The sequence below is a fragment of the Sporosarcina quadrami genome, assembly GCF_014836615.1.
GTDB lineage: Bacteria > Bacillota > Bacilli > Bacillales_A > Planococcaceae > Sporosarcina > Sporosarcina quadrami.
In genome coordinates, this window is the sequence record NZ_JACSQN010000003.1 from 173,015 (window position 1) to 230,685 (window position 57,671).

Sequence of the window (57,671 nt, forward strand, 5' to 3'; positions counted from 1 at the left end):
TCATCGGTACTTTTCCGAATGTTCTCCATGAATTTCTGGACGTATTCGTCAATGTCTGTCAGTGAGAACATTTCAAGATTAGCGGCGAAATGTTCGATACCATCAAGTATGTCATCCATCTTAATCGCAAGTTGCAAAATATCTTCTCGCTCGATTGGTGTCATGAATGAAGTGTTCAGCTTTGTAATAAGTTCATGAATCATCGTGTCGCCTTCTGTTTCATATTTCTTCAGGCGAATGCTAACTTCTTTCAGATCGGCTATGGATGTAACTTTATAGTCATCTGCATAATGCACAGCTGATTGGACGTGTTCCGCAATCGTCAAAAGTGCTGTGAAAAAGGGATCGGTTTTACGTGGACTAAACATCTTTGGACCTCCATCCGTCACCGGAAATTTTCAGTAGTCCTATCATAGCAAATTTTTATTGAAATAAGTATAGTTTTATCTGTGTCAAATATAAAAAAATGGAGTATGAATTAAGGATGATGAATTAGGGAACGTAACTTATTTTTGATTAATTTGAAACCTTTCACAAATGTATGCGTAGATATAGTAGAATTCATGTTAGAGAAGGAGAGGTGAGAAGATGGAATTGTTCGGAATGCCGGTTCTCAATGTCTATTTGACAGTGTTGATCATCTCGGGTTTAGCGACGGTCCTGTATTTGTTCTTCAGTGATATTGCGGAAGGTATCGGGGAAGCCAGTCCATTGTTAGATCCAGCGGTCATTTTAGCTTTCATCACATTTACATCAGCTGTCGGGTACATCCTGGAGTTGACGACAGAATTAGGCCATATGCTAATTATCATCCTGGCAATTGCCATTGCAATCGGATTGGACTTTTTACTCTATTTCTTCGTACTCCTTCCATTGAAGTCTGCGGAAGTGTCGCTCGCTTACACGGACGAATCGCTCACAGGGCAAGTCGGGAAGGTTATTGTCCCGATACCAGCAGATGGCTTCGGTGAAATCGTCATCTCTACAGTGAATGGCATCATTTCAAAGAGGGCTGCAGGGTACGAAAACGCGGAGATTGACTACGACAAAGAAGTCCTTATCATCGAAGTTAAAGAGGGAACTTTCATCGTCAAGGAGTATGAGCCTTTCCGTTTCAAGTAAGGAAGCATTTAGCTAATTTAAAGGGGGAATTGTAATGCCGGAGTTAGGGTTATTAGTTGTAATCGGAATTGTAGCATTTATTTTGTTGGCAATCGTACTTGTCTATATTTCGAAATATAAGACAGTCGGACCCGACGAAGCACTTATTGTAACAGGTAGTTATTTAGGAAGTAAAAACGTACATACGGATGACTCGGGCAATCGCGTCAAAATCATCCGTGGCGGTGGTACGTTCGTGTTCCCGGTTTTCCAACAGTCACAGCCACTGAGTTTACTGTCAAGCAAGTTGGAAGTTACAACGCCTGAAGTGTACACAGAACAAGGTGTGCCAGTGATGGCAGATGGTACTGCAATCATTAAAATCGGAGGTTCGATTCCGGAAATCGCGACGGCAGCGGAGCAATTTTTAGGTAAATCGAAAGCCGACCGCGAAAATGAAGCGAAAGAAGTGTTGGAAGGTCATCTCCGTTCAATCTTAGGGTCGATGACAGTTGAAGAGATTTACAAAAATCGTGATAAGTTTTCCCAGGAAGTACAGCGGGTTGCATCTCAAGACCTTGCGAAAATGGGATTGATCATTGTTTCATTCACGATTAAAGATGTTCGTGATAAGAATGGATACTTGGATTCACTAGGTAAGCCACGTATCGCTCAAGTGAAACGTGATGCAGACATTGCGACTGCTGAAGCTGAAAAGGAAACACGCATCAAAAATGCTGAAGCATCGAAAGAAGCGCAGAAGGCTGAAATCGAGCGTGCAACTGAAATCGCAGAAGCGGAAAAAGAGAACCAATTGAAAGTGGCGGATTATCGCCGCGAGCAAGATGTCGCGAAAGCCCGTGCTGACCAAGCGTATGAGTTGGAATCCGCACGTGCGAAGCAGGAAGTTACGGAGCAGGAGATGCAAGTACGCATCATCGAGCGTCAGAAGCAGATTGAACTGGAAGAGAAAGAGATTTTGCGTCGTGAGAAACAGTACGACTCTGAAGTTAAGAAGAAGGCGGATGCAGATCGTTATGCAATTGAGCAAAACGCAGCAGCTGATAAATCCCGTCAGATGGCTGAAGCGGAAGCGGAGAAATACCGAATTGAAGCGCATGCAGCAGCTGAAGCTGAAAAGATTCGTCTTGACGGTCAAGCACGAGCAGATTCACAGCGCGCACAAGGTGAATCGGAAGCTGATGTCATCCGTCTGAAAGGTCTCGCAGAAGCCGAAGCAAAACGTAAGATTGCCGAAGCGTTCGAACATTATGGCCAGGCAGCTGTGCTTGATATGATCGTCCATATGATTCCTGAATACGCGAAACAAATTGCAAGTCCACTTTCTAACATCGACAAGATTACAGTCGTTGACACGGGTGGCGGCGAAGGCGGCGGTGCAAACAAAGTGACGTCATATGCGACTAACTTGATGGCCACTTTGCAAGAAACGTTGAAAGAGTCATCCGGCATTGATGTCAAAGAGATGATGGAAAGCTTTGTAGGTAAAAACAATTTGCGTCCTAGCCTTGATAATTTGACAGAAGAATATCGTGCAAAGAAAGCGACTATGGTCGAAACTAAGCATGACGAGAAGCAAGATGAAGAGAATTAATTGAAGACGACATCCGGTCCGCCTAGGCGGTTCGGGTGTTTTTCTTTTATACGGTGAAGTGCGTTAATTTGTCAAAAGCATTTCGCGCGAGTTGGTGTGGGTGGGCGCTGCGTTGCGCGCCCATAAAATGGTGTGCCGCGCTCGTAAAAGTCGTTTGTGCGCTCGTAAAATGGTGTGCCGCGCTCGTAACTGTAGTTCGCGCGCCCGAAAACAGTCTCCACCCGCGCATGTGGAATTTGGAGTTCGTTCAATTCGACATGTAATCCGCTCAACCTCTCTTATCTTAAGAATATCTTCATAAATCCCCTCACTTCCTCTTAAGATTCCCCCTGTAAACTGAAGTAAGTTACTAAGTTGGAGGGGAAATTATGATACATGTTCAGGAATTATCGCATTCATTCAAAATAGGAAAGAAAGGAAAGGAGAAGCAGGTGCCGGTACTGAAAGAGCTATCCTTTTCAATTGAGAAAGGGGAGATTGTATCGATTGTCGGACGGAGCGGATCGGGGAAATCGACGTTGCTGCATATAATGGCTGGTTTTCTGAAGCCTGATACGGGAACTATCCAAGTCGACAACGTGCATACATCGGCATTCAATGAAGCGGAAAGCGCGCAATTTCGTCTGACGCATTTCGGTTTCATCTTTCAGAATTTCCAGCTCATGCCGGGTTTGACGGCATTTGAGAATATTGAGCTACCACTGAAACTGAAAGGTGAAAACAAGCATATTCGTAAAAAAAAGGTGAAGGATCTGCTCCAACACGTCGGACTGACAGATGTCCAAAATCATTATCCAAATGAATTATCAGGCGGTCAGCAACAACGGGTGAGTATCGCGAGGGCGCTTGTCACAGATCCCCCGATCATTTTTGCGGACGAGCCCACGGGAAGCCTGGATTCCGAAACGGAACAGGATATTCTGTTGCTCATCCAATCGCTCAATAAAACGCGTGGTATCACTTTCGTCATTATTACGCATGACGACACAGTGGCGGAAACAGCAAACCGCATTTATCGCATGCATGATGGTGAATTAACGGAAAGAGGTGCGTCCCATGCAATTTAAAGATCAACTCGACTTTGTCAGGCAACATATTAAAAAGAACAAACTCCGCGTCTTCATGACAATACTGGCTGCGACAATGGGAACTGCATTCCTCATTGTTCTGGCATCTGTTGGTTTCGGAATACATGATACAATGCGCAGTGAAATTCTTGATAACCGTATGGTGAATCAAATCGAAGTATATGCTGAAAAGATGGACCAAGCGGAAGTGGAAGAACTGAAGAAGCGGGATCACATCAAAGCCGTAGTTTATCGTCAATCTGTAAGTCTCCAGCAGAAAACAGGATTGGATGAATTTATTGGAGAAAATGGATTAATTGTTACGGATTTCAAAGAGGAAAAGAAGGTCGGTTTCGAACTGAAAGAAGGCAGGTTACCTGAAAACGCCGGTGAAATAGTAGTGGGAAGTGATTTTGCAGAGAGCTTGTTTATGGAAGCATCCACAGAAAGTGAACAGGAACCCGTTACCTACAAAGGTTCATTGGTAGGCAAACAGGTCACATACAAAATGGGTCTTTACGAGGAACCGGAAATGTTCCCTGAAGAAACAATATTCACTATCGTCGGAATCGCAAAAGAACCTGCGAAAGATTGGATGCAAGACTACAATATGTATGCAGATGCAGCAATCATTCCAACGCTGAATCCCATCTTCGAAGGGCATGTTGATGATGAAAATAGTCAATTATTATACGGGAATGTCAATGTCTACGCGGACAAACTGGAAAACGTCACAACAGTTAGCAAAGCGTTAAAAGATGAAGGGTACTCGGTCTATTCCATCGCTGACCAGCTTGAACAGATGGACGTCTTCTTTCTGGCGTTCAAAGCGGGGCTCGTCTTCGTCGGTACGATTGCGATTTTGATTGCATCGATCGGTATTTTCAACACAATGACAATGGCAGTGACGGAAAGAACACGCGAAATCGGCGTCATGAAAGCGCTAGGGGCTAGTCCGAAATTGATTCAACGATTATTCTTAATGGAAAGTGCATGGATTGGCATCATCGGTACACTCATAGCAGTTGTCATTTCCTATGGCGTCAGTTTCATCGCCAATTTAGTATTGCCGATTATTGTAACTGCAGCGCTTGGCGAAGAAGAATTTGGCGATTTGAGCGTCACATTCTCAATCATTCCGTGGCAACTTGTCATCATCGCATCAGCAATCAGTTTGACTGTCGCCATGATTTCAGGTTGGCGTCCGGCTCGCAAGGCGACGAAAATCGATGTCATACAGGCATTAAGACAGGAACTATAAAAAAGTTGGTGTATTCTTTTGATTCTACTAGTGTATAGATTTCCGCAAGAAAATCGGAGAAATCAGACGCTTTTTGGCTGACGAAGAAAGCCGGTACAAGTATAGAAGGGAATCATCCAGTACTCCAGTTTACTTCCGGAAAATCACACGGTTCGGGTGATGAAATCTCTATTGAAGCGGTGCAGAAAATTAGTTCGATTGGAAAGGTGGACTCGGGAAACCGGGTCTTTTTATTTTATTTCAATCACAAAAAGGTGCATGATAGAGGAAGGAGTTTTCTTTCAATTTTATTCGAAAGGGTGGAGAAGTTATGGACTATCGTATTGAACATGACACATTTGGAGAGATTAAAGTACCTGCGGATAAATTATGGGGTGCACAAACACAGCGGAGTAAACAGAACTTTAAAATCGGTGGAGAACATATACCGCTTGGCGTCATCCGTGCGTTCGCCCATCTGAAAAAATCAGCAGCCATTGCGAGCCACTCATTTGGCAATCTATCTGAAGCGAAAATGAAGGCAATTTCAGCGGCTGCGGAAGAAGTGCTAGAAGGGAAATGGGATGACCAATTCCCACTTGTCGTCTGGCAAACGGGCAGCGGTACACAATCGAACATGAATATGAACGAAGTGCTTGCGAACCGTGGCAATCAGCTTTTGGAGGAATGGGGCGAAGAAGAGCGCTTGCATCCGAATGATGACGTCAACAAATCGCAAAGTTCAAACGACACATTCCCAACAGCGTTGCATGTCTCAGGCGTAATCGCTGTGGAACGAGAACTGTTGCCAGCACTTCAAAAATTGAAAGAAACGTTACACAAAAAATCCGAAGCGTTCATGGATATTATCAAAATCGGCCGGACGCATCTACAAGACGCGACACCACTTACATTAGGACAAGAAATCAGCGGCTGGCATCGCATGCTTGAGAAAACGGAAAAGATGCTGAATGATAGCGTGCAATCGATGAAGGAACTTGCCATCGGTGGAACAGCAGTCGGAACAGGACTAAACGCACCAAAAGGATTCGGAGAAAAAGTAGCAGAAGAAATATCCAAGTCTGTCGGCATTTCATTCACATCCGCAGATAATAAATTTCACGCGCTCACAAGCTATGACGAAGTCGTTTATACACACGGCGCGATGAAGGCCCTTGCAGCTGATTTGATGAAAATCGCGAACGACGTCAGATGGTTAGCGAGCGGTCCGAGATCAGGGATCGGAGAAATCACCATTCCTGAAAATGAACCAGGCAGTTCCATCATGCCAGGTAAAGTGAATCCAACACAAAGTGAAGCACTCACGATGGTCGTTGCCCAAGTAATGGGGAATGACGCAACAATCGGGTTTGCAGCGAGCCAAGGGAATTTTGAGCTCAACGTATTCAAGCCAGTCATTATCTACAACTTCTTACAAAGTGCGAAGTTACTGGCTGAAGGTATGGTAAGTTTCAACGACAATTGCGCAGTTGGCATTGAGCCAAACCGTGAGGAAATCGACAATAAAGTGAAAAACTCACTTATGCTAGTAACGGCATTGAACCCGCATATCGGTTACGAAAACGCGGCGAAAATTGCAAAAGCTGCACATAAAGAAGGAACAACTTTAAAAGAGGCCGCATTGAAGACAGGTTTATTAACAGAAGCGCAATTTGATGAATATGTAGATCCTTCAAAAATGATCGGTAAATAAACTTTTCGACTTGCAGATTAATTGTCCACAAATTTGTAACCCATCCAACTTACGTTCTCCGTTATGATGGAGGGACTATAACGAATGTAAGGAGTAGACTTTAATGAAAAAAAGCCTTATGCCTATTATGCTCATATTCGTCCTTGTCCTTTCCGCGTGCGGGAACAAGGCACACAAAGAGGATGATCATAGTGATGTAGCTGTTGGACATGAAAAGCATCTCCCGAACGGAGACTTGCAAGAAGTGACTGCATCCGCATCGGAATTACCAAAATTTCTAGCGGACAAACCGGAGGACATGCAACTTGTCTATCAAATTGCAGCGAATGCCGATGACATCCTTGCCTACATGCCGTGCTACTGTGGATGTGGAGAAAGCGCTGGACACAAAAGTAACTTGAACTGCTTCGTCGATGAAATCCGTGAAGATGGATCTGTCGTCTGGGATGACCACGGTACACGTTGCCTTGTCTGTCTCGAAATTGCTGTGAAATCCGTGCAACTGAAGCAAGAGGGCAAATCGCTGAAGGAAATCCGCAACTTCATTGACGAAACGTACAATGAAGGATACGCAAAACCGACAGATACACCGATGCCTGCATAATAACTAGAAGCTGCTCTTCGTTAGTCAGGGCGGCTTCTTTTCTTTTTGAGAATTTACATAAACCGCTCAACCAAGCGACCTAACACCTAGACAATTTACTTTTCTGAATATGCGCCTAGTACTTTAAATTTCCGCGAAAAGAGCGTAGACTGTGTGAATGAAACGGAATAACCCATAAATAGTTCGCAAGTAAAGGAGAGATGTAATGGTATTCGAGGGTAACAATAAAATCCGTCGAAAGATCTATCTGGCTATCGATGGGTTAACAGATGACGAATTCAACAAAATACCGTCTACAGGTGGATGGTCTCCGAAGCAAATCCTAGAACATCTGACATTGATGGAAACATATATAGCTACAAATATCTTAAGAGAGATGAAGAATCCCGCAAGCCGAAGAGTAGGTAAGAAACTGATGCTATTGCCGGACAGCCCAATGGTCAAAGGTGGCATGCCGAAGGAGACACTCCCTTCAGACACTTTTAAAACAATTTCTGAACTCAAAGTCGAACTGCATAATTCTCGTATTTATTTGCTTGACGTATATGATTCAAGCTGCAAAGATACACTCAAACAGAAGTCATTCGAACATCCGAACCTTGGATCAATACCGCTCTATCAGTGGTTTCCATTCGTTGGGCAGTACGAAAGGTGCCACCTCAAACGATTAAAGAAAACGATAGAAGAATTACTTATCAAAGATGGAGTTCCACAAATAAATACTACAAATAAATAAAATCCCCCGACAGCCGTCGCGGGGATTTTATATTTTAAAAAACCCGTACGCAATGTACGGGAGTTGTATTACTTAATATATACGTCACTCACTAACAAATCTGTCACAACTTCAGTTGGGATTTCAAACGTGATCATTCCCATATAACCAGGAGCGATTTCATATTTATCAAACGAGATGACAAGCTTACCTGCATCTGTAATATAGAATTGCTGATCCGCTTCAATCGTCGTAAAACCTTCACCGAAATCTTCTTCTGTAAAGTAGACGATATTCTCATCAGCTTTCATCTGACGCTCAATCTCCGTTTCAATATATGCACTGATAACCGGGATATATAGCTCATCCTTGAAAAGACTCGGCAACGTGATCAACACATTATCAATCTTATCAATCGTATCATAAGTAAATGTCGTCGATGAAGACCCGACCGTATTCACATAATAGCGTCCGATGGAAAGGATGCGCTCCGTATCAGTCTTCACTTCATACCCAGTATCGACACCAAGATGACCGCCACCAAACTCCTCCATATCTTTCATTTCTTCCTGGAACTCATCAAAAAGCGCTTTGTTCTCTGCCAAATATTTTTCATTCAACGAAGCTTGCAGCTCTTCATCCGCTAACCCCGTAATTGTCGGAGTGGCCAGGTTTGCAGAAAACCTCTCTTCCTTAAACACGATTTCATGTACCGTCAGAACTTGCACAATCGAACCGAGAAAAGGGACATTGCCCATCGCTTGTGCAAAAGAAGGACTCACATTAATGCTCCCAACAAAAATAGCAGCAGCAGCTGCCGTACCGATCATCCAATTACGGAAAACCGGACGTTTAGGGCTTTTTTCTTTTGATCGCCGAACAGCGTCGTTTACAACACTTTCAAGTTCCGGCGGAATTTCAATTGAATCATACTCTTTTTTCAACTTATCCAATTTACTCATAAGACTTTCTCCTCTCCCATTTCCACACGCAATTTACGCAAAGCTGCATATAAACGGGTTTTTACAGTGTTGACATTATCACCAGTAATCTCAGCAATTTCTTCAATCTTCATATCTTCAAAAAAACGTAACAAAATAATTGTTTTATAAGTCGGGGACAATTGGTCGACCGCTTCCTGCAAGTCGAAGTCCCTCACATTATTCTCAGAAGGGGGTAAATGGATATCTAGGATTTCGTCCGGCATAATCGATACCCGCTGATGCTTGCGGATGAAATCGATAGCGGTGTTCACGAGAATCCTGTAAAACCATGTTTTCATATACTTTGCTTCTTGCAAACCATCAATGGAGCGAAGTGCTTTAACAATCGCATCTTGTATAATATCAAGCGCATTCTCCTTGTTTTTCACATAGCTGAACGCCAGCCGATAATGGGCGTGCTGGTATTCAATGATAAAACGTTGAACCTGTTCGAACTTTTCATCTTTTGTCATGACAATCAGGTCACCTTCTTAAAAATTGACGTATCGCGATAGCGTCTTATTAATTTAGACGGACGGCTCGTGGAAATAGTTTGGAGAAGAAAAAAGTCCATATGGTATACTCATACGTATTATTATAAAGGAAGTGTTGTACGATGATTGAACGATTTGTCGCTTCGTGGAGCGGTGGAAAAGATTCGGCATTGGCTTTTTATCGTGCCAAACAGAAAGGCAGCGTGCCAGAACGACTTTTGACGATGTTCGAAGAAGACGAAGAGCGTTCGAAATCGCATGCTTTACCTATGGAAATCATTCAAGCACAAGCTAATAGTATAGGTATTCCACTTATGATTAGAGGTGCAGACTGGAATAGCTACGAGAGACAGTTTCTTGACGCTATGGAAGAATGCGTCCAAGATGGAATTCCCAACGGTGTTTTCGGAGATATTGATTTAGAGGAACATTTGAAATGGGTGCAGACAACTTGCGCAAAAGTGGGGATGAAAGCGATTCACCCGCTATGGATGGAACCCCGACGCAAACTGTTAGAGGAATTTGTGAGAGAAGGATTTGAAGCATATATTATCGTTGTGAACACTAAAATGATGCCAGCGAAGTACATTGGTCGTAAATTCACGATTGATCTAATGAATGAATTAGAAGCGTCAGGCATTGATTCGTGTGGAGAATCGGGTGAATTCCATACAGTTGTAGTTGACGGCCCGATTTTTAACGAGCGAATTGCGCTAACGTTTAACGGGCAACGTGAGCGAGACGGATATGTATTCATGGATGTTGAGTTGGAAGAATAGAATTACCTACTTAGCGCCATGAAATCGTGTTATTAGATTAATGAAAAACTCAATTTGGCATTGAAAATCATATACTGTTTTTATATAATGAACTGCATGTCTACTGTCAACTTCCTGTTAAATAGAGATTAGAAATATATAGATAGTCAGGGGAAAAGAATGGATGTAACCGAAGAAAGAATAACGAAAATCATCATATCGACGATGCAATCTGCCAATATGGATATAAAGTTGAAAGTGGAACAGTCCGGTGTCAATATGATGTACGATTTCATAAAAGATGAAGTGCTTGTAGATGTAGATCGAGTGCAAGCCGCATGTATGGAATTGCCGGATCCGATGGCATTGGGAACATATGTAAGTATTTTGACGATACATGAGCTAGGTCATGCAATGGATAGAGAAGCACTTCAGTCATCGTTGCAGCGTGCAATTGAATTGTATGAAGCGAAGAAACTTGTTGTTGCGGACAATAGAACAACAGATTTGACATATGTGACGATGTTGCTGGAAGAACATGAATCAGATATTGCTTTTGAAAAAACTGCCTGGGCTAATGCGGAGATTTTAAACCGCTTTTTTGGAATTGCCGAATGGGATAGCTTTGAAAAAGTGAAGGTGCATAGCTTATCCACTTATCAGGCTTCTTTTGAAAAGGATTTGAAGTTGTACAACGAGCTTCTAGGGGAAACGGAATTACTAATTCTTTAATTTTTGAGACTTCCTAAAACCATTTGCATCCTCCCAATAAAAAAGACGCTCTCCATAACGGAGAAGCGTCTTTTTTATTGGGAGAGCGTACGTGAACGTTATTCGTCGTCGACATCCATCAAGAGAATCCGTTCTTCAAATCCGCCACGTTTCTCGGCCTTTTGTTGCTGGATCTTCTCAAGTTCAGCTAGTGAAAAACCATGAAATACAGTGGCGGCATGAATTAGTTCAAGCAGATCTGCCAGTTCTTCAAGTGCGTCATCAGCAGTTTCCGACGTTTCATATTCTTCAAGTTCTTCATGCATTTTGCGGTTCAACTCAGCAATATAGTCCTCTTCGGTCAAAACCCTCGTCGTACACGATTGGCCAGATTTCTCGATAATTTGAGGGATGAAATCGCGTACAAGTTTGTTGTAAATTGGCATGAATTCAACTCCTAGATTTGGTGACCTGCTTCACGTAGCTCTTTCTCTAAAAACGGCTTGGCATTCAATAAGTCCCTAAATGCTCTATACCTGGCGATTTCGTCTGGATTTGGTTCTTTTCCTGAATGATAAGCGCGGATAAGAATGTTTTTTGGTGTATGTTCCATATCGATGAACTCCAGCAATTGCGCATCATAGCCGACGAGCGAAAGAAGCTCTGCTCGAATGGAGTCTGTCGCAAGTGCCGAAAAGCGTTCTTTTATTAGTCCGTGTTGCAACATGACGTTAAGCGCAGGTGACTTAATTTGTGAGAACAACTCGTGTTGGCAACAAGGGACACTTAAAATAACTTTTGCTCCCCATTTGACCGCTCTTGCAAGTGCCATATCCGTTGCAACGTCACAGGCGTGAAGGGTAACGACCATATCGACAGCTGTTTCTTCATTATATTCATTAATGTCGCCTACAAGAAATTCGAGTTGCTTATACCCGAGATCTCTCGCAATCACATTGCATTCCTCAATGACTTCTTTTTTCAGATCGAGCCCTGTTACCTGGATATCCAAGCCCTTTTCAATATGCAAATAATGATAGAGCGCAAACGTCAAATACGATTTGCCTGATCCGAAATCGAGAATCCGTACTGGACGATCACTTGGCAAGTGGGCAAGCGCATCGTCAATGTACTCCACGAAACGATTTATTTGCCGGAACTTGTCGTATTTCTGCTTTTTAACTTTCCCTTCAGATGTTTGTACACCTAGCCTAATAAGAAAAGGATATGGCGTTTCATCATCCAGTAAATAATTCTTCTTCCTATTATGCGACAAATTAACTGCTTTCTTCGTCTCAGTCTTTTCCGCTTTCCAAGAAACCTTGAATTTTTTCGTCAATTGAATATGCACTTTTTCATCGGTGAACTCGACTTGCATTTGCTTGAATTGTTCCAGTTGTTGTTGCAAAGCAAGACGGACATCTGACAATTTAACGTTTTCGTGTTTCAAAATGCGTTCGTAGTGATATTCAAATTGTATATGGATTTCATTTTTTATTTCCACTGGCTTCAGTTTCACTTTCATTAGCCCTGCTGATTTATAGCGTGGTTGGCTAATTGTTGCCTGGATAAATGCCCCTTCTTCGAATCGTTGCACAAGCGTGTCGATTAGTTCTTCAAATTGCATAACGTCGGACCTCTTTTCAGACAAGTATATACGTTTAACAATACCAAAAAGGATCAGTATAGGTGTGCTTTTAACACTTCACTTTAGCTGATCCTGAAAACTTAGTTGAATGTGAATCCGCGTTTTGCAAGGAATTCTTTCATGTATGTCCGTCTCGGTTCCGCTAAAAAATCTGCCATTTGCGTAGACCACAGTGAGTCTTTTTGATTGGACCCGCGAGACTGATAATAAGCGTTCATCGTGTCGTCATAGGCAGGCAAAATCTCATCATATTTAGTAAGATCATAGCCGTTTTCATGGATAATTGCTTCAACAGGTAATCTAGGTTTCACTTCATTTTCCTCTTCCGGAATACCGATAGTCATAGCGAACATCGGCGCGACACCTTCAGGTAAATGGAACAAATCACTGATTTCCTCTGGAGCATTGCGCACACCACCAATATAACAAATGCCATAGCCTTTTGATTCAGCTGCAATTGCAACATTCTGGGCAAACAGCGAGACATCGACAGTCGCGACAAGTGTACTCTCCGCATGGGAGTAATCGATTTGCTTACTATGCAGTTCAGCTGCTTTTTGCAATCGGTAAAAGTCTGCGCAAAAAATGAGGACAGCTCCTGCAGAAAGGATTTGACGAGGATTTTTAGCTAGATGAGCCAGTTGTTGTCGCTTAGTATCATCAGTTACATAAATGACTGAATAAGCTTGGACGAAATTAGAGCTTGCTGCATGCTGTCCGGCTTGAACCAGTTCAGCAACATCTTCCTTCGTTAACGGAATGTCTTTATAGTCCCGTACAGATGCGTGAGATTTCAATAAATTAATGACCATAATAATCCTCCTAAATTGTTTGGTTATTCTATATTAGTGGAATATACACATGTTACACTACAACTAACACTTGGAAAAGGGGTGCGGTAATGAGTTGGATAGAAAGTATATCAATCACTACAACATTAATTGTACTATTTTTGGTTGTTATTCCGATAACAGCAATCATTTTTCTTTATTTCTATGATAAACGACAAAAACAGCACGCGATTTTAAGGAACTATCCGATTCTCGGACGAATGCGCTATATGTTGGAAAAAACAGGACCGGAATTCCGTCAATACTTGTTCGATGATGACAATAAAGGTGAACCTTTCAATCGATTGGAATATTTACATATGGTTATGCCGGGGAAATATTTGAATAATGTTATCGGTTTCGGTTCAAAACGAGATTTTGAAGAACCGGGTTACTATATCCGCAACTCGATGTTTACAAAGCAGAACGAAGAGATGCGTGTAGATAATGAAGAACTAGTGAATACAATGCGTTATAAAGTCGATGAAGATGGCTTGTTCTCACGGAAAGAGCATCGTGAAGAAATCCCGGCATTGCCATGGCTTCTTCCTGAAGAAGATGCGATAGTACTTGGACCTAATTGCGAAAAGCCATTTCACGTAAGAAGCCTACTGGGGCAGTCAGCTATGAGTTACGGTGCATTAGGGGAAAATGCCATTACTGCATTATCAAAAGGAATCGGTATGGCGCGCGAGGCGTGGATGAATACCGGAGAAGGAGGACTATCACCACACCATTTGGCAGGCGATGCACATATTATTGCTCAAATCGGCTCAGGACTCTTTGGCTTCAGGACAGAAGACGGCGAATTCAGTTGGGAAAGGTTGCGTGAGAAGGCGGAAATTCCACAAGTGAAAGCTTTTGAGATTAAGCTTGCGCAAGGCGCGAAAATGCGCGGCGGTCATGTTGAAGGTGAAAAAGTAACAGAAGAGATTGCTAAAATCCGTAATGTTGTCCCTTATACGACGATAAACAGTCCAAATCGATTCAAGCAGTTCTCAGACTTTCCGACGCTATTCGACTTCATTGAAAAAATACGCGACCACGGTGGAAAACCTGTTGGTATCAAAGTCGTCATTGGCGGGCAACAGGACGCAGAGGAATTGGCGTCATTCATGCATGAAACGGGTAAAGGACCTGACTTCATTTCAATTGACGGAGCAGAAGGAGGTTCAGGTGCGACCTATCAAGACTTGGCAGACAGTGTTGGCTTACCGCTTAAATCATCTCTTATTCTACTTGATGATGCATTAAGAAAATATGAAGTCCGTGATAGAGTTAAGATTATTGCATCTGGAAAAATTACGACACCGGATAAAGCTGCAATGGCTTTAGCGATGGGAGCGGATCTTGTTCAAATCGCCCGTGGCTTTATGATTTCCGTCGGTTGTATTATGGCGCACCGTTGTCATACAAATGACTGTCCAGCAGGTGTAGCAACAACGGACAAGATTTTACAAAGAGGCCTAGTCGTAGAAGAGAAAAAGTTCCGTGTAACTAATTATATTTTGACAATGCGAGAAGGCCTATTCCGAATTGCAGCAGCAGCAGGTCTTGACTCTCCAACAAAACTCGAGCGTCACCATCTCGTTTATAAAGATGAAAGAGGCCGCGTTTTTCCTATAGAACAAAGGGATTGAAGACTATAGGACATTCAGAATAAAATAACTATTTAAGTAATTATGCCTAAGACTTCTTCCGAATTTTGTGATAATGTGTAACTATCAATAGATTCATAGGAAGGGGTCAGGTGGATGTCTTTGTTAAATCAAACAGTTGGCGATATTGTAAAGGAATGGACGGCAAAAAATCCTCTAAAGGAAGCGTATGTGTATCCAGAAATCGGTTTGCGAAGAACATATGAGCAATTCGATAATGAAACCGATGAGTTGGCAAAGGCATTCATCGGGATGGGCATACAAAGAGGGGAGCATGTCGCCATTTGGTCGGACAATAAGCCTCAATGGCTTCTTAGCCAGTTTGCAACAGGTAAAATGGGTGCGGTTCTTGTCACGGTGAATACGAATTACCAGGCAAAAGAGCTAGAGTACTTATTGGAACAATCTGATGCAACAACGTTAATAATGGACGAGAGCTTTAAAGGGACCGACTATATCGAGATTATCCGGTCGATTTGTCCAGAGTCATTGCTAACAGATGATGGTGTCATAACGTGTGCTAAACTTCCAAAACTCAAACGAATTATTCTTATGACGAATAGGCAAGAAAAAGGAATCTATAAATGGTCGGAATTCATGGTACATGCAACAGGCATTACCGATGAAGAACTCATTAAACGTCGACAGACAATGTCTCCTGACGATGTTATAAATATCCAATACACGTCCGGAACGACAGGCTTTCCTAAAGGTGTCATGTTGACACATCGTAATATTGTAAATAATGGAAAAATTATCGGTGATTATATGAAATTGACGGAAAATGACCGTATTTGTATTCCTGTACCATTCTTCCACTGTTTCGGTTGTGTCCTTGGTAATATGGCGGCCGTTACGCATGGTTCTACAATGGTCATCATTGAGCAATTCGATCCGTTGAAAGTATTGAACGCCGTCCAGGATGAAAAGTGTACAGCGCTTCATGGCGTTCCGACGATGTTCATTGCGGAACTTGAGCATCCTGAATTTCCTAAATATGATACATCTACATTGCGGACAGGAATTATGGCAGGTTCGACATGCCCGATTGAAGTGATGAAAAAGGTCATCACAGAAATGGGTGCTAGCGAAATTACGATTTGTTATGGACAGACGGAAAGTTCACCGGTCATTACGCAAACACAAACGGATGATCCGATAGAAAAACGTGTATCGACTGTCGGTAAGCCCCATCCGCATGTGGAAGTGAAAATTATCGACCCCTCAACAGGTGTTGAAATGCCTGCCGGAAGTCCAGGTGAATTGTGTACGCGTGGCTATCACGTCATGAAGGGATATTATAATGATGAGGAAGCAACAAGAGAAGTGATCGACGTGGATGGTTGGCTTCGGACGGGTGATTTGGCAGTGATGGATGGAGATGGATATATCGATATTACAGGGCGTATCAAAGATGTCGTCATACGTGGAGGAGAGAACATTTATCCACGCGAAGTGGAGGAGTTTTTGTATACACATCCTGACATATCAGATGTGCAAATTGTCGGTGTCCCCGATTCAAAGTACGGAGAAGAATTGATGGCTTGGATTATACCTAAGCATAATACGACTCTTACTGAAGAGTCAGTGCGTGAATTTTGCAAAGGCAACATCTCCCGCCATAAAATTCCGAAGTATATTCATTTTACGGATGAGTATCCGATGACGGCCTCGGGTAAAATTCAGAAATTCAAATTACGTGAATTATCAATGGAAGAAACATTAAGTTAATAGTTGTAAAGGTATATTGGACCGCTACCTGTCATCAGGAAAATGCGGTCCTTTTTGTATGCATGAAATAGGCAGACATGTCCATCATATGAATAGATAAAGATGTTGGATCAGTCATATAAGGTCTTTTCAAACGACCCGTCTTCATGATAGACGTTAAGGCTACCATCATGTTCATTCACATACGGCTTTGCTTTGTCGAGTAACGCACTTTTCGTTTCTTCTTTGAAAATGGCCCGTTCACCATTTTTTTTCATGAGGACCCAATCATTATCACGTGGACGGACTTCATATACATTGCGATCACTCTCGTTGCCTTGCACATACTCCCGTGCTTTTGTTGTTGCAATTGCGATAGCACGTCCTTCGTCTGTTCCTTCACGCAATAGGGCATTACTGATTTCAATCGCTTTGTCTCTTACGTCTTGTTCCAAATTCTTAAATGAGTCAGGATAATCATTTTTACTCCATGGCATAAAACCGCCTCCTTACTAGACGATTCCCATAAACCTGTCTGCTAAACATGCTTTAGCTTTTTTGAAATGAGAAAAATATTCCGTCCAACCAATTTGCATGATTCCACAAAATATTTTTCCCTTCTGTCGAAATGAAGTCATTGCCTGGGAAATAACTCGAAAATGAGTAATATTAATCATTATATGTTCACTTTAACTTAAATTTGATCTATTCCCAAACTGCATACCGATGAAGTAAAATGACATAAAACTATCTAGAGGTGATTGTGTGTCCGCTGAAATGTATCAACTGATCTCAATAACAATTTATATGGTTCTTATGCTTTTCATTGGCTGGTACGCATTTAAAAGGACAACCAACCTGACAGATTACATGCTCGGTGGGCGCTCACTTGGTCCAGCTGTAACAGCTTTGAGCGCTGGGGCATCAGATATGTCTGGATGGCTTTTGATGGGATTGCCGGGTGCGATTTATGCAGGTGGACTTGTAGAATCATGGATTGCAATTGGTTTGACGATTGGCGCGTATTTAAACTGGCTTCTGATTGCGCCTAGATTGCGGTCGTATACACAAGTTTCGGGTGATTCTATAACAATTCCTAGCTATTTGGAGAGTCGGTTGAAAGACCAATCTCGATTGCTGCGCATCGTTTCTGGAATTATCATTCTCGTCTTTTTTACATTTTACGTTTCATCAGGGATGGTCGCAGGTGGAAAGTTCTTCTTAAGTTCATTTGGACTCGACTATCATGTAGGACTTGTCATTGTTTCTGTAGTTGTTATCGCTTACACGCTGTTTGGTGGATTTCTTGCAGTGAGTTACACAGACTTCGTTCAAGGGTTAGTCATGTTCCTTGCTCTACTTCTCGTTCCTATTGGCGGTCTTGTCCTGACGGGAGGACTCGCTGAAACAACGGCGAGTGTCAAAGCAGTGAATCCTGACTTATTCAATTTTGTAAAAGGCGCTACGTTAACCGGAGTCATTTCATCCATTGCATGGGGACTTGGCTATTTCGGTCAACCGCACATTATCGTCCGTTTCATGGCGATTAAATCAGTGAAAGAGACGAAAAGTGCACGTCACATCGGTATCGGTTGGATGATACTCAGTCTGCTTGGTGCAATTGCGACAGCATTTGTGGGAATTGCATATTTCGAACAGAATAAAGGAGCGGAACTTGCCGACCCAGAAACGGTATTCATCGTTTTAGGCCAAATCATCTTTCATCCTTTAGTTGCCGGTATTATGCTTGCTGCTGTTCTTGCTGCTGTAATGAGTACGATTTCTTCCCAACTGATCGTCACTTCATCAGCACTCATTGAAGATTTGTATAAAGCTGTTATTAAGTCTGATGCGAGTGATAAACGATATGTATTTTTAGGAAGAATGGCTGTACTTGTCGTTTCATTAATAGCAATGTTGCTCGCTTGGCCAAATAAAGAATCTATCCTCAAACTTGTATCATTCGCATGGGCTGGTTTTGGTGGAGCTTTCGGGCCGATTATTATCCTTTCGCTGTATTGGCGGAAGCTTACAGCTAAAGGTGCACTATGGGGAATGATAGCAGGCGCGATTACAGTCGGTGTATGGGGCAATATTAAAGTGCTTTCTGACACACTTTATGAAATCGTCCCAGGCTTCCTCGTCTGCCTTCTAGTCACATATATCGTCAGTAATATAACATTTAGACAAAATGCTGAAATTGATAAAGAATATTATGATGCAATTGAGTTAGTCAAGAAAGAGCGATAAAATAACGGCCTCCTATAAGTAACGGAGGCCGTTATTTTATAGTGAACGGTGAATTATGGTACTCTAGTCAAAATGAAGGGGGCTGGAATTTTGAAACTTGACCATGTCGTTTATTTTACGGAAAAGAGTCCAGAGGAAGTCGTTGCCGAGCAACGTGAAGAAGGCAAACATGCAGTTGTCGGGGGGCGGCATGAAAGTTGGGGGACTCATAATGCATTGATGTATGTGAATAATGCATATGTCGAATGGCTTTCAGTAGAACGTCCAGAACTAGCGTCAAGCGTTGACCACCCGTTGACAAGGTTGCTGCTAAACGACATTAAAGATGGCGAAGGATGGGGCACACTTTGTCTCTCTGTTGAAGATATAGAAGCTTTTAATGAAGAAATTGAAAACAAAGGATTTAAAACTTCAGGTGTACTAACTGCGCAGCGACGTACAAGGACAGGTGAATTAAAGAAGTGGAAGATGTTATTTGTGGAACAACCTGTTTCTAATGAACTTCCTTATCCTTTTTTCATTGAGTGGGAGGAAGACCAACAAACACGGTACGCAAAATTGCACGAAGAAGGTGCATTAAGCGCTAAAAATGAAAGTGTGTCAGTTAAAGAATGTGTGCTTTTTGTTGAAGATCCGCTAAGGGATACTGCAGAATGGGCAATTTTATTGTCACAAAAGGTTGGGGATCATTATGATATTGAACTCGAAAACGTCAAATTGCGCTTTGTCCAACAGGAAGGCGGAAAAGACCGATTAGGGGATGTCGTGTTCTCTTCCGAATGATGACAAGTGTTGTGCTACTATGTGTACTTAACCAAATATAGGCTATAACTTGGCACGATGATTTCCGTTCCGGGCGGACGCTTTCCAATCGAACAACGTAGGGTTCGATTTGCCTTAATTCCTGTGACTTTCAGAAATTAAGGCATGGGTGCTCGAAAAGCTAAAGCTTTGTCTCACAAAAGCCGTTCTTCGTCACGGCTCTCGCTAATTCCCAAGGAGTCGCCGCCCTATACTTCAATCATCTAAGTCTTCTAAAAGATAGATGGATCATTTTATGATCACTTGTAGAAGGGAGAGTTTCTTACTTTTTATCCTGCAATCTACAGTTGACTGAAGTGGAGGCGCCGACTCCTGCGGGAATAGCGCGAGCTGAAGACCCCACAGGAGCGTGTTCTTCGCGACGAGGAGGCTGAAGCCGTGCCCCGCGGAAAGCGTGCGCCGGAACGGAAGTCAACGGGTTCATAGTGATACTACTTATAATACTGGTTAATCAACACACCTGTTGTGCTACTATGAAAGTAAGCATTTATTGTGTAAAGGGGTCGTTGTATGGATATTTTAGTGGAACGGGCAATTCTTGTCGGGGTACATGAACAGAATGCCGAACACTTTGAATATGAAATGGAAGAACTGAAGAACTTAGCTGAAGCGATTGATGTTGAAGTTATCGGGCATGTCACGCAGAATTTGGAGAAAAGGCATTCCTCGTTATATGTCGGTAAAGGAAAGGTCGAAGAGATAAAACGATTTTATGAAGAGATGGACGCAAACCTTGTCATTTTTAATGATGAATTGTCACCTTCACAAATACGGAACCTCGAGCAGGAGTTAGAAGTGAAAGTTATTGACAGGACAATGCTCATTCTTGATATTTTCGCACGTCGTGCACGTACTCATGAAGCACGGATGCAAGTTGAATTGGCACAGCTTCAATATACGCTTCCAAGACTTGTCGGATTGCGCGCATCTCTCGGTCGTCAAGGTGGCGGAACGGGCGGAGGTTTCCAGAACAAAGGTGCAGGGGAAACGAAACTGGAACTAGATAGACGTAAAATTGAAGATCAAATCGCCAAGCTTCGCAAAGACTTGGAAGACGTACGTGACCGTCGCGATACCCAGCGCAAACAACGGAAAAAAAGTGGCATTCCTGTCGTATCGATTGTCGGTTATACGAATGCAGGTAAATCGACATTAATGAACGGATTGCTTCGTAAAATGGAAGATGAAAGTACAAAGCAAGTGTTTGAAAAAGATATGCTATTTGCAACGCTTGATACATCTGTGCGGCATTTGAAACTTGTTGATAACAAGGAATTTCTATTAACAGATACAGTCGGTTTCGTATCAAAACTTCCGCACCATCTCATCAAAGCCTTTCGTTCGACATTGGAAGAAGCAAGGGGAGCAGATTTACTGTTACACGTTGTCAATGTATCTAATGAAGAATACCGTCATATGATGGACGTAACGAACGAAACGTTGCAAGAAGTAGGCGTTGAAGGAATACCAACGCTTAATATTTACAATAAATCCGATTTAGCAGCTGTACCCTACCCGGTTATAGCTGACGACAATGCATGGATTGCAGCGAAAGACCCAGCTAGTCTTGACCCGCTCGTTGAACTAATTAAGAAAAAGATTTTTGGGCAATACGTTACGTGTAAACTGCTCGTACCGTTTGATCGCGGTGATGTCGTTTCTTATTTGAATGACACGGCCAATGTCAAGACGACAGAATATGAAGAAGAAGGTACAATGATGACTGTTGAGATGAATAGCTCCGAAAGGACAAAATTCGAAGAGTTCATTATAAGCCATTAATAAAAAACGGCTCTAAGTCGAATGTTGGGGTAATGTGATTCACACATCACCCATTATTCTTAAATTCGCAAGGAATATGTTGATTTGCGCTTCAGTCGAATGCTTTCCGAGGGGCGTGCGGTGAGCCAATCGAACCCTAGGTTGTTCGATTGGAAAGCGTCCGGCCGGAACGCAAATCATTGTAATAGAAAGCAATGCAGATTATTAAATTCAACTTATAGAATTGAATCTACCCCCCAACAATTATTATAGAACCTAAAAAACTGCACCGCCGACTCGTAAGTCGGCGGTGCAGTTTTATCTATAAAGAGAAAGGGGGGTGGGATAGTTCTAGTATGCCCGATTCCCGAAATGTTAAACCTCTTGGAATTGAATGTTATGCAAACGTGCGAATAATCCATCCTGTCGCACAAGCTCATCATATTTTCCGTCTTCCGCAATTCCGTCCTCGGTAACGACGATGACGCGATCTGCATCACGGATTGTCGCAAATCGGTGCGCAATGACAAGTGTCGTCCGATTGGCGGCCAATTCGTTCAATGACTGCTGGATGATGCGCTCCGTTTCCGTATCAAGCGCTGAAGTCGCTTCATCCAAAATAAGAATTGGTGGGTTCTTCAAAAACATCCGTGCAATTGCAAGACGCTGTTTTTGGCCACCTGACAACTTCAATCCACGTTCTCCAATCTGCGTTTCATAGCCTTCCGGAAGACTTGCGATGAAGCTTTCAAGATGTGCTTTCTGCGCAGCAGCAATCACATCTTCATCCGTCGCATTCAAGTCGCCGTAAGCGATATTCTCTTTTATCGTCCCGGTGAATAAAAACACATCCTGCTGAACGATACCAATCTGCGAACGCAATGATTGCTGCGTCATATTGCGGATATCGATGCCATCAATGGAGATCGCGCCTCCATTGACATCATAAAATCTCGGGATGAGTGAACAGATTGTCGTTTTCCCCGCGCCTGAAGGACCGACAAACGCGATAGTCTGCCCAGCTTGGATGGATAAATCGATGCCATTCAGCACTTCTTTATGTGAATCATAGCTGAACTGGACATCATCGAAAACGATATCGCCAGTTAGATGCCGTACTTCCATAGCACCTGGTCGATCCTGGATTTCAGGTTCTTCGTCAATCATCTCCTGGAATCGTCTGAAGCCTGCCATCCCTTTAGGATAAAGCTCAAGCAATGCGCTGATCTTATCGACCGGCTTGATAAGAATATTAACGAAGAGGATGAAACCGACAAGCTCACCAGGTGTCAAATTGTCATTGTACGTAAACCATGCACCGACGACTAAAACGACCAATGTGACAAGTCGCGTCATCATATACATGCTCGATGTAGTCCAGGCCATGACGTTATAAGCGACAAGTTTCGCAAGCCGGAATCCGCTATTGTCTTGTTGGAAACGCGTCATTTCAAAGACTTCATTTGTAAAGGATTTGACGACTCGCGCACCTGACACAGAATCCTCCACTCTTGCATTGACGTCAGCTATTTTCACATACATCTTCTGCCAGGCAGCATTCATCTTCTTATTGCAGAAGGCAACGACGATCGCTAGGAACGGAACCATGACTATGGCAATTACAGCGAGCTCAGGATTGATCGTATACATTAGAATGAATGCACCGATAATCGTCATGACAGCGATGAAGGCATCTTCCGGTCCGTGGTGAGCCAGTTCACCAATATCGAATAGATCATTGGATATCCGGCTCATAATATGGCCAGTTTTCGTATTATCGAAGAAGCGGAACGATTGCTTATGAACATGATTGAACAGTTGCTGTCTCATGTCCGTCTCGATATTGATGCCAAGCTTATGCCCCAAATAGCTGACGATATAATGTAACACGGTACTAATCAGATAGACGATCAGCAATAAAATACTGATCGTGACGATTCTGCCCCAGTCACTAGATGGAAGCAGCACATCAATGAACCATTGGACAGCCATCGGAAATGCCAATTCGAGAAGGGCGACGAAAATGGCGCTTGAGAAATCGATGATGAATAAACGTTTGTGCGGTTTATAATAGGAAAAGAATTTTTTTAGCATGGCAAATTGTTCCTTTCAGGTAGTTCCGTCATTATAGCGTACTTTGCTGGAAACAGATACTGCTGATTTTGTTCAAGTATGAGGAAAGACTTACCAAGTAATTATGATAGAAAAGATTCAAATCACATAAAGCGACGTGAAAAGTGGAACTATTTGCGTGTTATCCCGTATGATTAGGAGTAACAAAAATAGGAATACTGAAAGGAAGCGGTTAATTTGAAAAAGTGGCTACAAGGAATAGGTATAGGAGCGCTTGCGCTTGGACTTGCGGCGTGTGGTTCAGCGGCAGAACCGAAAACAGATCCTGAAACAGGTAAGAAAGTAGAAGTTACAAACAAAAGTGATATGACAGCTCAAGAAGTATATAGCAAAGCAATGGAAGTTTCAGCAGAACAGAAGAGTATGCACGCTGTCATGGATATTGAACAGAACATGTCCATTCCGAGCGAGGACATGAATTTGGATTCTAAAATTAAAATGGATATGGATATGATTGTCGATCCAATGGCCCTTCATCAGACGATGAGCATGGACATGGGTGAAATGGGTGCGACAGACATGGAACTGTACATGACTGATGCAGGATTCTTTATGCACGATGCGCAAATGGATCAATGGATTAAAATGCCGAATGACATGTATGAAGAAATGATGGCTAGCATGGGTGGCGAAACAGATCCGACATTGGATTTGCAAATGTTCAAAGACTTCAAAGATGATCTTAAATTTGAACAAACAGATGATGAGTACATTTTGACACTTAACGCATCAGGCGATAAATTGAACAACCTTGTACAAAAATTAATTGGCGATGCAATGCCGATTGAAGGTGCAATGACTGAAGAAGAACAGGAAGTCTATGATAATATGAATGTTAAAAGTTTAGACTTAACGATTTACATTGATAAGAAAACATTCTATACAAACGCATTTGATATGGATATGGATTTGACAATGAAAGTCGAAGAAGAAGAAATGCATATGGTTCAGAAGATGAAGTCAGTCATTACAAAGATCAATGAGATTGATGAAATCGTTGTTCCTAAAGAAGTCCTCGACGAAGCGGTCAGTCTCGAAGACTTGATGGGTGAAGAAGGTTAATCAATTTTAACAGTCGAAAATAAAATAGGTGAATAGAGAAACGGATACCGGTAATTACGGTGTCCGTTTTCTTCATTCTCACTACTATACTTCGCTAATGAACCTCTCATTCTCAATGCGGGAATTTTAAAAAAACTGTCACAATCAGCCGAGAATGCACTTTAGCAACCTCTGAATCGCCTTATCTACAAAGGTTTTGAATGCAATTGATAATCGTTTTCAATTATCAGTTGACACAGTGCACATAACTGCTATAATTGGATTTGCAGCTAATTGATAATGGTTTTCACTAGTGCATTCTCAATTAGAAGCAAATATTCGATATCGGAGTTTTTTCCTTCATGAAGAAACGTTATTTGTTTATTGCATTAATACTATTCTCATTGCTATCGCTTTTTGTAGGAGTGAGTTCAATTAAACCGATGGATCTGCTAGATTTCAAGTCGGAACAGACAGAGATTTTCCTCATCAGCCGGGTTCCAAGACTTGTAGCCATTCTCCTTGCAGGTGCAGGCATGAGTATCGCGGGGCTGATCATGCAACAACTGAGCAGGAACAAATTTGTTTCACCGACGACTGCGGGGACTCTTGACGCCACGCGACTTGGAATTTTAGTGTCGATGTTGCTATTCACTAACGCTTCGACAATCGAGAAGATGGTAGTTGCATTCATATTTGCTCTTGGCGGTACCTTGCTGTTCATGCAAATCTTGGACCGTATTAAGTTTAAGGATGCTATTTTCATCCCACTCGTCGGGCTCATGTTCGGTAATATCCTTTCATCTATCACGACGTTTTTTGCTTACAAGGCGAACGTCATCCAGAATATGTCCGCTTGGCTTCAAGGGGATTTTTCAATGATCATGAAAGGCCGCTATGAGCTTTTATACATAAGCATTCCGGTGCTTATCATCACCTATTTGTACGCGAACCGGTTCACGGTTGCAGGTATGGGTGAAGATTTCTCGAAAAACTTGGGCCTCGCTTATAAACGGATTGTCAATATCGGTTTAATATTGGTGGCTCTCGTAACAACGACTGTCATTTTAACAGTCGGAATGATTCCTTTCCTTGGATTGATCATTCCAAATATCGTCTCTATCTTCCATGGAGATAACTTAAAGAAAACATTGCCGCACACCGCTTTGCTCGGTGCGATTTTCCTGCTTGTCTGTGATATTCTGGGCAGGGTTCTCATCTATCCATATGAAATATCCATCAGTCTGATGGTCGGTGTAATCGGAAGTGGCGTATTCCTCTACTTGTTATTTAGGAGGAAGGCATATGCGTAATTCTACGAAAATGATTATATTGTCGGTCATTGCAATTGGTTTTTGCGGATTATATCTTTTTCATGATTTAAATGGAAGTTTTGATTATGCACTGCCACGACGTGCTATTAAAGTCATTGCTATGGTGCTTACTGGTGTAGCGATTGCGTATTCCACCGTCATATTCCAAACAATTACGCATAATCGGATTTTGACACCGAGTATAATGGGTTTGGATTCGCTGTATCTCTTACTTCAGACGGTTGTCATCTTTTTCCTTGGCTCAGGTCACTTTACGATTGTCAATCGACATGTGAATTTCATTTTGTCCGTTTCGACGATGATTGTATTCGCACTTATTTTGTACCAGCTTCTATTTAAAAGAGGCAGCAGGCCGATTTACTTCCTTCTGCTTGTCGGAATTATCATAGGGACGTTTTTCCAAAGTATCTCGACATTCCTACAAGTGCTCATTGATCCAAATGAATTCCTGCGTGTGCAAGATAAGATGTTCGCGAGTTTTAACAACGTAAGTGGTGAACTTGTTTGGTGGGCACTCGGTATTGTCATCTTGACGTTCGTTGTCGGTTGGAAATACTTTAATGACTTGGATGTGTTATCGCTTGGCAGGGACACGGCCATTAACTTAGGGGTCTCATATGACCGCGTTGTCAAAATGATGCTCGTCATTTCAGCAGTACTTATTTCAGTTTCAACAGCTTTAGTCGGACCGATTACATTTTTCGGTTTGATTGTTGCAAACTTGTCGTACCAATTCTTCAACTCCTATCGGCATATTGTATTAATTGCCGGAGCATCCGTTATGAGTGTCATCGCCCTTGTCGGCGGGCAGTGGGTTGTTGAGCGTATTTTCACGTTCTCCACGACGCTAAGTGTCATCATTAACTTTGTTGGCGGTGTGTACTTCATTTATCTACTATTAAAGGAGAGTCGATCCTCATGATCCAAGTCCGGGAATTATCGAAGTTCTATGGGAAAAAAGTGGTCGTTGAAAAGGTGAACGTTGATATCCATCGAGGTAAAATCACGTCTTTCATCGGTCCGAATGGTGCGGGGAAATCGACCTTGCTTTCTATGGTTAGCCGTCTTGTGGACGCTGATACAGGGGAAGTTCTAGTGGATAATGATCAGGTGAAGAGGATGAAATCCAACGAATTTTCGAAACGGGTTTCGATATTGAAACAATCTAATTTCATGAATGTCCGTCTGACGATTAGGGAATTGGTTTCTTTCGGTAGATTCCCTTATTCGCGCGGTAAACTCAATGCTGAAGACATCCGCATTGTCGAGCAGGCGATGGATTATATGGGTCTGATGGAAATGCAAAATGAATACATGGATGAACTATCAGGTGGACAGCGTCAACGTGCATTCATTGCGATGGTCATCGCGCAGGATACCGATTATATCTTGTTGGATGAACCGTTGAATAACTTGGATATGAAACATTCTGTGCAAATCATGAAGATACTAAGGAGACTAGTTGACGATCTTGGTAAGACAGTCGTCATCGTTCTCCACGACATCAATTTCGCTTCCGTCTACTCCGACCGTATCGTCGCTTTGAAAGAAGGACGTGTCGTCAAAGACGGGCCAACGAACGACATTATCAATTCGGATGCGTTGAGAGAAATTTATGATATGGATATTCCAATCAAACAAATGAATAATTGCCGTATATGTGTGTATTTTAATTCTTGATAGCAAAATAAACGAGCAGTTCACAAAAAAACCTAAAACAAAAGGATGGTTCAAATGAAGAAAATTCCAATGATGCTATTGCTGGCAGCTTTAATGATCGTATTAGCTGCATGTGGCGCAAAAGATAATGACAAAGCGAAAGACGAAGGCACGAATTCATCTACACCTGACGCAAGCGAAACTGCAGAAATGGTTTCAGTTAAACATGAACTGAGTGAAACGCCTGTTGAAGTGCCGAAAAACCCTGAAAAGGTTGTTGTTTTCGATTTCGGTACACTTGATACATTAGACGAATTAGGTGTAGAAGTTGCTGGGTTGCCTAGAGCAACGGTTCCAGGATACCTATCAAAATACGATGATGATAAATATGAAAACCTTGGCAGCTTGAAAGAACCTGATTTTGAAGCTTTGAATGCATTAAAGCCTGATGTGATTTTTATCTCTGGACGTCAATCAGAAATGTACGAAGAGTTCTCTAAAATTGCCCCAACTGTATATGTAGGTTTGGATACTGCTCATTATATGGATTCATTCAAGCACAATGCTGAATTGATGGGTGAAATTTTCGGTAAAGAAGACGAAGTGAAAGCAGAGCTTGAAGAAATTGATGCGAAAATTGCTGAAATCAATGAAAAAGCGACTGATTCCGGTTCGAAAGCGCTTGTTGTTCTAGCGACTGAAGGTAAAGTAAGTGCATATGGTCCGAACTCGCGTTTTGGTTTAGTACATGATGTATTAGGATTTACACCTGCCGATGAAAAGATTGAAGTATCTACACATGGTCAAAATATTTCATTTGAATATATCCTTGAGAAAAATCCTGATGTCTTGTTCGTAATCGATCGCGATGCTGCAATCGGAAATGGTGCGACAGCACAAGGAACAATTGAAAACGATCTTGTTAAGAAGACAGAAGCATTCAAGAACGGTAAAATCGTCTACTTGAACGGGGAGTATTGGTACTTGTCAGGTGGCGGACTTCTTTCTATGAAAGAAATGATCGAAGAGGTTGAAGACGGTCTATAAGAAAAATAAGAGCAAACTTGTCCACTATTAGTGGGCAAGTTCTTTTTTTATGTCAATTTCATGTGCCAAGTTAACAAGGTTGCTAAAAGGATATGGTACGATAAACGTAAAAACAATTGGATGAGGTGAGAGAAATGGGAAAGTCCGTTACGGTAAAAGCGTTGACAGTGGAAATGGCGATTGAGCAAGCACTTGCGGAATTGGGTGCGACGATTGAAGAAGTCCAGGTTGAAGTGATAGAGCAAAATGGAAAAAGCATGTACGGACTGAAATCGAAATTAGCAGTAGTGAATGTGACGATGCTCAAAGTTCTAGTACCTGAACAAGGTGAACCTGTTGATTCGCTCGCAAATGGGGCTAGGATAATTGGTAAGCGTGTAGAAGTTGTCCTATCGACGGATGCTTTTCCGATGATCGAGCCCGGATCCAATGTAAAAGTACTCATTAATGGAAGAGAAGCGGTTGGTAAAATGCATGTGTCACATGAAGATGATATAAGAATTCGAGTCTCGGACGAAATTATACCTCCGCATTTTTCCATTAGACTTATCGAACAAGATATCATTGCCATGCTGAACATTGAACCTGGGAGAAGAATTAAACGCACGATACAGAATACCGGATTTCAGGATGTGTTGTTCATCGAAGCTGATGAACTTGTGGAGCCTTATATGTCGCTAACAGTGGAAGACATCGTCAAGGAACTGGCTGAGCTTGGCATAAGCGAGCGGATAGATTATTCGGTAATAGAAGAAGCTGTTCGTTCTCTCGCTCCTTTTGAAGCGATTATTGCAAAAGGACAATGGCCGGTTGAAGGATTCAATGGAGATCTTTATTTGCACGCAAGGGGTAAGGATTTTAGTTTAAATGAAAAGGGAAAAGTCGATTTTAGGGAAATGAATCCGATTGAATCTGTGCATGAAAACGAGCTCATTGCCACATATTTACCGCCAGTTCAAGGGGTGGATGGGATGGATCTTTTCGGCAGGCCCGTGCGAACAAAACCGGTCGGCGGACTGGAAATCAGACTTGGAGATCAGGTAGAGATGCGGGGCAATGAAATATATGCTCTCTCAAGTGGCCGTGCTATTCTGGAAAAACATGGATCGATTATGAAGATTGATGTAAATAGTGAGTTTGTTCATGACGGTGACGTTGATTTGAACAGTGGTAATATACGCTTTAAAGGGGATGTCAGGATTGGCGGTAATGTTGAGAACTCCATGTTCGTTGGTGCGACAGGAAGAGTGACTGTCGGTGGCACTGTCAGGAAGGCTGTCGTGGAGTCGGGCAAATCCGCTTGCTTCGAAGGTAATGTCTTCTCGTCGACGGTTTCTGTAGGGATGCAGGAAGTGTTAGAAGACGAGTTGGTCGCTCTGTTGCATGAATTGCTCTTCTACTTGGAACAGGTACAGGCGACGATTTTGCAAATCATTCATATTCGGGGAGTCGACCCTGAAGAAATGGATGCTGGTGAATTGAAAGAGCTTGTGCGAGTCATTTTAAAGGAGAAGTACCTAGATTATCAGCAGAGTAAAAAAGATTTTATCCAAAAAGTGATAGATCATTCCGATCAGTTGTCTCCTGAATGGTTGCGTGTGAGTGATAGAATGGATTGCCTATTCACAGATACTTCATTGACAATCGTCAAAAATGCACATGATTTCTCGCATCTGTTGGCAGACGCCCGGAAACTGATCGAACAATATGCAGACAGCAGCCAAAGCGATCAGCCTGTAATCAAATTGCCCTATGCCATTAATAGTATATTATCGTGCAGCGGTACAATTGAAGTGACTAAAAAAGGCTTATCAAACTGTATTGTTGATGCAAAAAACAAAGTTTTCGTGGAAGGAAGCTGCAGGGGTGGTGAAATCACGGGGCTTGAGAAAGTATCCATTCAGGAAACGGGCTCTGTAAATAGTGTGAAGACTATTATTAAGACCGCATTAGACGGAGTTATTTCGATCGGGCTAGCAAGGTCTGGCACGGAAATCTGGGTCGGAGAATCAATTTATTATTTTGATACGGATAAATTGGGTGTCCATGCAAGGCTGGTACATGGTGAACTAAAGATTGATTAAAAAAAGATTGTCCAAATTGGGTTGCTCGGAGTATAATGACAAGTGTCAAGACACTTGATAATTTACAGCGAAGGGTAGTCAAATTGTGAGTAAACAAAAACCTACTATATCACGTAATAAATTACTTGCTATATCAGGCACAGGATGGATGTTCGATGCGATGGACGTAGGCATCCTATCCTTTGTTATCGCGGCCATATCAGTTGAATGGCATTTGAATCCTACGCAAATGGGTTGGATTGGTAGCGTCAACTCGATTGGTATGGCGTTCGGCGCGTTAGGATTCGGGTTGCTTGCAGATCGTATCGGAAGGAAGAATGTTTTCATGCTGACGCTTGTCCTGTTTTCGCTGGCAAGCGGTTTATCAGCATTTACGACAACGTTGACCGCGTTCCTCATTTTGCGATTTTTCGTTGGTGCAGGGCTTGGAGGAGAACTTCCGGTTGCATCTACACTCGTATCTGAAAGTGTGTCTGCAAAAGAACGGGGACGGGTCGTCGTATTGCTTGAAAGCTTCTGGGCTGCTGGCTGGCTCATCGCTGCATTGATCGCTTATTTCATCATTCCGGAGTATGGCTGGAGAATCGCTCTTATCATCACGGCGTTACCTGCATTTTATGCAATATACTTACGTCGCAATCTGCCAGATTCACCAAAATTCGAAGCAGATGGAAAGCCGAAACAATCTCTCGGCGCAAAAATGAAACTCATCTGGTCCAAACCGTATGCACGCAGGACAACGATGCTCTGGATCGTCTGGTTCACAGTCGTTTTTTCTTACTACGGTATGTTTCTTTGGTTGCCAAGTGTCATGGTCATGAAAGGGTTCGATATGATACATAGTTTTAAATACGTACTCATTATGACACTTGCGCAACTGCCGGGCTATTTTACAGCTGCTTGGTTAATTGAAAGAGCTGGTAGGAAATTTGTGCTTGCTACATATCTCATTGGAACTGCTGCCAGTGCACTTGCATTCGGTAATGCAGATACGTTGACAACGTTGCTCATCTCGGGTGCATTGCTCTCCTTTTTCAATCTAGGCGCTTGGGGCGCGCTGTACGCCTATTCACCGGAACAATACCCGACATCAGTGCGCGCGACAGGCTCTGGCATGGCGGCGGCAGTTGGAAGGGTTGGCGGAATTTTCGGCCCTTTGCTAGTCGGCTCACTGCTTGCTGCGGGACATGGATTCGAATTGGTCTTCGGTATCTTCTGCGGGGCGATTATTATAGGAGTCATCGCAGTCATCGCACTTGGAACAGAAACGAAACAGTTGGAATTGGAATGAAAGACGGAGGCTGCTTTTTACAAGCAGTCCCTTTTTCTTTTTTAGCAAAAGATAAATTAAGTAGTTTATGTAAGGGGAAATAAGGGAATAAGAAGTATCGTGCCAAGAATAAAGAAGATAGGTTAAATTACATAGATTATGAGTCGAATGAGGTAAGATTCAAGAAGACACAGGCAATTCATTGAAATTTAATACATCTTTCATTATAGTTGTAACTTGGTAAAAGATAGAATAGGAGAGATGACTAAATGACATCCAAACTGAAGTTTTTATTGCTCGGCATGTTACTAGTTTTAGGGCTTGCTGCATGCGGAAATGAAAAAGAAGATCAACAGGCGGATACGTCAAAAGAAGACAATGCGGTAACAGGTGAGACTGAATCAACTGATGAGGCCGATGAAGCTGATGATAGCGACAAAGCGGAAACCAATGCTAGCCTATTGAACGATAAAACGATTGGTTTTTCTTTAGATGAATTTAAAGAACGTTTCAACGAAAATGCAAAGAACAACAATCTTGATATGGCAATTGGAGACTATGAATGGAAAGAATATGACGAAACCTCCGAGTTGGTAACCGTTGAAGTGTATGAGGATATGGACTTCAATGCGATGCGTGTTAAAGACGAGGAGCATGTGAAAATGGTTCATCTAGAAATAGATGGAGCTGAATCACGGGAAACTGCGTATGCGCTTATACAGACAATGATTGAGTCAGTCGATAACGAAATGACTGAAGCCGACGCGAAAAGCATAATGGCTGAACTGAAATTGGATGATGTCACAGTAGACGGTGACGGTTCTGAACGCTATTATAGTAAAAACGGGCTCATTTATCTGCTAATGGATGATCCTGATAATTGGATAGAATTTGGAATTGCAAATGAAAACGATCCTGATCTAGATTTAGAATAAGAAAATAGTAAATAACTGCTGACGCCTATTTTTAAGGGGTCAGTTTTTTTGTTGTAAACAGGGAGAATCGCTCAATATCCCCCGTGCAGCGCTCAATCGGCATGAAGAATCGCTCAATGTCCCCCGTGTAGCGCTCAATTGGCATGAAGAATCGCTCAATATCCCCCGTGCAGCGCTCAATTGGCATGGAGAATCGCTCAATGTCCCCCGTGTAGCGCTCAATTGGCATGGAGAATCGCTCAATATACCCCAGGAACCGCTCAAATACTTGAAACTTACTAACACCTTCGATCGTAATACTAGTATCATTAGGGGGTGGCTAAATGTCTATTCGAAACTTTAACGTCAGTCTATCGCCGGAAGACGCGGCGAATAGAATTCAATCGGAAATTATTAACGGAAGCATCAGTGGAACGTTGGTTGACCATTATGTGAGGAATGCTGGAACAACAGAAATGCATGTCATTATTATGGAAAAGTATTATATGCGATCTAATAACCGGGCATCCGTCACGTCGACAATTGACAATTTTGACGGTGTGACACGTGTCCATGTTGTGGCAGCAGGAAGTTCGGAAGGTGTGTTTTTCCGTTTTGACTGGGGAGCTGGGAGCAATTTTGCCAATAGTGTTGAATGGGCTTTGAAAGACCATATTATTGAAGGTGAATAATATTGATTGGCTTAAAGGTTGTCCGACTAGAAAAATGGGAACCTCTTCTGTATGAAACAATGAACGTGCTGCAAGGCTGAAAGGGAGTGATTCTGTGTTTCGTATACCTGAAATGATTGCGCAACTAGGTAAGGAACGAATTGAAGGCTTTCCTGTGGAAGGATTCATTTACGGGGAAGGACCGCAAAAACCCGAATTGATGTTAATCGGAGAAGCGCCGGGAGAGTTTGAACTGGTTGATGGCATCCCTTTTATTGGCCGCGCCGGAAAAGAGCTAATGAAGTCACTTGAAACAATCGGTTTATCACGGGAAGACGTTTATATAACAAGTGCTGTTCGAAGCAGACCGTATAGATGGGGAGAGAAGCGCGAACGTGACGGAACTTTGACGACTCGGAAATACAATCGACCGCCGACCCGTCAAGAAATTCTAGCGCACGCACCTGTGTTGGATTATGAAATTGCTAACGTCAAACCAAAGCTGATTGTCACGCTTGGCAATGTCGGTTTGCAACGTCTACTCGGTAAAGAAGCGAAAATAACAGAACTGCATGGGCAATTGCTAGAACGACCTGTGCAATACTTGCAGGGGCTGGATGACAAAACTTTTGAATGGACAGAACAACATTACCGTATTGTGCCGACATTTCATCCGGCTTCGATCTTTTATCGTCCGTCTCATAGGCCTAATCTTGATGCGAATTGGTTGGCAATCGGAGAAATCTTGAAGCGGATGAAGGAAGAAGAGAATGAATGAGTATAAGCGGATACTTATAGTTGGATGCAGTGGAGCAGGGAAATCGACGCTTTCGGTTAAGTTGGCAGACATGCTCGATTTACCTGTCGTGCATCTTGACGCCCTTTTTTGGAATGAAGGATGGATGCCTACTCCGAAAACGGAATTCCGAGAGAAGCTTCAACAAGCACTTGAAGAACCTGAATGGATTATTGATGGGAATTTTAACTCGACGATGGAGATGCGTGCAACATATGCAGACCTCGTCATCTTCCTCGATTTCCCAAACTGGCTTTGCCTTTCAAGAGTGCTCAAACGTGTGTGGACCTATAAGGGGACGACACGTCCAGATATGGCAGAGGGCTGTTCGGAAAAGGTTGATTGGGAGTTTGCCAAATTCATTTGGACGTATTCAAAGAAGAAGCGTCCTGGAGTTTTGGAATTGCTTGAAAGAGTGAAAGCGGAAGTGGTCATTCTAAAATCACCGAGAGAAGTTGAAGAATTGGTGAGAAGAATAGAAAGCAGGTGAAGAAATGAAAAGCGAAGTGAAAACAAAAGGGTCGTTGAAGGAATTCATCACATTATTGAAGCAACTGACATGGCCTAAAGGAATAACGATTATTGCACTCGTGCTGTCTCTATTCTCGACTGTTGCGAGTTTGGCGATCCCTCTTGTGACAAAGCAATTAGTGGATTCACTGACAGAAGCCTCCTTCAGCTGGAAAACTGGTGTATTTCTGTTCACCGTTTTCGTCGTGCAAGCTGTGCTTGGGGGAGTGTCTCTGTATTTATTAGCCTACATAGGGGAAACGATTGTTGCTGATTTGCGGACAAAACTATGGGCGAAAATTCTCAGGCTGCCAGTTTCCTATTACGATGACAACGAAACCGGTGAGACAATGAGCCGGATTACACAAGACACGACGATGCTGAAACAGCTTGTATCGGATCATCTTGTATCGTTCATTGCGGGCATCATTTCGATTATTGGTGCGATTGCCATTTTGCTTTATTTGGATTGGAAAATGACATTGATCATGCTTATTAGCATTCCAATCAGTTTTGCAATCATCATGCCGCTTGGTCGGATCATGCATAAAATTGCAAGAGCGACACAAGCGGAGATGGCGAAATTCTCGGGTCACTTAGGCCGTGTCCTAGGTGATATCCGTTTAGTGAAAGCGTATCGTGCGGAGCCTAATGAAGGAGCGCAAGGAGAGAAAGCGATCCGGTCCCTGTTTTCATATGGCTTGAAAGAGGCGCGTGTGCAAGCATTCATATCGCCAGTCATGACACTCGTGATGATGAGCATTCTCGTCGTCATCCTAGGGTATGGCGGTGCGCAAGTGGCTAAAAAAGAATTAAGCGCAGGAACACTTGTCGCAATCATCTTCCTCATGTTTCAAATTATTCTTCCATTTGCTCGGATGGCCCAAGTGTTTACGATATTCCAAAAAGCGGTCGGTGCGACGGAGAGGATTCAAGAGATTCTCGGAATGGATAGTGAGAAAGCGGAGGGTGATTCTATCGTACCTAAAGGCGGATTGCGTTTTGAGTCAGTCGGTTTCGCTTATGAAACTGGCAAACAAGTGTTAGAAGACGTATCGTTCCAGGCTTCCCCAGGGACGGTTACGGCTTTTGTTGGACCAAGCGGCGGCGGGAAGACGACGATATTCTCGCTGATTGAACGGTTTTACACAGCGACTGCAGGAAACTTATACATCGGGCCGACGCCAATTCAAGATATCGCATTATCCGGCTGGCGTAAACGGATTGGGTATGTCTCTCAAGAAAGCCCGTTATTGAGTGGAACGATTGTCGACAATATCGCATATGGACTGGATATACGTCCTTCAATGGATGAGGTGCGGGCAGCTGCACAGGCGGCGAATGCACTAGGATTTATTGAAGAGATGTCTGATGGCTTTGAGACGCTCGTCGGTGAACGGGGCATGAAACTTTCGGGTGGACAACGACAGCGAATTGCGATTGCTCGTGCCTTGTTGCATGACCCGGAGATCTTATTGCTCGATGAAGCGACATCGAATCTGGATAGCGGATCAGAAACACATGTGCAAGAAGCTTTGCAACGGTTGATGGAAGGCCGAACGACGCTCATTATCGCGCATCGATTGTCGACGGTTGTTGATGCTGACCAGCTCATCTTTTTGGAAGCGGGTCGTATAACGGGAATCGGAACGCATAGTGAATTGTTCCGGTCTCATGCGTTGTATAGGGAGTTTGCGCAAGGGCAAGGATTATCATGAAAAGATCGGAGAGGGGAGCCCTTCTCCGTTTTTTATTTGTCAGTAAATGGGCGAGCGATGATAGAAGTGTGTTAAGCGGTGATAACGCAGAAATCCACCTTTCCATTCAGCATATTTCTTGAGTATGCAGCTACCTTTCACGATAATAAAGATACTAATTTGACAGGATGGAGGGGAGCGGATGTATACACCAATAGCCCAAACCTTTTTTGAAGCGCCTGTGCTCGAGCTTGCTGAAAAACTGGTCGGTCAATATATTGTGCATGAGACGCCAGACGGGGTCATTGTCTGCAAGATTGTGGAAACGGAAGCGTATCACGGAGCGGAAGATCAAGCAGCACACAGTTTCGGCAACAGGCGAACGAAGCGGACTGCGGTTATGTTTAATGAGCCGGGCCTTGTCTATACATACCAGATGCATACACACACATTGATGAACGTGACGAGCGGACCTGTTGGCACTCCACACGCAATTCTCATTCGAGGCGCAGAACCTGTTGGAGGATTAGAGCTGATGCAGCAGAACCGTGGTGAACATTTGAAGATGAGAGATTGGACGAACGGTCCGGGAAAACTTTCGAAGGCGCTCGGCGTGACGATGAAGTATTATGGACATCGCTGGACAGAAGTGCCGCTGTTCATAGCTGAAGGGCCTGGAGCGAAAGAAGTTGAAACAGGGCCGCGTGTGGGCATCGGTAATTCGGGGGAAGCGGTCCATTATCCATGGCGGTTCTTTGAAAAGGATAATCCGTATGTCTCTAAATACCGACTATAGGTTTAATCGAACATGACGGTGGAATAGTAAGAGTGGATACAAATTGGAAAGGATGAATAGTACAATGGCTAAAATTGCTACAGTAATCACGAATCTATTCGAAGACTCTGAGTACACAGATCCCGCAAAAGCGTTTAAGGAAGCCGGTCATGAAGTGGTGACAATTGAGAAAGAAGCGGGTACCGAAGTAAAAGGTAAGAGTGAAAATACGGTCGTCAAAATCGACAAAAGCATAGATGAAGTGAATGCCGATGATTTTGATGCATTATTCATTCCAGGCGGTTTTTCACCTGACCAACTCCGTGCTGATGAGCGTTTTGTAGACTTCACGAAGAAGTTCATGGATGCAAAGAAACCGGTATTTGCAATCTGTCATGGACCGCAACTTCTCATTACAGCGAAAACACTTGAAGGTCGTGATGCGACTGGCTTTAAATCTATCCGTGTGGACATGGAGTATGCAGGGGCTAAGTTCGCTGACAAAGAAGTTGTCGTCTGTCAAAACCAGCTTGTAACGAGCCGTATGCCGGACGACCTTCCTGCTTTTATAAGGGAATCCAACAAGCTTTTGGAAGCCCGGAAATAAAGTGAGAAAGAATGGCTGTCTCCTTTTTGGGGGCAGCTATTTTCATTTAATTATTCTCTCATAAATACGAGATTAACAGACAATGTCTTGATATGGATAAACATGCATGTTAAATTAGTACAGGGTTACCATTTGCGTGTTGAAAATTCATATTATTTCATAAATATGCAAAGGTGTTTCCAATGACTACATAGGGGGAGAAAGTCCATGAAAAAGATTCTTAAAATGGGAAGCGCTTTCATCGGAATCATTGTCGGTGCAGGTTTTGCTTCAGGTGCGGAAATCCTTCAATACTTTACAGCATTCGGGTATATGGGGATTGTCGCGGCAATCATTTCAACAGCATTATTTGCATACATAGGCATGGCATTAACGAGATTGGGAAGTAGATTACGAACGACTTCACATAAAGATGTCATCTATACAATCAGCGGTCGCTTCCTCGGGGTGATTATTGATATTATCATCATTATTACATTATTCGGCGTAGGCACGGTCATGATCGCTGGAGCAGGATCGAATTTGGAACAGCAATTCGGTTTGCCATCCTATATCGGTAGTGGTTTGATGATTATTCTTGTATTCGCAACAATTTTACTGAATGTTGATAAAGTGGTTGGGGTTATCGGTAGTATTACACCATTCCTTATTCTTGCAGTAATTGGCGTGTCCATCTATTGTTTATTTACGATGGATCAAACGTTTGCAGAGTTGAATCCAATTGCGAATGCAGTGGAAACTACATTACCAAACTGGTTCATATCAGCTTTCAACTATGTGTCATTTAACATAGCAGTAGGAGCTTCAATGTCACTTGTCATGGGGGGAGCAGAAAAGGACGAGAGAACTGCTGCACTTGGTGGATTAGTTGGTGGTCTAGGACTCGGAATTATGATTCTGTTAAGCCACTTGGCAATCTTCTCGAAAATAGATGTCGTCAAAGATGCAGATCTACCGATGCTTGCAATCATTAATGACATTTCGCCAATTCTCGCAATAATGATGGCGTTCGTGTTGTACGGAATGATCTTCAATACAGCTGTCAGTATGTTTTATGCATTCGGCGCTCGTTTTGTAACAATCGGAACGAAGAATTTCAAAGGATTTGTCTTGATAACGTTACTTATTGGATTCGGATTAAGCTTCTTCGGATTTAAAAACTTGGTCGCTCATTTATATCCGTATATCGGTTATATGGGGCTATTACTATCAGCTGTATTAATATATGCGTCCATCAAGTTGCCGGCAAAAGTTGCTCGCTAAGCTTGTCAAATAAAAATACTAGACTGCTACTTGCAAATTGCTGTAGCAGTCTATTTTTGTCGGATTTTTGACGAAGAATGAAAGGAATCGGTACATCAGAAGGCATCTAAGGTTGTCATCTTCATTGGTACGATGGTTTAATAAAAGAAGTAAGTGAGGAAGGAATGAAGGACTTGATTCACTATCGGACGTATCTGAAGCAAGAAGGTTTACCTTGGGTTACATTCATACATGGTGCCGGTGGGAGCTCTTCTATTTGGTTTAAACAAATTCGCGAATACCGTAAGCATTACAATATATTGTTAGTAGATTTGCGCGGCCATGGAAAGTCGGAGAAAGGTAACTGGGAAAAAGGCGATAGTTTTTCAGATATTGCGAAAGATGTCGTCGAAGTTCTCGATACACTTGAAATCCCGCAAACACATGTTGTCGGTATGTCGCTCGGTACAATTGTTGCGCAAACGATGGCTGATAACCATCCCGATCGTGTAAAGTCGCTCGTTCTTGGAGGAGCGATCATCCGACTTGATATCCGTACGAAATTCTTATTGTTCGTCGGACATGTTTCAAAGAAAATTGTTCCGTATATGTTGCTATACAAACTGTTGGCGTACATTGTCATGCCTCAGAAAAAGCATGAAGAATCCCGTATGGTTTTCGTTAATGAAGCGAAGAAGATGTGTCAGAAAGAGTTTGTTAAATGGTTTTCATTGACACAGTTAATCAATCCCTATTTATCACGACTACAAATATCGACGACGTCCATTCCGACGTTGTTTCTGATGGGTGATGAAGACTATCTGTTCATCCCGCCGGTTGAGAAAGTTGTGAAAGACATAGCGACGTTTGAAATGATTACGATTAAAGATTCGGGACATGTATGTAACATCGATCAACCGGATGAGTTTAACCGGCTGTCCATCAATTATATCGCTCGTATTGAACGTCAAAACGCAGCCATCCTTGTTTAAGGGAGGCTGCGTTTTTGGTTTTATTAAACCTGAACTAATTCAAGTTGTTCGGCCGGACCGAAGAATTCAAAGTGGATTTTCTCGTTAGCAACGCCATTTTTATGCAATGCGGATACGACTGCTTGCATGAACGGTGTTGGCCCACATACATACACGTCGCTGCCTTTTAAGACATGTTCAGCTAAGAAATCAGCTGTGATGAAACCATCGCCTTCTTCTGAAAAAAGTGCTTTATACGTTGAATTTGACAATTTTTCATTAATATCATTTAAGACGTTATGAAATGCCTGATGGCTGCGTGTACGTGCAGAGTGCAAGAACGCAACCGGACGATTCGGTGTTTCGTTTGCAATTGTTTCGTACATTGCCATCATAGGCGTGATTCCAACTCCACCACTGATTAACGTTACAGGAGTTTCGCTGTCAGTATCCAAGAAGAAATCGCCTGCGGGAGCACTCAATTCAACTGTATCACCGACATTAAGATTTTTATGAATATGAACAGAAGCTTTACCGTTAGGCATGCACTCATCTTCACGTTTTACCGAAATACGGAATGTATCGTTACCGGGCGCTTGAGATAAGCTATATTGACGATTGATCATATATTCATCTCCAGGGATCTGGAAACGGATTGTAATGTATTGCCCAGGTTTGTAAGAAGGAAGTTTCTTTCCGTCAACGGGTTTGAAATAGAATGACGTGATGACGTCGCTCTCTTGAACCTTTTCGACAATAGTGAAGTCCTTGAAAGTTCTCCAACCTTCATTTTCCGCTTCGACTGTGTCATACATATCCTTTTCTACGCCGATGAATGCATCAGCAATGACGCCGTAAGCTTCTCCCCATGCTGTGATTATTTCAGGAGTTGCCGCGTCACCAAGCACTTCTTTGATTGCACCAAGAAGATGGTAGCCGACAATCGGATAATGTTCTGGCAAGATACCGAGTGAACGGTGTTTGTGTGAAATCTGGATGACTGCCGGCAAGATGGCACCCAGATTATCGATGTTCGCTGCAGCTGCATATACGGCATTTGCAAGTGCTGTCTGTTGACGACCTCTAGATTGGTTAGCGTGGTTGAAAATATTTAATAACTCTGGGTGGGCTTCGAACATGTTTTTATAGAAGACTGTTGTAATTGTTTTTCCGTGTTGTTCAAGAACAGGTACTGTAGATTTTACGATATCGATTGTTTGTTGAGATAGCATGTGATGCACAACCTTTCTTGTTTTGTTAATTCCACAATAAACGATAAAACGGTTTAAAGATATATTTTAAATGCATCTTTATAAAGTGTTTAAACTTTAGACACATTTCTTTCACGATACGGACATAATCGCTATAATAGGTTGTGAATGGCGGTGGGAATTATGCGGCTAACTTTATATACAGATTTTTCATTACGCGTGCTGATCTATTTGGGTGCGAAAGATATAGGCGAATTGTCGACAATCCAGGAGATTTCCGACCGTTATGAAATCTCTAAAAACCATTTGACGAAAGTTGTCCATGAACTAGGGAAGATGGGGATTGTCGAAACGGTGCGTGGAAGAGGCGGAGGCATCCGTTTGAAAAAGAAGCCTGAAGAGATAAATGTTGGAGAGCTTGTACGCAGGACAGAAGATGATTTTTATCTCGTCGAATGTTTTCGTCCTGGTGATAATCATTGTATCTTGACAAGTGCATGCAGGTTGAAAGGCGTTCTGCATGAAGCTTTGCTAGCGTATCTTGCTGTATTGGACAAATACACGATCCAAGATTTCATTGTGAATAAAGAGGAACTTGAAGCCATTCTGTTCAATGACCCTTTATGATAGAATAAATAGGAATATAGATACCAACAGGAGGATATACCAATGGGTAAAGTTTTAGTTTTTGGACATAAAAATCCTGATACCGATTCCATAACTTCGGCTATCAGCTATGCTTATTTGAAAAAACAGATCGGAATGGATGCAGAAGCTGTCCGTCTCGGATCGATTTCCGGAGAAACTGCATTTGCACTTGGCCAGTTCGGATTCGAGGCACCACGACTAATTGAAAAAGCAGCAGATGAGGCGCAGCAAGTCATTCTTGTCGATCATAATGAAAAGCAACAGAGTGTAGATGATCTTGATGATGTACAAGTAATTGAAGTTGTTGACCATCATCGAATTGCCAACTTCCAGACGGCAGATCCACTTTACTATCGTGCGGAGCCTGTTGGATGTACGGCTACGATTTTAAAGAAGTTGTATAAAGAGCATGATGTGGAGATTCCAAAAGAAATCGCGGGACTCATGTTGTCGGCGATCATTTCAGATTCACTTTTGTTCAAATCACCGACTTTTACGGAAGAAGACCGTAAAGCGGCCGAAGAGTTGGCGGTCATCGCAGAAGTGGATGCGGAAAGTTATGGCCTTGACATGTTGAAGGCTGGCGCGGATTTGAGTGGGAAATCTCTTGAAGAGCTTGTGACGCTGGATGCGAAGGAATTTACGATTGGTGATGCGAAAATTGAAATCGCGCAAGTGAATGCGATTGAAGTGAATGACGTGCTTGAACGTCAAGTGGAGCTTGAAGTGTTGCTCAACAGCATTATTGAAGAGAAGGATTTGCAACTGTTCTTGTTTGTTGTGACAGATATTCTGAATAACGATTCGACTGTTATCGCACTCGGACAAGCGGCAGATCGTGCTTGTGCTGCCTTTAATGTAGGTTTGACGGATAATCGAGGCGTATTTAAAGGTGTCGTTTCACGTAAAAAGCAAATTGTTCCGATTTTGACAGAAGCGCTTAAGTGAATAGTTGAACAGGGCCGTGCATATTGTATGCACGGCCTGTTTTTTTGGTGAATGCGTCGATATTGAGCGGTAAAGCATTGACATTGAGCGTTTCGCGTGCGCTATTGAGCGGTGATGGAGTGACATTGATGTTTCACGTTCGCTATTGAGCGGTGATGGATTGACATTGAGCGTTTCGCGTGCGCTATTGAGCGGTGATGGAGTGACATTGAGCGTTCCACGTTCGCTATTGAGCGGTGATGGATTGCTATTGAGCGTTCCACGCGCGCTATTGAGCGGTTGCATACGGTTTAATTCAAATCCAGCGGTTTTCTCGCAGGTCCTTCAAGTACCGAGCCGTCACTTCGGAATCGTGAGCCGTGGCACGGGCAGTCCCATGTCTGGTCAGCTTCATTCCAACGTGTCCGGCATCCCATATGTGTACAAATCGGTGAATCGGTACGTGTAATGTGTCCGCCCGTGAATTCTTTCAATACGAGCCCTGTGTTGCGCAACGCCTGCAACAGAAATGATCCGAATCCGGTGCGGTCCGGTGCGTATAAGGCGATGGCTTTATTTTCTCGACCGACAATTTGATCACTGATGATGCGTGCGCTAGCGATGGAATTCGTCAAGCCCCATTTCCGATATCCCGTACTAATGAAGACATAAGGCATACTCGATGAGATGATGCCCGCATAAGGGATGAGGTCTGGTGTAGAAGGATCTTGGGCAGACCATCTATAGTCGAATGGTTCAAGTTGATAGATGTCCTTTAATTCTTTCGATAGTTTTTCGTAGTGGATATGCGTCTCTTTTTCCATCCCAGCAACATGAGCTTCGCCAGACAGTAAAAAATGAGTCTTCCCATCAATGAACACCGTCCGTACAGAACGTTTTGGTTTATCCACTGAAATGTATTGTCCTTGCAAGGGCATATTTGCCGGTGCTGAAACGATATAAGATCGATTCACACTTAACTTTAGAATTTGTAGTCCTCGTAAAGCCTCGATGGGATAATGCGTACATAAGATCAGATTACGGAATTGGATTTCGTGTTGACGAGATGTTTGCAACAATCGTTTTTTCAAGTCCATCAGCTGGACGTCTGTCTGCTCGAAAATGCGTGCGCCTGCTTTCACAGCGAGTTCAGCCAAGTGCTGACCAAAACGAACAGGATGGATTTGGGCTTGATGGGGAATCGTCAAAATAGCCTCTGTCTTTAACGGCAATTCGCTACTCCGTCCTAGCTCTCCTGGTATTCGTAAAGCATCATATGCTTGCTTTTCCGCCTTCAATTGTTCCGTCCCATAGCGAGATTGAGAGAACATGATGGAATCAGCGTTGCGTAATTCATCACCCTCAGCAAATGTCCTCCCGAACTCCATCGCTTTTCGGTTCACTTCATAATAGAGTTTCGCATTATCGTGGCCGAATTGTTTAATCAAATCCGCGTAAACGAGGTCGTGTTGGACTGTCAGTTTGCCAGTTGAATTGCCTGTAGCTCCCGAAAGGATCGAGTCTTTTTCCAACAGAATGACATCGACTCCCTCTTTAGCAAGAAAGTACGCATTGGCAATTCCGCTTAGTCCACCGCCAATTATGCACACATCGCACGCCACATCCCCTTCCAAAGGGGGAAAGGCCTTCTTTTTGTAAGCCGTTTGCAGCCAGAGTGAATTATTCATCGTCAATCCTCCATATAATTGTCTATATAACCAGTAGTAGGCATATTCATTGTTGCCAAGTTGGAAGGAATCTAAAATAGAGGAAGAGAGGTGGGCGTTAAAATGAAAATTGAAATTTGGTCAGATTATGTATGTCCGTTCTGTTATATCGGAAAAAGAAGATTGGAAGAGGCACTTTCGTCAACAGGTTTGACGGATAAAGCAGAAATTGTTTTCAAAGCTTATCAGCTGGATCCAAACACGCCAATTGATACAAAAGCATTATCGCTTGATGGATTAGCGAAGAAATTCAATGTCGGACTTGATGAAGCAAAAAACATGATGACGAACGTTGCAGAACAGGCGAAGACAGTCGGTCTTAACTACAATATTGACGAAATGAGATCGGCGAACACGTTCAATGCACACAGACTTGCCAAGCTTGCAGAACAAGTTGGGAAAGCGGCAGCTGTTTCAGAACGATTGATGGAAGGCTCTTTCATTAAAGGAGAAGCTCTGGGCGAAGAAGAAACATTGCTGCGTATTGCTGATGAAACAGGCATCTCTCGCGAACGCGCGACAGAAATGCTGTCCTCCGATGAGTTTTCTGATGATGTCCGCAATGACATTACAGAAGCTGGCCAAATCGGTGTGCAAGGTGTACCGTTCTTCGTCATCAATCGTAAATACGCAATTTCAGGAGCACAGTCATCTGAAGTCTTTGCTGAGGCATTGGAAAAAGTGGCAAAGGAAGAGGGCCTTCAACCCCAATTGAAAATATTAAGTAGCGATGGCAATGGTGTATGCAAAGATGATCAATGTGATTTCTGAATGAAAAATAATAATAGGCGAGCGGCTCATTTATGTCGATAATAGCTCGTTTCGAATGATTATGACTGTCCATGCTCTTAATAAGGCAAGGACAGTCTTTTTCTCGGCTTTCAGAAGGCTGAGGGACAAATAAAACGGGTTAACGAAGAATAATCGCTTGTCAAAAAAGCAGATTGCAAGCATACTTATAGGAGTGAAAGGATTTTCTGCTCGCTTGAAAAAAATGCTTTACAACAGAAAATCGAATGGATATACCTTGTTAGGCAAGGGAATGCCCCCTGGATGAAAGGCATCAAACTGCCATGTCGTGTCAGGATTTTACTAACTCGAAAGGATTGTGTTTTGATGTCAAAGTATCTTTGGCTTGAAGATCTAAAGCATAAAGTAAAAATTGGTGATGTACTTATAGACGAACCGTTGAATAGATATACTAAAACTAAACTTGGTGGCTCTGCTGATGTGTTGGTCATCCCTGGAACAATGAGTGAAATGGAAAGCACTGTACGCTATTCGAATCAGCATAATATACCTCTTCTTTTACTTGGCAATGGCTCCAATATGGTTGTGAGGGATGGCGGGGTAAGAGGCATTGTCCTGCACCTGTCGAAACTTGATAAAATCATAATAGACGGCACAAATGTTCATGCGGAATCGGGTGCTCATATTATAGATGTTTCAAAACATGCTGCGAAGGCAGGTTTAACAGGACTTGAATTTGCATGCGGGATTCCCGGAAGCATTGGTGGCGCAATGGCGATGAATGCAGGTGCTTATGGTGGAGAAATTAAAGATATTATCGTGCAGGCTACCGTCATGGATCGAAGCGGCAAGGTTTTCATTTTGGCAAAAGACGAATTGGAATTAGGGTATCGAAAAAGCATTATCGCTAAAGAAGGTTATTATGTACTTTCTGCCGATTTCAAGCTTTCTGAAGGAACTCAGGAAGAAATTGATGAGAAAGTGGCAAACTTGACGTTCCAACGCGAGTCCAAACAGCCGCTCGAATATCCATCTGCAGGGAGTGTCTTTAAACGTCCTACCGGCTACTTTGCGGGGAAACTAATTCAAGATTGTGGCTTGCAAGGCAAAGGTTTTGGTGGTGCCGAAGTTTCTACGAAACATGCAGGGTTTATTGTGAATAAAAATAATGCCACTGCGTTGGATTATATTCAGACAATCGAAATGGTGAAAAGAGAAGTCAAAAAACGTTTCGATGTCGATTTGGAGTTGGAAGTGAAAATCGTAGGGGAAGAACAATAGTTGTGAAAGGGAAACGGCGGATGACCCTATTGGCTGGGCCGTCCGCCGTTCTATAGTTAATAGTTAATGGTTAATAGTTAATGATCCACTTTACAACTCATTGATAAAGGGTCGGTTACGAGGTCGTCGACAATATGCACTTGGCACATCTTATTGTTATGCATATATTTAAAAATCCCATTGTTGAAATCTGTCCCGATTTCCTTGAAAAATATTCCTTCAAAGCGGACTTCTTTAGAAAGTGTGAAATTGATACGGTACTCGCCACGGTCTTCAACTAAATAAGCACGAACGCCTTTTTCAAATAGTTCTTCACTTTCATCTTTAATGAAACGTGCAACAGAGACGACATGAAAATCGACAAAAGTGATTTCACGTAGCAGTACGTTCATAAAGGATCCCTTAGTGATTTCTTCCCATCTGCTTTGAGCAGTTTGCCCGATTATAATTTGAGTGATGTTATGTTTGTGGGCGACTTCCTTAATAACTTTTGCGGTTGGACGCTTTTCGTTATCATGAATAATGAACTCTTCTACTTCAAGTTCATCAGCAAGTTGCTTCCACTTATCCATATACTCTGATTTTTCAGCATCAAAATCATCGAGAGGTAGTGGATCAACGGTTAATATATACAATGGACAATCCATTATACTTGCCATTTTATGTCCACGTCTTATAAGACGTTCACCATTTGGACCGTAGTAAACACAAACGAGAATACTCTCATCCATACGTCCCTTCACCTTGCCCATTACGGTCTTCACCTCTTACCTAATTTGTTGTGTGCACATGTACAATTTAAAAACTTCATCATTATAGCTGAATGTGTTACAAGTAACAAGGGAAAAGGACATAAAATTGAAGAAAGTGCGACTGTCCTATTATTAGTGTATAATTTCTTAATGAAATCGATTGTTACCTCTCATTTGCCTTGTTCCTGTGGCTATCATTATCCATCCAGAACCCGAAGTAGTCAAGTCCACTTGATGAAGTAGCGGAAATTTGTTACTTTTCCCGCTAATTAACAAGGTATTCATGTCAACCGTTTTGGATTCTTCATGCAGATTGTTTGTTCACCGTATTAAAAAAAGCGCATTTTATCTGCTTTGCGGAGAATTTGTGAACTTCTACTAGATAAAAAAACTACACCAATTAGATTTATTGAAAGATTGGAGGTTTCTGCACTTTGATAATATTATTAGCTATTCTCACACCGTTTTTAGCAGCCACTTTTATCCCTGCACTATATAAACGTTTTCCGAGTCGGCACATCGGATGGTTCGTTATGCTCGTTCCATTGGCTTTATTCATTTTACTTGCAAGCTTTGTCCCTTCCATTGCTGGGGGAGCGAAATATACATATGAATTTAAGTGGATAGATTCTGCTGGGATTAATATTACTACATACCTTGATGGTCTAAGTATGATTTTTGGATTGTTGATTACTGGAGTAGGCTCACTTGTCATCCTTTACTCCATATATTATTTATCTGAACGTGAATCACTAGGGCGTTTCTATGTGTATTTGCTGATGTTTATGGGGGCTATGCTCGGAGTTGTCTTCTCTGATAACTTAATGGTTCTCTATGTTTTTTGGGAACTCACGAGTATTTCATCTTTTTTCCTCATCGCTTTTTGGTACCATCGTAAGCAATCGAGATATGGCGCGAAAAAGTCCTTGTTAATTACCGTTTCTGGCGGAGTTGCGATGCTTGCAGGTTTTCTAATACTTCATGCATTGACGGGGTCATTCAGCATCCGAGAGATCACTTCAACGATCGGCCAGTACACGGATGATAAATTATTTGTTTATGCAATGATTCTAGTTTTGATTGGGGCATTTACGAAATCAGCCCAATTTCCATTCCATATATGGCTTCCAGATGCAATGGAAGCCCCCACGCCCGTAAGTGCCTATTTACACTCTGCGACAATGGTGAAAGCAGGTATTTACTTAGTAGCCCGATGTACCCCTTTATTTGGTGGGGAAGCGTTATGGTTTTATTTGGTGAGTGGTGTAGGTCTTTTCACACTTTTTTGGGGCGCATTAAATGCTGTGCGTCAAACAGATTTAAAAGCACTATTGGCATACTCAACAATCAGCCAATTAGGTCTGATTATGAGCTTGTTAGGAATTGGTTCTGCAGCGCTACAAGAAATTGGACAAGTGAATACATTCATCTTTACAGGAGCAGCCTTCGCGGGTCTTTTTCACCTGATTAACCATTCAACTTTTAAAGGTGCTCTTTTCATGGTCGTTGGTATAGTGGACCATGAGTTAGGAACAAGGGATATTAGAAGGTTAGGCGGATTGATAGCGTTTATGCCGCTAACTTTTACAATTTCAGTCATTGGAAGTTTCTCGATGGCAGGGCTTCCTCCGTTTAACGGATTTTTAAGTAAAGAATTATTTTTTGAGTCTGTTGCTAACCTCATTGACTCGAATGTGTTTTCAATAGGTGCATGGGGAACCGTATTTCCTGTCATCGCCTGGGTCGCAAGTGTGTTTACGTTCATCTATTGTATGATTATTGTGTTCAAGACCTTTATGGGGAAACCGAAATCGGAACGTATTGATCAGGGTGCGCATGAGCCACCTCTTGGTATGCATATTGCACCCCTAATTTTATCGGCATTAGTGCTTGGAATTTTCTTTTTTCCAAATCTGGTAGGTAGTTATTTATTGAAACCAGCAATGGCTTCTATTTATCCGATGTTTGAAGGAGTAGAAGGACTTGTTCCGCATATATCAGTTTGGCACGGCTTCAAACTCCCTTTACTCATGACAATTGGAGTCGTCGTGCTAGGGACTGTGCTATATCTTACTCTACCCCGTTGGAAGTGGGTATTCTCACTTGGTCCGATGCGCTGGAATCTGGATGCATTATACAATGGTATTTTGATGAAGTCTGAAAAAACCTCACATCTAGTAACTAGTAAGTATATGACAGGGCATTTAAGGGATTATTTCGCTTATATTTTCTTGTTTTTCATTATCGTCATTGGAGGAGGATTGTACTGGATAGGTGGATTCCCATTTGATTTCTCTGACGATGCTCCGATAACGCTTAATGAATATATTATTGTGGCATCAATGGCGATTGCTGCGATATTCATCCTGTTTGCAAAATCACGGACGACAGCTATTTTATTGAACGGTGTTCTTGGTTATTCGATCGCTATTTTATTCGTCGTATTGCGAGCACCTGATTTAGCTTTAACACAGATTGTAGTCGAAACAGTCACTACCGTGCTTTTCCTTGTCTGTTTTTATTTCTTGCCTGATTGGAAAAAGGAGACAGCGAGCAAACCTACGAAGTTCATAAATGCACTCATTGCGATTTTGGTAGGAACGATAGTCACCGTCTTTGCGCTCGTCGTTCAAGGGAATCCATTATTCGATTCGATATCAGTATACTTTGAAGATGCCTATAATCTGGCTAATGGTTTGAATATTGTCAATACAATTTTAGGTGATTTCCGTGCTTTCGATACAATGCTTGAAGTAGTTGTCCTTTTCATAGCTGGTATTGGTGTGTTTACATTGATAAAACTGAAGAGCGGAAAGGGGGAGAAGGACATTGAAGATTAATGATGTCATTTTGAGGACCGTGACAAGAATTGTTGTTTTCATCATTTTGACATTCGGTGTGGAGCTGTTTCTGTCAGGGCATAATGAGCCAGGAGGCGGTTTCATCGGGGGTCTTGTCCTTTCTTCTGCATTCGTCCTTTTATATTTGGTTCATGATTTGGAATGGGTTCAAAAAGGGATTCCGTTCGATTTTAAGAAGATTGCTGCTTTAGGTGTATTGTTGGCAGTTGGTTCGGGTATTGGATCCGTCTTGTTTGGAGGCAATTTTTTGGAGCAAGCTACAGGTGTGTTTACTCTGCCTGTTTTCGGAGAAACAAGCCTTTACTCTGTCAGTATTTTTGAAGCAGGTGTCGCGTTAACTGTTGTGGGTGTTGTTGTAACGATTATTCTAAGTATTAGTGAGGATGTGTAGCAATGGAAACGTTAATCACGATACTCATAGGAGTTCTTGTGACGGTTGCTGTCTATTTGCTGCTTTCAAGAAATTTGATACGGGTAATATTAGGGTCTGCAATCTTGTCCCACGCCATCCATTTACTCATTATGACGATGGGTGGATTGAAAAAAGGTGATGCTCCTTTATTGGGCGAAAATAGTAATAGTTATACGGATGCGTTGCCCCAAGCACTAATTTTAACAGCTATTGTAATCAGTTTCGCAGTCACTGCATTTTTACTTGTGCTTGCCTACAGAATCTATAAAGAGACAGGTACGGACAATCTCAATGAATTGAGAGGGTTTAATGATGAATAATATTATTGCGTTTCCTATGATTATCCCGTTGTTAACGGGTATCATTCTTGTTTTTTTTCGAAATAAAGTAATTGTTCAGCGAATAATCTCTATGATCTCAATTTTGGCTACATTAGGGATTAGTATCTACATATTACAAAAAGTTCTGTCCAATGGTATTTTACGGTTAGACTTCGGAGGATGGTTGCCGCCATATGGAATCCTTTTTGTTGCCGATTCTTTTTCCATGTTGCTCGTTGTGACAACCTTAGTTGTAACAGCCATCCTGTTAGTCTATGCATTTTCTTCAATACCCAAAGCGTTTGAGAAGATGTTTTTTTATCCGTTTCTATTTTTCCTGATTGCGGGAGTCGTTGGTTCTTTTTTAACCGGGGACTTATTCAATCTATTCGTCTGTTTTGAAGTGATGTTGCTATCCTCATATGCCCTCATTACTTTGGGCGGAAGAAAAATACAACTCGTAGAGTCTATAAAATACATATCCATAAATGTATTATCCTCTTGGTTCTTCCTGCTTGGAATTGCTTATCTATATGGATCTGTTGGGACGTTAAATATGGCACATTTGTCCATGCGGGTGGCAGAAGTGGGGCAAGGACCAGTTTTAACAGTCATCAGTATTATATTTCTATTAGTATTTAGCTTGAAAGCCGGTTTGTTGCTTTATTACTGGCTGCCTGGGTCTTATAGCGCTCCACCGACGGTTGTGGCAGCTTTGTTTGGTGCGTTATTGACCAAAGTAGGAATGTACGCGATGATCCGTGTTTTTACACTCATTTTTTACCATGAGCCACAGATTACGCATACGTTGATTGGAATCATGGCTGTCATTACGTTAATAGGCGGTAGCGTAGGCGCAATTGCGTATAATGATTTAAGACGGATTGTTTCATACAACGTCATCATTTCAGTAGGTTTCATCCTGATCGGTCTCGCAGTATCAACAGAAAGTGCACTGCAAGGTACGATTTATTACTTAATTCATGACATGATTGTCAAAGCTCTGCTGTTCCTCATAGCAGGAACGATTATCTACTTAACGGGTAAAACGAAAATTGAAAAGATGAGTGGTCTTATACAAAACTATCCTGTTCTAGGTTGGATGTTTTTCGTTACGATGCTTTCCCTTGCTGGAATTCCTCCCCTAAGTGGATTTATTGGGAAAGTGTATATTGGACAAGGTTCTATTGAAGCGGGGGCATTTATACTATTGGGCATTGGTTTTCTATCAAGTATCTTCGTTCTCTATTCGCTCTTACGAATCTTCATGAACTGTTTTTGGGGAGAAACCATTATTAGTGTGGAAGATGAGGTTCCTATAAAAAAAGGAATGATCGTGCCGATTGTACTTTTAGGGATCCTAACATTTGGGCTTGGCGTTGGCGTGGAAGCAATTGCGCCTTATGTAAGCGATGCGGCCAATACGTTAATGAATCCTCAAATTTATATTGATGCGGTAATGAAAAGGAACTGATAATGACTTTCGTGGGGCAATAATAAGAAAGAGGTGAACGTTCATGCCTGCACAATTGTTATTGAATTTATTCATCGCTTTTTTATGGATGACGTTAATGGATGAAGATGAACTTAAATTCACGACTTTTTTCGCTGGATTTCTCGTCGGAATCGGAATCATCTTTTTCATGCATCGTTTTTTCGGTACTCAATTCTATTTGAAAAGACTTTATTCATCTATAAAACTGCTATTCATATTCATTTCGGAACTAACACAGTCGAGCGTCATTGTTTTGAAGCAGATTCTCAGTCCGAGATTGAAGATAAAGCCAGGTATATTCAAGTATGAGACTGTCCTGAAAAGTGATGTGGAAGTCACGATGCTCTCGTTGCTATTGACACTGACACCGGGCTCGGTAGTCATGGAAGTGTCTCCTGAAGGAAATGTCCTCTATATACATGCAATGGATGTTGAGCAATCGAGGGAAGGTTTATTGAAACAATTAAAGAACTTCGAAAAAGCAATTATGGAGGTGACCCGAAAGTGATACAGGCTATGCTGGAAATCGCGCTTATTCTTTTCTCTATTACAATTGGAATCGCAGTTTTGCGCATCATTCTCGGGCCGTCAATGCCAGATCGAGTCATCGCATTAGACATGATAGGCGTTAACCTGATTGCGGTCATTGCTGTTTTCTCCGTCTTAATGGAGACGAAAGCTTATTTGGAAGTGATCTTGATTTTAGGGATTTTATCCTTCATCGGTACAATCGCTTTCTCCAAATCCATTGAGAGGGGTGTTATCGTTGAACGTGGAAGAAATCGGTAAATTCTTTGGAGCGTTTCTCATTTTAACAGGTGGAATCGCAAGTGTCATCAGTGTTTTCGGCCTCATTCGTTTACCGGATGTGTATACGAGATCCCATGCCGCAACGAAAAGCTCAACTCTAGCTGTATTATTATCACTGTCTGGAGCATTTCTGTACATCTTTGCCAATGAACAATTTATAAGCGTCCGCTTGTTGTTAGGGATTGTTTTTGTCTTTTTAACAGCGCCGGTAGCAGGCCATTTAATCGTTCGGGCTGCCTATCGTTCGAAAGTGAAGCTGGCGGATATTTCCACAGAAGATGAATTATATGACGTGTTACATAGCGAGAAGAAAGAAAAGGAGGAAACAGACGTGTAATGGCGATCTGTTCCCTCCTTTTCAACTATGGAAGGGCCATTTTTCCACGGTTCTGCCACGGCGACCTGTCGTTGTTACCGCGTGTAGAAGTGATTGGTAGATTGCTTCTTCCGTCGCTTCGATAGCTGCTAGAAAAAGCTTGTTCATGACCGGTGCATCGTCGCGCAAAATGGTATGCGTGATTGTCGGTATCTCACTTGCGTGGGGAATCGTGTAGGCATTGGAAAACGCGATGATGATATCTCCGCTACCGTTATGGATAGATGAGCCTGTCCTACCGAGTCCGATGGCAGCACGCTTTGTGAGTCGTTTCAGCTGTCGTTCGTTGACGGGTGCATCTGTCGCGACGACAATTATAACCGATCCGTCAGGCTTATCTTCGAAAGAAGTCGAGGGTTGCTCAATCTCCGTCTTCACTGAAGATCCATTCCGCTTTAGCCATTCATCGATCAGGCATTCCTCTTTATTCCCGAAATTGGTCAATGTCAGGACGCCGACTGTGAACGCTTCGTCTCCGTCGACAACCCTTGAAGATGAACCAATCCCGCCTTTCTTTCCAAAACATATCATTCCTTTTCCAGCACCGACGGCCCCTTGCGCAAACTGTCCGCTCTCGGCGTTCCTTAGCGCTTCAAGAGCATGCGCAGGACGGATTTTCATTTCGCGCATGGCGTTCAGATAACTGTCATTGCATTCTCCGACGACGATGTTCAGTGAACTCGTCGAATCCCCGATTGCAGAATTGCTGTCGAGCATGTATTGCAACGTCCCTTCCAGTACCGCGCCGACGCTGAACGTATTCGTAAGCATGATGGGAGATTCGATGACTCCGAGTTCCTCCACTTGAATGAGTCCAACAGTTTTGCCGAAGCCGTTTAGTATGAAGCTTGCAGCCGGTACTTTCTGTTCAAATGTATTTCCTTCGTGTGGAAGAATGGCCGTCACCCCGGTGCAAGCGCTCGTTTCGCTGGAATTTTCGTGTAACGTCACGTGACCGACTTTGACGCCAGGGACATCGGTTATACTATTCCACTTTCCTCTATTCATCTATATTCACTCCTGCTAGTGCATTTATTTAATGATTAAAACAGGTGCGGAAACTCTTTTCGCCACTTTATGGCTGACGGAACCGAGCAACATCTCCTGAAATGAATTCAATCCTCTGCTACCGATAACAACGAGATCAAAAGACTCTTCATCAGCAAAAGAAACGATCGTAGGACCTGGCTCTCCATGACGAATGACCAATTCATACTTCACTTGTTTCTTTACGAACTCATCCATAATTGGTTCAATCAGCTCTTTGCGGTATAAGTGAAGGTCTTGCACATCAGCATCTTGGATGACGTCCGTTCGTGTCCGATCATAATTCAATACATAAAGCGCAACAATAGACGCTTCTGGATTGACGCTTGCAAGCCATGCTGCATGCTTGGCTGCGCGTTTAGAATTGTTTGATCCGTCAATGGCGATAAGAATTCGATTGTACACGGGAATCATCCTCTCTCTAATCTTGTTTTGAATGTCATAATCGATAATCCTTACTATATTCTACATGAAATGCATTAACCCTTTATTCCCTGGAAAAAATACATTCAAACCGTTGTTTGTTTATCCTTGCATTAACAGAATTAATTGCATATACTATATCTATAATCAAATGACCATTTGAATGAGGTGTGGATAATGAGTGTTAAAGATACATGTGAAGTAATTATCGTCCATGAAGAAATCGTACAAAGAGTGCAGAGGGGTTTGCCGGATGTGTCCGGTATGGCGCAGATTTTCAAGGCGTTGGCTGATGAGACGCGATTGAAAATTGCTTATGCATTAACAATGGAACAAGAAATGTGTGTGTGTGATGTAGCGGCCGTTATTGGCTCCTCAAACGCAACCGCATCACATCATTTGCGGTATTTACGCGAAAACAGCCTAGCAAAATCAGAGCGCAAAGGGAAGATGGTCTATTATTCTTTAGCGGATTCCCATGTTTCTGACCTTGTACAAATTGCTCATCAACATGCGCTAGAAGAGGGAGATGCTTAAATGACAAGTAAAACCGAATATAGACTTGAGAACTTGACGTGCGCGAGTTGTGCAATGAAATTTGAAAATAATGTTAAAAAAATCTCATCCGTTTCTGATGTAATCGTCAATTTCGGAGCATCCAAATTGTCTTTTGAAGGGGATGCAACAATAGATGAATTACTGGAAGCTGGAGCTTTTGACGGTATTAAAGTCGTTCCTCTTCACAAAAGGAAGCCAGATCCGAAGATTCCTTTTTATCGCCGAAAAGAAAACGTAGTGACAGCGATATCGCTTGTTTTTGTATTGCTCGGCTTGTTCTTCACACATAAGAGTGTACCCGAACCTCTAATTGCAACCGGCTTTTTTGCTGCTGCAATTGTTGTTGGTGGACTCAGTATGTTCATCACAGGAATCAAAAACCTTGTGAAACTAGAATTCGATATGAAGACCTTGATGACGATAGCTATCATCGGAGCAGCGATTATCGGAGAATGGCAGGAAGCCGCTGTAGTCGTCTTTTTATTCGCAGTCAGTGAAGCGCTTGAAGCCTATTCGATGAACAAAGCGCGTCAGTCCATCCGACAATTGATGGACATTGCTCCGTCCTCTGCGATTGTCAGAAGAGACGGTGAGCTGTTGGAACTGTTGACTGAAGATATTCAAATTAATGATGTGCTAATCGTTAAACCGGGACAAAAAATTGCCATGGACGGCGTTGTAAAGAATGGCTATTCCACTGTCAATCAAGCGCCGATTACTGGTGAATCAGTGCCAGTCTTAAAAAATACAGGTGACGAAGTATTCGCAGGTACGTTGAATGAAGAAGGTGCGCTCGAAGTGACGGTGACGAAGCTTGTGAATGATACGACGATTGCGAAGATTATTCATCTTGTTGAAGAAGCACAAGCGGAAAAAGCACCGTCTCAGAAATTTGTCGACAAGTTTGCGAAATACTATACGCCTGCAATTATTGGTGTGGCAATTCTCGTTGCAATAGTCCCTCCTCTATTTGGAGCAGATTGGCAAACGTGGATTTATCAAGGGCTAGCGGTACTCGTCGTCGGCTGTCCGTGTGCGCTTGTCATTTCGACGCCTGTCGCAATCGTTACGGCAATCGGTAATGCTGCGCGTCAAGGTGTTCTCATCAAGGGTGGTGCGCATCTGGAGGAGATGGGCCGCATTACCGCTGTTGCATTCGATAAGACGGGTACATTGACGAAAGGCTATCCGGAAGTTACAGACTTTCTAACAGTGGATGATGCACGAAATGATATACTGCAAGCAGTTGCGGCTGTTGAATCGATGTCCCAACATCCATTGGCACGCGCCATCGTCACATTTGTGCAAGAGAAAGAACCTGTCAAAACGACTGTGACAGACTTTCAATCGGTCACAGGAAAGGGTGCCTATGCACGAGTCAACGGTACACTTGTTCATGTCGGCAGTATCCAGTGGGCGACAGAGTTGGTACAAATACCCGCTACGATGAAAGAGCAGGCAGAAAAGCTCCAATTAACAGGGAAGTCGGTTATGGCCGTTCTTATCGATCAATCATTCCAAGCTATTATCGCTGTTACCGATCCTTTACGTGAGGAAAGTGAAGATGTCTTACACAAACTGAAAGACATCGGTATTCGCCACACAGTTATGCTAACAGGAGATGACAAGCGGACAGCTGAA

At 42.6% G+C, this 57,671-nt stretch carries 57 protein-coding genes (2 of these 57 running past the window's edge); 43 read left to right on the forward strand and 14 right to left on the reverse strand.

The genetic code is table 11. The features are described 5' to 3' along the window. Window positions 1-368, reverse strand: partial view of a DUF47 domain-containing protein gene (locus H9649_RS04570; protein WP_191693535.1) — the 5' portion only. The gene continues 253 nt to the left of window position 1, outside the view; only the first 368 of its 621 coding nucleotides appear in the window; it begins with the start codon at window positions 366-368; the stop codon falls past the left edge of the window. Window positions 369-588: 220 nt separating this feature from the next. On the opposite strand from H9649_RS04570, the gene H9649_RS04575 reads away from it, so the two are divergent. The 7 genes from H9649_RS04575 (at window position 589) to H9649_RS04605 (ending at window position 8,077) form a co-directional block, all read left to right on the forward strand. Then, window positions 589-1,122 (forward strand): hypothetical protein, encoded by a 534-nt coding sequence (locus H9649_RS04575; protein WP_191693536.1) that lies wholly within the window; start codon window positions 589-591, stop codon window positions 1,120-1,122. A gap of 34 nt (window positions 1,123-1,156) precedes the next feature. Further along, window positions 1,157-2,716 carry a flotillin family protein gene (locus H9649_RS04580; protein ID WP_191693537.1) on the forward strand — a complete coding sequence of 520 codons (1,560 nt, stop codon included), beginning with the start codon at window positions 1,157-1,159 and terminating at the stop codon, window positions 2,714-2,716. A 368-nt stretch (window positions 2,717-3,084) separates the two neighbouring features. Continuing rightward, window positions 3,085-3,783 (forward strand): ABC transporter ATP-binding protein, encoded by a 699-nt coding sequence (locus H9649_RS04585; protein WP_191693538.1) that lies wholly within the window; start codon window positions 3,085-3,087, stop codon window positions 3,781-3,783. Next, window positions 3,773-5,044, forward strand: coding sequence for an ABC transporter permease (locus tag H9649_RS04590; RefSeq protein WP_191693539.1), 1,272 nt, complete (start codon window positions 3,773-3,775; stop codon window positions 5,042-5,044). Before H9649_RS04585 ends, H9649_RS04590 begins: the two co-directional genes overlap by 11 nt. Before the next feature lie 310 nt (window positions 5,045-5,354). Then, window positions 5,355-6,737, forward strand: a complete 1,383-nt coding sequence (fumC, locus tag H9649_RS04595) for a class II fumarate hydratase (RefSeq protein WP_191693540.1) — start codon at window positions 5,355-5,357, stop codon at window positions 6,735-6,737. 103 nt (window positions 6,738-6,840) lie between these two features. Continuing rightward, a complete protein-coding gene (locus H9649_RS04600; protein ID WP_191693541.1) occupies window positions 6,841-7,341 on the forward strand; it encodes a PCYCGC motif-containing (lipo)protein in 501 nt (166 codons plus the stop codon). Window positions 7,342-7,546: 205 nt separating this feature from the next. Next, window positions 7,547-8,077, forward strand: a complete 531-nt coding sequence (locus tag H9649_RS04605) for a DinB family protein (protein WP_191693542.1) — start codon at window positions 7,547-7,549, stop codon at window positions 8,075-8,077. 68 nt (window positions 8,078-8,145) lie between these two features. On the opposite strand, the gene H9649_RS04610 is transcribed toward H9649_RS04605, so the two are convergent. After that, complete coding sequence (locus H9649_RS04610; protein ID WP_191693543.1) at window positions 8,146-9,018, reverse strand: DUF3298 and DUF4163 domain-containing protein; 873 nt, start codon at window positions 9,016-9,018, stop codon at window positions 8,146-8,148. Further along, a complete protein-coding gene (locus tag H9649_RS04615) occupies window positions 9,015-9,512 on the reverse strand; it encodes an RNA polymerase sigma factor (protein ID WP_191693544.1) in 498 nt (165 codons plus the stop codon). The genes H9649_RS04610 and H9649_RS04615 overlap by 4 nt, the downstream gene beginning before the upstream one ends. 143 nt (window positions 9,513-9,655) lie before the next feature. Between H9649_RS04615 and H9649_RS04620 the strand changes: the two genes are divergently transcribed. Both H9649_RS04620 and H9649_RS04625 read left to right on the forward strand, forming a co-directional pair. Next, entirely contained in the window at window positions 9,656-10,312 is a 657-nt protein-coding gene (locus H9649_RS04620; protein ID WP_191693545.1) for a Dph6-related ATP pyrophosphatase, read from the forward strand. A 159-nt stretch (window positions 10,313-10,471) separates the two neighbouring features. Then, window positions 10,472-11,023: an integrase gene (locus H9649_RS04625; protein ID WP_191693546.1), complete on the forward strand. Its 552-nt coding sequence runs from the start codon at window positions 10,472-10,474 to the stop codon at window positions 11,021-11,023. A 98-nt stretch (window positions 11,024-11,121) separates the two neighbouring features. On the opposite strand, the gene H9649_RS04630 is transcribed toward H9649_RS04625, so the two are convergent. The 3 genes from H9649_RS04630 to nfsA all read right to left on the reverse strand — a co-directional run bounded on the left by H9649_RS04630 (window position 11,122) and on the right by nfsA (window position 13,462). Then, window positions 11,122-11,448 (reverse strand): nucleoside triphosphate pyrophosphohydrolase, encoded by a 327-nt coding sequence (locus H9649_RS04630; RefSeq protein WP_191693547.1) that lies wholly within the window; start codon window positions 11,446-11,448, stop codon window positions 11,122-11,124. Between the two features lie 11 nt (window positions 11,449-11,459). Beyond that, the gene (locus tag H9649_RS04635; RefSeq protein WP_191693548.1) at window positions 11,460-12,629 is read right to left on the reverse strand and encodes a class I SAM-dependent methyltransferase; all 1,170 of its coding nucleotides are present in this window, start codon (window positions 12,627-12,629) and stop codon (window positions 11,460-11,462) included. 101 nt (window positions 12,630-12,730) lie between these two features. After that, complete coding sequence (gene nfsA, locus H9649_RS04640; protein WP_191693549.1) at window positions 12,731-13,462, reverse strand: oxygen-insensitive NADPH nitroreductase; 732 nt, start codon at window positions 13,460-13,462, stop codon at window positions 12,731-12,733. Between the two features lie 89 nt (window positions 13,463-13,551). Between nfsA and H9649_RS04645 the strand changes: the two genes are divergently transcribed. Together H9649_RS04645 and H9649_RS04650 are read left to right on the forward strand one after the other, a co-directional pair. Beyond that, window positions 13,552-15,120 (forward strand): FMN-binding glutamate synthase family protein, encoded by a 1,569-nt coding sequence (locus H9649_RS04645; protein ID WP_191693550.1) that lies wholly within the window; start codon window positions 13,552-13,554, stop codon window positions 15,118-15,120. A 114-nt stretch (window positions 15,121-15,234) separates the two neighbouring features. After that, window positions 15,235-16,869, forward strand: a complete 1,635-nt coding sequence (locus tag H9649_RS04650; protein WP_191693551.1) for an AMP-binding protein — start codon at window positions 15,235-15,237, stop codon at window positions 16,867-16,869. 110 nt (window positions 16,870-16,979) lie between these two features. Here the strand turns inward: H9649_RS04650 and H9649_RS04655 are convergent, their stop codons facing one another. Further along, window positions 16,980-17,345: a DUF2188 domain-containing protein gene (locus H9649_RS04655; protein ID WP_191693552.1), complete on the reverse strand. Its 366-nt coding sequence runs from the start codon at window positions 17,343-17,345 to the stop codon at window positions 16,980-16,982. Window positions 17,346-17,613: 268 nt separating this feature from the next. Here H9649_RS04655 and putP point away from each other — a divergent pair, with 268 nt between their 5' ends. The 3 genes from putP (at window position 17,614) to hflX (ending at window position 21,702) form a co-directional block, all read left to right on the forward strand. Next, window positions 17,614-19,098 carry a sodium/proline symporter PutP gene (putP, locus tag H9649_RS04660; RefSeq protein WP_191693553.1) on the forward strand — a complete coding sequence of 495 codons (1,485 nt, stop codon included), beginning with the start codon at window positions 17,614-17,616 and terminating at the stop codon, window positions 19,096-19,098. Window positions 19,099-19,188: 90 nt separating this feature from the next. Then, window positions 19,189-19,881 (forward strand): VOC family protein, encoded by a 693-nt coding sequence (locus H9649_RS04665; protein ID WP_191693554.1) that lies wholly within the window; start codon window positions 19,189-19,191, stop codon window positions 19,879-19,881. Between the two features lie 549 nt (window positions 19,882-20,430). After that, window positions 20,431-21,702, forward strand: coding sequence for a GTPase HflX (gene hflX, locus H9649_RS04670; protein WP_191693555.1), 1,272 nt, complete (start codon window positions 20,431-20,433; stop codon window positions 21,700-21,702). 354 nt (window positions 21,703-22,056) lie between these two features. Here hflX and H9649_RS04675 read toward each other — a convergent pair whose 3' ends face one another. Further along, complete coding sequence (locus tag H9649_RS04675) at window positions 22,057-23,775, reverse strand: ABC transporter ATP-binding protein (RefSeq protein ID WP_191693556.1); 1,719 nt, start codon at window positions 23,773-23,775, stop codon at window positions 22,057-22,059. Window positions 23,776-23,991: 216 nt separating this feature from the next. Here H9649_RS04675 and H9649_RS04680 point away from each other — a divergent pair, with 216 nt between their 5' ends. From H9649_RS04680 to H9649_RS04715, 8 genes are all read left to right on the forward strand, one after another. Then, entirely contained in the window at window positions 23,992-24,876 is an 885-nt protein-coding gene (locus H9649_RS04680) for a DUF6612 family protein (protein WP_191693557.1), read from the forward strand. A gap of 341 nt (window positions 24,877-25,217) precedes the next feature. Continuing rightward, the gene (locus tag H9649_RS04685; RefSeq protein ID WP_191693558.1) at window positions 25,218-26,168 is read left to right on the forward strand and encodes an ABC transporter permease; all 951 of its coding nucleotides are present in this window, start codon (window positions 25,218-25,220) and stop codon (window positions 26,166-26,168) included. Next, window positions 26,161-27,111 carry an iron chelate uptake ABC transporter family permease subunit gene (locus H9649_RS04690; RefSeq protein ID WP_191693559.1) on the forward strand — a complete coding sequence of 317 codons (951 nt, stop codon included), beginning with the start codon at window positions 26,161-26,163 and terminating at the stop codon, window positions 27,109-27,111. Before H9649_RS04685 ends, H9649_RS04690 begins: the two co-directional genes overlap by 8 nt. After that, a complete protein-coding gene (locus H9649_RS04695; protein WP_191693560.1) occupies window positions 27,108-27,869 on the forward strand; it encodes an iron ABC transporter ATP-binding protein in 762 nt (253 codons plus the stop codon). The genes H9649_RS04690 and H9649_RS04695 overlap by 4 nt, the downstream gene beginning before the upstream one ends. Before the next feature lie 54 nt (window positions 27,870-27,923). Continuing rightward, a complete protein-coding gene (locus H9649_RS04700; protein ID WP_191693561.1) occupies window positions 27,924-28,895 on the forward strand; it encodes a siderophore ABC transporter substrate-binding protein in 972 nt (323 codons plus the stop codon). Window positions 28,896-29,029: 134 nt separating this feature from the next. Continuing rightward, window positions 29,030-30,979 (forward strand): flagellar assembly protein A, encoded by a 1,950-nt coding sequence (locus H9649_RS04705; RefSeq protein ID WP_191693562.1) that lies wholly within the window; start codon window positions 29,030-29,032, stop codon window positions 30,977-30,979. A gap of 148 nt (window positions 30,980-31,127) precedes the next feature. Continuing rightward, a complete protein-coding gene (locus tag H9649_RS04710) occupies window positions 31,128-32,270 on the forward strand; it encodes an MFS transporter (protein WP_225229685.1) in 1,143 nt (380 codons plus the stop codon). Between the two features lie 248 nt (window positions 32,271-32,518). Next, a complete protein-coding gene (locus tag H9649_RS04715) occupies window positions 32,519-33,184 on the forward strand; it encodes a hypothetical protein (RefSeq protein WP_191693564.1) in 666 nt (221 codons plus the stop codon). 31 nt (window positions 33,185-33,215) lie between these two features. Here H9649_RS04715 and H9649_RS04720 read toward each other — a convergent pair whose 3' ends face one another. Further along, window positions 33,216-33,413 (reverse strand): hypothetical protein, encoded by a 198-nt coding sequence (locus tag H9649_RS04720; RefSeq protein ID WP_191693565.1) that lies wholly within the window; start codon window positions 33,411-33,413, stop codon window positions 33,216-33,218. A gap of 94 nt (window positions 33,414-33,507) precedes the next feature. Between H9649_RS04720 and H9649_RS04725 the strand changes: the two genes are divergently transcribed. From H9649_RS04725 to H9649_RS04760, 8 genes are all read left to right on the forward strand, one after another. Further along, window positions 33,508-33,855, forward strand: coding sequence for a DUF6054 family protein (locus H9649_RS04725; protein WP_191693566.1), 348 nt, complete (start codon window positions 33,508-33,510; stop codon window positions 33,853-33,855). Between the two features lie 94 nt (window positions 33,856-33,949). Beyond that, complete coding sequence (locus H9649_RS04730) at window positions 33,950-34,612, forward strand: uracil-DNA glycosylase (protein WP_191693567.1); 663 nt, start codon at window positions 33,950-33,952, stop codon at window positions 34,610-34,612. Continuing rightward, window positions 34,605-35,120: an AAA family ATPase gene (locus tag H9649_RS04735; RefSeq protein ID WP_191693568.1), complete on the forward strand. Its 516-nt coding sequence runs from the start codon at window positions 34,605-34,607 to the stop codon at window positions 35,118-35,120. The genes H9649_RS04730 and H9649_RS04735 overlap by 8 nt, the downstream gene beginning before the upstream one ends. 4 nt (window positions 35,121-35,124) lie before the next feature. Further along, window positions 35,125-36,858 (forward strand): ABC transporter ATP-binding protein, encoded by a 1,734-nt coding sequence (locus tag H9649_RS04740; RefSeq protein ID WP_191693569.1) that lies wholly within the window; start codon window positions 35,125-35,127, stop codon window positions 36,856-36,858. A 181-nt stretch (window positions 36,859-37,039) separates the two neighbouring features. Next, a complete protein-coding gene (locus H9649_RS04745) occupies window positions 37,040-37,633 on the forward strand; it encodes a DNA-3-methyladenine glycosylase (RefSeq protein WP_191693570.1) in 594 nt (197 codons plus the stop codon). Window positions 37,634-37,697: 64 nt separating this feature from the next. Continuing rightward, window positions 37,698-38,219 (forward strand): type 1 glutamine amidotransferase domain-containing protein, encoded by a 522-nt coding sequence (locus tag H9649_RS04750; protein ID WP_191693571.1) that lies wholly within the window; start codon window positions 37,698-37,700, stop codon window positions 38,217-38,219. Window positions 38,220-38,426: 207 nt separating this feature from the next. Beyond that, window positions 38,427-39,482 carry a YkvI family membrane protein gene (locus H9649_RS04755; RefSeq protein WP_191693572.1) on the forward strand — a complete coding sequence of 352 codons (1,056 nt, stop codon included), beginning with the start codon at window positions 38,427-38,429 and terminating at the stop codon, window positions 39,480-39,482. A 173-nt stretch (window positions 39,483-39,655) separates the two neighbouring features. Further along, window positions 39,656-40,453 carry an alpha/beta fold hydrolase gene (locus H9649_RS04760; protein ID WP_191693650.1) on the forward strand — a complete coding sequence of 266 codons (798 nt, stop codon included), beginning with the start codon at window positions 39,656-39,658 and terminating at the stop codon, window positions 40,451-40,453. A gap of 23 nt (window positions 40,454-40,476) precedes the next feature. Here the strand turns inward: H9649_RS04760 and hmpA are convergent, their stop codons facing one another. After that, window positions 40,477-41,664 carry an NO-inducible flavohemoprotein gene (gene hmpA, locus H9649_RS04765; RefSeq protein ID WP_191693573.1) on the reverse strand — a complete coding sequence of 396 codons (1,188 nt, stop codon included), beginning with the start codon at window positions 41,662-41,664 and terminating at the stop codon, window positions 40,477-40,479. A gap of 162 nt (window positions 41,665-41,826) precedes the next feature. On the opposite strand from hmpA, the gene H9649_RS04770 reads away from it, so the two are divergent. Further along, window positions 41,827-42,270 carry an RrF2 family transcriptional regulator gene (locus tag H9649_RS04770; RefSeq protein WP_191693574.1) on the forward strand — a complete coding sequence of 148 codons (444 nt, stop codon included), beginning with the start codon at window positions 41,827-41,829 and terminating at the stop codon, window positions 42,268-42,270. Between the two features lie 42 nt (window positions 42,271-42,312). Further along, on the forward strand, window positions 42,313-43,239 hold the full coding sequence (locus H9649_RS04775) for a manganese-dependent inorganic pyrophosphatase (RefSeq protein ID WP_191693575.1): 927 nt from the start codon (window positions 42,313-42,315) through the stop codon (window positions 43,237-43,239). A 290-nt stretch (window positions 43,240-43,529) separates the two neighbouring features. Here H9649_RS04775 and H9649_RS04780 read toward each other — a convergent pair whose 3' ends face one another. Continuing rightward, window positions 43,530-44,906 (reverse strand): FAD-dependent oxidoreductase, encoded by a 1,377-nt coding sequence (locus tag H9649_RS04780; protein ID WP_191693576.1) that lies wholly within the window; start codon window positions 44,904-44,906, stop codon window positions 43,530-43,532. A 102-nt stretch (window positions 44,907-45,008) separates the two neighbouring features. On the opposite strand from H9649_RS04780, the gene H9649_RS04785 reads away from it, so the two are divergent. Together H9649_RS04785 and murB are read left to right on the forward strand one after the other, a co-directional pair. Then, on the forward strand, window positions 45,009-45,716 hold the full coding sequence (locus tag H9649_RS04785; RefSeq protein WP_191693577.1) for a DsbA family oxidoreductase: 708 nt from the start codon (window positions 45,009-45,011) through the stop codon (window positions 45,714-45,716). 345 nt (window positions 45,717-46,061) lie between these two features. Beyond that, window positions 46,062-46,976 carry a UDP-N-acetylmuramate dehydrogenase gene (gene murB, locus H9649_RS04790; RefSeq protein ID WP_191693578.1) on the forward strand — a complete coding sequence of 305 codons (915 nt, stop codon included), beginning with the start codon at window positions 46,062-46,064 and terminating at the stop codon, window positions 46,974-46,976. A gap of 77 nt (window positions 46,977-47,053) precedes the next feature. Here the strand turns inward: murB and H9649_RS04795 are convergent, their stop codons facing one another. Next, window positions 47,054-47,728, reverse strand: coding sequence for an adenine nucleotide alpha hydrolase family protein (locus tag H9649_RS04795; RefSeq protein WP_191693579.1), 675 nt, complete (start codon window positions 47,726-47,728; stop codon window positions 47,054-47,056). 434 nt (window positions 47,729-48,162) lie between these two features. Between H9649_RS04795 and H9649_RS04800 the strand changes: the two genes are divergently transcribed. From H9649_RS04800 to H9649_RS04830, 7 genes are read left to right on the forward strand one after another with little or no spacing between them, the layout of a single operon-like run. Further along, window positions 48,163-50,568 (forward strand): Na+/H+ antiporter subunit A, encoded by a 2,406-nt coding sequence (locus H9649_RS04800; RefSeq protein ID WP_191693580.1) that lies wholly within the window; start codon window positions 48,163-48,165, stop codon window positions 50,566-50,568. Further along, the gene (locus H9649_RS04805; RefSeq protein WP_191693581.1) at window positions 50,558-50,980 is read left to right on the forward strand and encodes a Na(+)/H(+) antiporter subunit B; all 423 of its coding nucleotides are present in this window, start codon (window positions 50,558-50,560) and stop codon (window positions 50,978-50,980) included. The genes H9649_RS04800 and H9649_RS04805 overlap by 11 nt, the downstream gene beginning before the upstream one ends. Window positions 50,981-50,982: 2 nt before the next feature. Continuing rightward, complete coding sequence (locus H9649_RS04810) at window positions 50,983-51,321, forward strand: Na(+)/H(+) antiporter subunit C (protein WP_191693582.1); 339 nt, start codon at window positions 50,983-50,985, stop codon at window positions 51,319-51,321. Beyond that, a complete protein-coding gene (locus H9649_RS04815) occupies window positions 51,314-52,795 on the forward strand; it encodes a Na+/H+ antiporter subunit D (RefSeq protein WP_191693583.1) in 1,482 nt (493 codons plus the stop codon). Before H9649_RS04810 ends, H9649_RS04815 begins: the two co-directional genes overlap by 8 nt. 43 nt (window positions 52,796-52,838) lie before the next feature. Further along, window positions 52,839-53,324 carry a Na+/H+ antiporter subunit E gene (locus H9649_RS04820; protein ID WP_191693584.1) on the forward strand — a complete coding sequence of 162 codons (486 nt, stop codon included), beginning with the start codon at window positions 52,839-52,841 and terminating at the stop codon, window positions 53,322-53,324. Then, on the forward strand, window positions 53,321-53,605 hold the full coding sequence (locus tag H9649_RS04825; protein ID WP_191693585.1) for a Na(+)/H(+) antiporter subunit F1: 285 nt from the start codon (window positions 53,321-53,323) through the stop codon (window positions 53,603-53,605). Before H9649_RS04820 ends, H9649_RS04825 begins: the two co-directional genes overlap by 4 nt. After that, window positions 53,583-53,963 (forward strand): Na+/H+ antiporter subunit G, encoded by a 381-nt coding sequence (locus tag H9649_RS04830; protein WP_191693586.1) that lies wholly within the window; start codon window positions 53,583-53,585, stop codon window positions 53,961-53,963. Before H9649_RS04825 ends, H9649_RS04830 begins: the two co-directional genes overlap by 23 nt. Before the next feature lie 21 nt (window positions 53,964-53,984). Here H9649_RS04830 and H9649_RS04835 read toward each other — a convergent pair whose 3' ends face one another. Further along, entirely contained in the window at window positions 53,985-55,010 is a 1,026-nt protein-coding gene (locus tag H9649_RS04835; RefSeq protein ID WP_191693587.1) for a DmpA family aminopeptidase, read from the reverse strand. Window positions 55,011-55,034: 24 nt separating this feature from the next. Further along, complete coding sequence (locus H9649_RS04840) at window positions 55,035-55,454, reverse strand: universal stress protein (protein WP_191693588.1); 420 nt, start codon at window positions 55,452-55,454, stop codon at window positions 55,035-55,037. Window positions 55,455-55,649: 195 nt separating this feature from the next. Between H9649_RS04840 and H9649_RS04845 the strand changes: the two genes are divergently transcribed. Both H9649_RS04845 and H9649_RS04850 read left to right on the forward strand, forming a co-directional pair. Then, window positions 55,650-56,009, forward strand: coding sequence for an ArsR/SmtB family transcription factor (locus H9649_RS04845; RefSeq protein ID WP_191693589.1), 360 nt, complete (start codon window positions 55,650-55,652; stop codon window positions 56,007-56,009). Beyond that, window positions 56,010-57,671, forward strand: the 5' portion of a protein-coding gene (locus H9649_RS04850) for a heavy metal translocating P-type ATPase (protein ID WP_191693590.1). 438 nt of this gene lie beyond the right edge of the window; 1,662 of the gene's 2,100 nt are visible here — the first part of the coding sequence; the start codon lies at window positions 56,010-56,012; its stop codon lies off the right edge, out of view.

What these genes read in the sequence shown, in the direction of transcription:
- H9649_RS04590 (WP_191693539.1), top strand. Translation starts at nt 3,773, where the DNA reads ATGCAATTTAAAGATCAACTCGACTTTGTCAGGCAACATATTAAAAAG.
- H9649_RS04810 (WP_191693582.1), top strand. Translation starts at nt 50,983, where the DNA reads ATGGAAACGTTAATCACGATACTCATAGGAGTTCTTGTGACGGTTGCT.
- H9649_RS04620 (WP_191693545.1), top strand. Translation starts at nt 9,656, where the DNA reads ATGATTGAACGATTTGTCGCTTCGTGGAGCGGTGGAAAAGATTCGGCA.
- H9649_RS04815 (WP_191693583.1), top strand. Translation starts at nt 51,314, where the DNA reads ATGAATAATATTATTGCGTTTCCTATGATTATCCCGTTGTTAACGGGT.
- H9649_RS04780 (WP_191693576.1), bottom strand. Translation starts at nt 44,906, where the DNA reads ATGAATAATTCACTCTGGCTGCAAACGGCTTACAAAAAGAAGGCCTTT.
- H9649_RS04820 (WP_191693584.1), top strand. Translation starts at nt 52,839, where the DNA reads ATGCCTGCACAATTGTTATTGAATTTATTCATCGCTTTTTTATGGATG.
- H9649_RS04580 (WP_191693537.1), top strand. Translation starts at nt 1,157, where the DNA reads ATGCCGGAGTTAGGGTTATTAGTTGTAATCGGAATTGTAGCATTTATT.
- H9649_RS04795 (WP_191693579.1), bottom strand. Translation starts at nt 47,728, where the DNA reads ATGGGCAAGGTGAAGGGACGTATGGATGAGAGTATTCTCGTTTGTGTT.
- H9649_RS04700 (WP_191693561.1), top strand. Translation starts at nt 27,924, where the DNA reads ATGAAGAAAATTCCAATGATGCTATTGCTGGCAGCTTTAATGATCGTA.
- nfsA (WP_191693549.1), bottom strand. Translation starts at nt 13,462, where the DNA reads ATGGTCATTAATTTATTGAAATCTCACGCATCTGTACGGGACTATAAA.
- H9649_RS04745 (WP_191693570.1), top strand. Translation starts at nt 37,040, where the DNA reads ATGTATACACCAATAGCCCAAACCTTTTTTGAAGCGCCTGTGCTCGAG.
- H9649_RS04685 (WP_191693558.1), top strand. Translation starts at nt 25,218, where the DNA reads ATGAAGAAACGTTATTTGTTTATTGCATTAATACTATTCTCATTGCTA.
- H9649_RS04650 (WP_191693551.1), top strand. Translation starts at nt 15,235, where the DNA reads ATGTCTTTGTTAAATCAAACAGTTGGCGATATTGTAAAGGAATGGACG.
- H9649_RS04615 (WP_191693544.1), bottom strand. Translation starts at nt 9,512, where the DNA reads ATGACAAAAGATGAAAAGTTCGAACAGGTTCAACGTTTTATCATTGAA.
- H9649_RS04750 (WP_191693571.1), top strand. Translation starts at nt 37,698, where the DNA reads ATGGCTAAAATTGCTACAGTAATCACGAATCTATTCGAAGACTCTGAG.
- H9649_RS04575 (WP_191693536.1), top strand. Translation starts at nt 589, where the DNA reads ATGGAATTGTTCGGAATGCCGGTTCTCAATGTCTATTTGACAGTGTTG.
- H9649_RS04675 (WP_191693556.1), bottom strand. Translation starts at nt 23,775, where the DNA reads ATGCTAAAAAAATTCTTTTCCTATTATAAACCGCACAAACGTTTATTC.
- hmpA (WP_191693573.1), bottom strand. Translation starts at nt 41,664, where the DNA reads ATGCTATCTCAACAAACAATCGATATCGTAAAATCTACAGTACCTGTT.
- murB (WP_191693578.1), top strand. Translation starts at nt 46,062, where the DNA reads ATGTCAAAGTATCTTTGGCTTGAAGATCTAAAGCATAAAGTAAAAATT.
- H9649_RS04755 (WP_191693572.1), top strand. Translation starts at nt 38,427, where the DNA reads ATGAAAAAGATTCTTAAAATGGGAAGCGCTTTCATCGGAATCATTGTC.
- H9649_RS04630 (WP_191693547.1), bottom strand. Translation starts at nt 11,448, where the DNA reads ATGCCAATTTACAACAAACTTGTACGCGATTTCATCCCTCAAATTATC.
- H9649_RS04770 (WP_191693574.1), top strand. Translation starts at nt 41,827, where the DNA reads ATGCGGCTAACTTTATATACAGATTTTTCATTACGCGTGCTGATCTAT.
- H9649_RS04585 (WP_191693538.1), top strand. Translation starts at nt 3,085, where the DNA reads ATGATACATGTTCAGGAATTATCGCATTCATTCAAAATAGGAAAGAAA.
- H9649_RS04690 (WP_191693559.1), top strand. Translation starts at nt 26,161, where the DNA reads ATGCGTAATTCTACGAAAATGATTATATTGTCGGTCATTGCAATTGGT.
- H9649_RS04735 (WP_191693568.1), top strand. Translation starts at nt 34,605, where the DNA reads ATGAATGAGTATAAGCGGATACTTATAGTTGGATGCAGTGGAGCAGGG.
- H9649_RS04635 (WP_191693548.1), bottom strand. Translation starts at nt 12,629, where the DNA reads ATGCAATTTGAAGAACTAATCGACACGCTTGTGCAACGATTCGAAGAA.
- H9649_RS04705 (WP_191693562.1), top strand. Translation starts at nt 29,030, where the DNA reads ATGGGAAAGTCCGTTACGGTAAAAGCGTTGACAGTGGAAATGGCGATT.
- H9649_RS04605 (WP_191693542.1), top strand. Translation starts at nt 7,547, where the DNA reads ATGGTATTCGAGGGTAACAATAAAATCCGTCGAAAGATCTATCTGGCT.
- H9649_RS04740 (WP_191693569.1), top strand. Translation starts at nt 35,125, where the DNA reads ATGAAAAGCGAAGTGAAAACAAAAGGGTCGTTGAAGGAATTCATCACA.
- fumC (WP_191693540.1), top strand. Translation starts at nt 5,355, where the DNA reads ATGGACTATCGTATTGAACATGACACATTTGGAGAGATTAAAGTACCT.
- H9649_RS04645 (WP_191693550.1), top strand. Translation starts at nt 13,552, where the DNA reads ATGAGTTGGATAGAAAGTATATCAATCACTACAACATTAATTGTACTA.
- H9649_RS04775 (WP_191693575.1), top strand. Translation starts at nt 42,313, where the DNA reads ATGGGTAAAGTTTTAGTTTTTGGACATAAAAATCCTGATACCGATTCC.
- H9649_RS04720 (WP_191693565.1), bottom strand. Translation starts at nt 33,413, where the DNA reads ATGCCAATTGAGCGCTACACGGGGGACATTGAGCGATTCTCCATGCCA.
- H9649_RS04655 (WP_191693552.1), bottom strand. Translation starts at nt 17,345, where the DNA reads ATGCCATGGAGTAAAAATGATTATCCTGACTCATTTAAGAATTTGGAA.
- H9649_RS04785 (WP_191693577.1), top strand. Translation starts at nt 45,009, where the DNA reads ATGAAAATTGAAATTTGGTCAGATTATGTATGTCCGTTCTGTTATATC.
- H9649_RS04725 (WP_191693566.1), top strand. Translation starts at nt 33,508, where the DNA reads ATGTCTATTCGAAACTTTAACGTCAGTCTATCGCCGGAAGACGCGGCG.
- H9649_RS04845 (WP_191693589.1), top strand. Translation starts at nt 55,650, where the DNA reads ATGAGTGTTAAAGATACATGTGAAGTAATTATCGTCCATGAAGAAATC.
- H9649_RS04710 (WP_225229685.1), top strand. Translation starts at nt 31,128, where the DNA reads ATGTTCGATGCGATGGACGTAGGCATCCTATCCTTTGTTATCGCGGCC.
- H9649_RS04835 (WP_191693587.1), bottom strand. Translation starts at nt 55,010, where the DNA reads ATGAATAGAGGAAAGTGGAATAGTATAACCGATGTCCCTGGCGTCAAA.
- H9649_RS04695 (WP_191693560.1), top strand. Translation starts at nt 27,108, where the DNA reads ATGATCCAAGTCCGGGAATTATCGAAGTTCTATGGGAAAAAAGTGGTC.
- H9649_RS04610 (WP_191693543.1), bottom strand. Translation starts at nt 9,018, where the DNA reads ATGAGTAAATTGGATAAGTTGAAAAAAGAGTATGATTCAATTGAAATT.
- H9649_RS04715 (WP_191693564.1), top strand. Translation starts at nt 32,519, where the DNA reads ATGACATCCAAACTGAAGTTTTTATTGCTCGGCATGTTACTAGTTTTA.
- H9649_RS04600 (WP_191693541.1), top strand. Translation starts at nt 6,841, where the DNA reads ATGAAAAAAAGCCTTATGCCTATTATGCTCATATTCGTCCTTGTCCTT.
- H9649_RS04625 (WP_191693546.1), top strand. Translation starts at nt 10,472, where the DNA reads ATGGATGTAACCGAAGAAAGAATAACGAAAATCATCATATCGACGATG.
- hflX (WP_191693555.1), top strand. Translation starts at nt 20,431, where the DNA reads ATGGATATTTTAGTGGAACGGGCAATTCTTGTCGGGGTACATGAACAG.